This is a genomic window from Burkholderia sp. LMU1-1-1.1 (genome assembly GCF_040675865.1).
GTDB lineage: Bacteria > Pseudomonadota > Gammaproteobacteria > Burkholderiales > Burkholderiaceae_D > Rugamonas.
On sequence record NZ_JBEGHG010000013.1, the window covers coordinates 1 to 54918 of the forward strand.

General features: G+C 64.8%; 54 protein-coding genes and 2 pseudogenes (1 of these 56 only partly in view). 13 read left to right on the top strand and 43 right to left on the bottom strand.

Going from position 1 to position 54918, the window contains the following annotated elements; all coding sequences use genetic code 11:
- From MRBLMU1_RS14245 to MRBLMU1_RS14365, 25 genes and pseudogenes are all read right to left on the bottom strand, one after another.
- Nucleotides 1-552: pseudogene (locus MRBLMU1_RS14245) on the bottom strand (carbamoyltransferase HypF); the annotation flags it as partial.
- A complete protein-coding gene (gene hypB, locus MRBLMU1_RS14250; RefSeq protein ID WP_363502412.1) occupies nucleotides 549-1487 on the bottom strand; it encodes a hydrogenase nickel incorporation protein HypB in 939 nt (312 codons plus the stop codon). The gene hypB and the pseudogene MRBLMU1_RS14245, both read right to left, overlap by 4 nt.
- A 37-nt stretch (nucleotides 1488-1524) precedes the next feature.
- Entirely contained in the window at nucleotides 1525-1869 is a 345-nt protein-coding gene (locus MRBLMU1_RS14255) for a hydrogenase maturation nickel metallochaperone HypA (RefSeq protein ID WP_363502414.1), read from the bottom strand.
- Complete coding sequence (locus MRBLMU1_RS14260) at nucleotides 1862-3019, bottom strand: hydrogenase maturation factor HoxV/HupK (protein WP_363502416.1); 1158 nt, start codon at nucleotides 3017-3019, stop codon at nucleotides 1862-1864. The genes MRBLMU1_RS14255 and MRBLMU1_RS14260 overlap by 8 nt, the downstream gene beginning before the upstream one ends.
- A complete protein-coding gene (gene hybE / locus MRBLMU1_RS14265; protein ID WP_363502418.1) occupies nucleotides 3016-3540 on the bottom strand; it encodes a [NiFe]-hydrogenase assembly chaperone HybE in 525 nt (174 codons plus the stop codon). The genes MRBLMU1_RS14260 and hybE overlap by 4 nt, the downstream gene beginning before the upstream one ends.
- On the bottom strand, nucleotides 3537-3782 hold the full coding sequence (locus MRBLMU1_RS14270; RefSeq protein WP_363502420.1) for a rubredoxin: 246 nt from the start codon (nucleotides 3780-3782) through the stop codon (nucleotides 3537-3539). The genes hybE and MRBLMU1_RS14270 overlap by 4 nt, the downstream gene beginning before the upstream one ends.
- Complete coding sequence (locus tag MRBLMU1_RS14275) at nucleotides 3779-4669, bottom strand: hydrogenase expression/formation protein (protein WP_363502422.1); 891 nt, start codon at nucleotides 4667-4669, stop codon at nucleotides 3779-3781. The genes MRBLMU1_RS14270 and MRBLMU1_RS14275 overlap by 4 nt, the downstream gene beginning before the upstream one ends.
- Before the next feature lie 45 nt (nucleotides 4670-4714).
- On the bottom strand, nucleotides 4715-5194 hold the full coding sequence (locus MRBLMU1_RS14280) for a hydrogenase (RefSeq protein WP_363502424.1): 480 nt from the start codon (nucleotides 5192-5194) through the stop codon (nucleotides 4715-4717).
- A complete protein-coding gene (locus MRBLMU1_RS14285) occupies nucleotides 5191-5541 on the bottom strand; it encodes a HypC/HybG/HupF family hydrogenase formation chaperone (protein ID WP_363502426.1) in 351 nt (116 codons plus the stop codon). The genes MRBLMU1_RS14280 and MRBLMU1_RS14285 overlap by 4 nt, the downstream gene beginning before the upstream one ends.
- A 1-nt stretch (nucleotide 5542) precedes the next feature.
- Entirely contained in the window at nucleotides 5543-6184 is a 642-nt protein-coding gene (locus MRBLMU1_RS14290; RefSeq protein WP_363502428.1) for a HyaD/HybD family hydrogenase maturation endopeptidase, read from the bottom strand.
- Nucleotides 6181-6912, bottom strand: a complete 732-nt coding sequence (gene cybH / locus MRBLMU1_RS14295; protein ID WP_363502430.1) for a Ni/Fe-hydrogenase, b-type cytochrome subunit — start codon at nucleotides 6910-6912, stop codon at nucleotides 6181-6183. Before cybH ends, MRBLMU1_RS14290 begins: the two co-directional genes overlap by 4 nt.
- 31 nt (nucleotides 6913-6943) lie before the next feature.
- Nucleotides 6944-8806: a nickel-dependent hydrogenase large subunit gene (locus MRBLMU1_RS14300; RefSeq protein WP_363502432.1), complete on the bottom strand. Its 1863-nt coding sequence runs from the start codon at nucleotides 8804-8806 to the stop codon at nucleotides 6944-6946.
- A 29-nt stretch (nucleotides 8807-8835) separates the two neighbouring features.
- A complete protein-coding gene (locus MRBLMU1_RS14305; protein ID WP_363502434.1) occupies nucleotides 8836-9915 on the bottom strand; it encodes a hydrogenase small subunit in 1080 nt (359 codons plus the stop codon).
- A 56-nt stretch (nucleotides 9916-9971) separates the two neighbouring features.
- Nucleotides 9972-10559: a HupE/UreJ family protein gene (locus tag MRBLMU1_RS14310; protein ID WP_363502436.1), complete on the bottom strand. Its 588-nt coding sequence runs from the start codon at nucleotides 10557-10559 to the stop codon at nucleotides 9972-9974.
- Nucleotides 10560-10765: 206 nt separating this feature from the next.
- Nucleotides 10766-11776 (bottom strand): porin, encoded by a 1011-nt coding sequence (locus MRBLMU1_RS14315; protein ID WP_363502438.1) that lies wholly within the window; start codon nucleotides 11774-11776, stop codon nucleotides 10766-10768.
- A gap of 239 nt (nucleotides 11777-12015) precedes the next feature.
- Nucleotides 12016-12912, bottom strand: a complete 897-nt coding sequence (locus MRBLMU1_RS14320) for a hypothetical protein (protein ID WP_363502440.1) — start codon at nucleotides 12910-12912, stop codon at nucleotides 12016-12018.
- Between the two features lie 133 nt (nucleotides 12913-13045).
- A complete protein-coding gene (locus tag MRBLMU1_RS14325; RefSeq protein ID WP_363502442.1) occupies nucleotides 13046-13516 on the bottom strand; it encodes a cache domain-containing protein in 471 nt (156 codons plus the stop codon).
- A 116-nt stretch (nucleotides 13517-13632) separates the two neighbouring features.
- Nucleotides 13633-14823 (bottom strand): E22 family MetX-like putative esterase, encoded by a 1191-nt coding sequence (locus MRBLMU1_RS14330; protein ID WP_363502444.1) that lies wholly within the window; start codon nucleotides 14821-14823, stop codon nucleotides 13633-13635.
- A gap of 17 nt (nucleotides 14824-14840) precedes the next feature.
- Nucleotides 14841-15839, bottom strand: coding sequence for a branched-chain amino acid ABC transporter permease (locus tag MRBLMU1_RS14335; protein WP_363502446.1), 999 nt, complete (start codon nucleotides 15837-15839; stop codon nucleotides 14841-14843).
- An 11-nt stretch (nucleotides 15840-15850) separates the two neighbouring features.
- A complete protein-coding gene (locus MRBLMU1_RS14340) occupies nucleotides 15851-16735 on the bottom strand; it encodes a branched-chain amino acid ABC transporter permease (protein WP_363502448.1) in 885 nt (294 codons plus the stop codon).
- Nucleotides 16736-16848: 113 nt separating this feature from the next.
- Nucleotides 16849-18060, bottom strand: a complete 1212-nt coding sequence (locus MRBLMU1_RS14345) for an ABC transporter substrate-binding protein (protein WP_363502450.1) — start codon at nucleotides 18058-18060, stop codon at nucleotides 16849-16851.
- Between the two features lie 54 nt (nucleotides 18061-18114).
- On the bottom strand, nucleotides 18115-18825 hold the full coding sequence (locus MRBLMU1_RS14350) for an ABC transporter ATP-binding protein (RefSeq protein WP_363502452.1): 711 nt from the start codon (nucleotides 18823-18825) through the stop codon (nucleotides 18115-18117).
- Nucleotides 18825-19595 (bottom strand): ABC transporter ATP-binding protein, encoded by a 771-nt coding sequence (locus MRBLMU1_RS14355; RefSeq protein ID WP_363502454.1) that lies wholly within the window; start codon nucleotides 19593-19595, stop codon nucleotides 18825-18827. Before MRBLMU1_RS14355 ends, MRBLMU1_RS14350 begins: the two co-directional genes overlap by 1 nt.
- A gap of 48 nt (nucleotides 19596-19643) precedes the next feature.
- Nucleotides 19644-20798 carry an iron-containing alcohol dehydrogenase gene (locus MRBLMU1_RS14360; protein ID WP_363502456.1) on the bottom strand — a complete coding sequence of 385 codons (1155 nt, stop codon included), beginning with the start codon at nucleotides 20796-20798 and terminating at the stop codon, nucleotides 19644-19646.
- 17 nt (nucleotides 20799-20815) lie between these two features.
- Nucleotides 20816-22264 carry an NAD-dependent succinate-semialdehyde dehydrogenase gene (locus MRBLMU1_RS14365; protein WP_363502458.1) on the bottom strand — a complete coding sequence of 483 codons (1449 nt, stop codon included), beginning with the start codon at nucleotides 22262-22264 and terminating at the stop codon, nucleotides 20816-20818.
- A gap of 176 nt (nucleotides 22265-22440) precedes the next feature.
- On the opposite strand from MRBLMU1_RS14365, the gene MRBLMU1_RS14370 reads away from it, so the two are divergent.
- The 3 genes from MRBLMU1_RS14370 to MRBLMU1_RS14380 all read left to right on the top strand — a co-directional run bounded on the left by MRBLMU1_RS14370 (nucleotide 22441) and on the right by MRBLMU1_RS14380 (nucleotide 24474).
- Nucleotides 22441-23277, top strand: coding sequence for an IclR family transcriptional regulator (locus MRBLMU1_RS14370; RefSeq protein ID WP_363502460.1), 837 nt, complete (start codon nucleotides 22441-22443; stop codon nucleotides 23275-23277).
- A gap of 223 nt (nucleotides 23278-23500) precedes the next feature.
- Entirely contained in the window at nucleotides 23501-23926 is a 426-nt protein-coding gene (locus MRBLMU1_RS14375; protein WP_363502462.1) for an organic hydroperoxide resistance protein, read from the top strand.
- A 95-nt stretch (nucleotides 23927-24021) separates the two neighbouring features.
- On the top strand, nucleotides 24022-24474 hold the full coding sequence (locus MRBLMU1_RS14380) for a GNAT family N-acetyltransferase (RefSeq protein WP_363502464.1): 453 nt from the start codon (nucleotides 24022-24024) through the stop codon (nucleotides 24472-24474).
- Nucleotides 24475-24483: 9 nt separating this feature from the next.
- On the opposite strand, the gene MRBLMU1_RS14385 is transcribed toward MRBLMU1_RS14380, so the two are convergent.
- Together MRBLMU1_RS14385 and MRBLMU1_RS14390 are read right to left on the bottom strand one after the other, a co-directional pair.
- The gene (locus MRBLMU1_RS14385; RefSeq protein ID WP_363502466.1) at nucleotides 24484-25737 is read right to left on the bottom strand and encodes a sensor histidine kinase; all 1254 of its coding nucleotides are present in this window, start codon (nucleotides 25735-25737) and stop codon (nucleotides 24484-24486) included.
- Nucleotides 25727-27097, bottom strand: coding sequence for a sigma-54-dependent transcriptional regulator (locus tag MRBLMU1_RS14390; protein WP_363502468.1), 1371 nt, complete (start codon nucleotides 27095-27097; stop codon nucleotides 25727-25729). Before MRBLMU1_RS14390 ends, MRBLMU1_RS14385 begins: the two co-directional genes overlap by 11 nt.
- A gap of 191 nt (nucleotides 27098-27288) precedes the next feature.
- Here MRBLMU1_RS14390 and MRBLMU1_RS14395 point away from each other — a divergent pair, with 191 nt between their 5' ends.
- From MRBLMU1_RS14395 to MRBLMU1_RS14410, 4 genes are read left to right on the top strand one after another with little or no spacing between them, the layout of a single operon-like run.
- The gene (locus MRBLMU1_RS14395; protein ID WP_363502470.1) at nucleotides 27289-28593 is read left to right on the top strand and encodes an efflux RND transporter periplasmic adaptor subunit; all 1305 of its coding nucleotides are present in this window, start codon (nucleotides 27289-27291) and stop codon (nucleotides 28591-28593) included.
- A gap of 33 nt (nucleotides 28594-28626) precedes the next feature.
- Nucleotides 28627-29307: an ABC transporter ATP-binding protein gene (locus tag MRBLMU1_RS14400; protein ID WP_363502472.1), complete on the top strand. Its 681-nt coding sequence runs from the start codon at nucleotides 28627-28629 to the stop codon at nucleotides 29305-29307.
- A 17-nt stretch (nucleotides 29308-29324) separates the two neighbouring features.
- Nucleotides 29325-31748 carry an ABC transporter permease gene (locus MRBLMU1_RS14405; RefSeq protein WP_363502474.1) on the top strand — a complete coding sequence of 808 codons (2424 nt, stop codon included), beginning with the start codon at nucleotides 29325-29327 and terminating at the stop codon, nucleotides 31746-31748.
- Nucleotides 31749-31761: 13 nt separating this feature from the next.
- Nucleotides 31762-34194, top strand: coding sequence for an ABC transporter permease (locus tag MRBLMU1_RS14410; RefSeq protein WP_363502476.1), 2433 nt, complete (start codon nucleotides 31762-31764; stop codon nucleotides 34192-34194).
- 264 nt (nucleotides 34195-34458) lie between these two features.
- Here MRBLMU1_RS14410 and MRBLMU1_RS14415 read toward each other — a convergent pair whose 3' ends face one another.
- The 3 genes from MRBLMU1_RS14415 to MRBLMU1_RS14425 are packed head-to-tail and all read right to left on the bottom strand — an operon-like array spanning nucleotide 34459 to nucleotide 36346.
- Nucleotides 34459-35118 (bottom strand): hypothetical protein, encoded by a 660-nt coding sequence (locus MRBLMU1_RS14415; RefSeq protein ID WP_363502478.1) that lies wholly within the window; start codon nucleotides 35116-35118, stop codon nucleotides 34459-34461.
- Between the two features lie 3 nt (nucleotides 35119-35121).
- The gene (locus MRBLMU1_RS14420) at nucleotides 35122-35769 is read right to left on the bottom strand and encodes a hypothetical protein (protein ID WP_363502480.1); all 648 of its coding nucleotides are present in this window, start codon (nucleotides 35767-35769) and stop codon (nucleotides 35122-35124) included.
- A 46-nt stretch (nucleotides 35770-35815) separates the two neighbouring features.
- Complete coding sequence (locus MRBLMU1_RS14425; RefSeq protein WP_363502482.1) at nucleotides 35816-36346, bottom strand: hypothetical protein; 531 nt, start codon at nucleotides 36344-36346, stop codon at nucleotides 35816-35818.
- Between the two features lie 335 nt (nucleotides 36347-36681).
- Between MRBLMU1_RS14425 and MRBLMU1_RS14430 the strand changes: the two are divergent.
- Nucleotides 36682-37936 (top strand): annotated as a pseudogene (locus tag MRBLMU1_RS14430) (IS4 family transposase); the annotation flags it as partial.
- A gap of 566 nt (nucleotides 37937-38502) precedes the next feature.
- Nucleotides 38503-38652 (top strand): hypothetical protein, encoded by a 150-nt coding sequence (locus MRBLMU1_RS14435; RefSeq protein ID WP_363502484.1) that lies wholly within the window; start codon nucleotides 38503-38505, stop codon nucleotides 38650-38652.
- A gap of 70 nt (nucleotides 38653-38722) precedes the next feature.
- Here the strand turns inward: MRBLMU1_RS14435 and MRBLMU1_RS14440 are convergent, their stop codons facing one another.
- Both MRBLMU1_RS14440 and MRBLMU1_RS14445 read right to left on the bottom strand, forming a co-directional pair.
- Nucleotides 38723-39607, bottom strand: coding sequence for an FKBP-type peptidyl-prolyl cis-trans isomerase (locus MRBLMU1_RS14440; protein WP_363502486.1), 885 nt, complete (start codon nucleotides 39605-39607; stop codon nucleotides 38723-38725).
- Between the two features lie 120 nt (nucleotides 39608-39727).
- On the bottom strand, nucleotides 39728-41608 hold the full coding sequence (locus MRBLMU1_RS14445) for a potassium transporter Kup (RefSeq protein ID WP_363502488.1): 1881 nt from the start codon (nucleotides 41606-41608) through the stop codon (nucleotides 39728-39730).
- Nucleotides 41609-41841: 233 nt separating this feature from the next.
- On the opposite strand from MRBLMU1_RS14445, the gene rarD reads away from it, so the two are divergent.
- Nucleotides 41842-42729, top strand: a complete 888-nt coding sequence (gene rarD / locus MRBLMU1_RS14450; protein WP_363502490.1) for an EamA family transporter RarD — start codon at nucleotides 41842-41844, stop codon at nucleotides 42727-42729.
- Here the strand turns inward: rarD and MRBLMU1_RS14455 are convergent.
- Together MRBLMU1_RS14455 and MRBLMU1_RS14460 are read right to left on the bottom strand one after the other, a co-directional pair.
- Nucleotides 42722-43666 (bottom strand): alpha/beta fold hydrolase, encoded by a 945-nt coding sequence (locus MRBLMU1_RS14455; protein WP_363502492.1) that lies wholly within the window; start codon nucleotides 43664-43666, stop codon nucleotides 42722-42724. The genes rarD and MRBLMU1_RS14455 overlap by 8 nt on opposite strands.
- Before the next feature lie 11 nt (nucleotides 43667-43677).
- The gene (locus MRBLMU1_RS14460; protein ID WP_363502494.1) at nucleotides 43678-45597 is read right to left on the bottom strand and encodes a peptidase M61; all 1920 of its coding nucleotides are present in this window, start codon (nucleotides 45595-45597) and stop codon (nucleotides 43678-43680) included.
- Nucleotides 45598-45771: 174 nt separating this feature from the next.
- Here MRBLMU1_RS14460 and ettA point away from each other — a divergent pair, with 174 nt between their 5' ends.
- A complete protein-coding gene (ettA, locus tag MRBLMU1_RS14465) occupies nucleotides 45772-47439 on the top strand; it encodes an energy-dependent translational throttle protein EttA (protein WP_363502496.1) in 1668 nt (555 codons plus the stop codon).
- 129 nt (nucleotides 47440-47568) lie between these two features.
- Here the strand turns inward: ettA and MRBLMU1_RS14470 are convergent, their stop codons facing one another.
- A complete protein-coding gene (locus tag MRBLMU1_RS14470; RefSeq protein ID WP_363502498.1) occupies nucleotides 47569-48303 on the bottom strand; it encodes an SDR family NAD(P)-dependent oxidoreductase in 735 nt (244 codons plus the stop codon).
- Nucleotides 48304-48429: 126 nt separating this feature from the next.
- Here MRBLMU1_RS14470 and MRBLMU1_RS14475 point away from each other — a divergent pair, with 126 nt between their 5' ends.
- Nucleotides 48430-48846 carry a winged helix-turn-helix transcriptional regulator gene (locus tag MRBLMU1_RS14475; protein WP_363502500.1) on the top strand — a complete coding sequence of 139 codons (417 nt, stop codon included), beginning with the start codon at nucleotides 48430-48432 and terminating at the stop codon, nucleotides 48844-48846.
- A 64-nt stretch (nucleotides 48847-48910) separates the two neighbouring features.
- On the opposite strand, the gene MRBLMU1_RS14480 is transcribed toward MRBLMU1_RS14475, so the two are convergent.
- Both MRBLMU1_RS14480 and MRBLMU1_RS14485 read right to left on the bottom strand, forming a co-directional pair.
- On the bottom strand, nucleotides 48911-49495 hold the full coding sequence (locus MRBLMU1_RS14480) for an outer membrane beta-barrel protein (protein ID WP_363502502.1): 585 nt from the start codon (nucleotides 49493-49495) through the stop codon (nucleotides 48911-48913).
- Nucleotides 49496-49713: 218 nt separating this feature from the next.
- Complete coding sequence (locus MRBLMU1_RS14485) at nucleotides 49714-50310, bottom strand: alpha-ketoglutarate-dependent dioxygenase AlkB family protein (RefSeq protein ID WP_363502504.1); 597 nt, start codon at nucleotides 50308-50310, stop codon at nucleotides 49714-49716.
- A 43-nt stretch (nucleotides 50311-50353) separates the two neighbouring features.
- On the opposite strand from MRBLMU1_RS14485, the gene MRBLMU1_RS14490 reads away from it, so the two are divergent.
- Entirely contained in the window at nucleotides 50354-50932 is a 579-nt protein-coding gene (locus MRBLMU1_RS14490; RefSeq protein ID WP_363502506.1) for a molybdopterin-dependent oxidoreductase, read from the top strand.
- 16 nt (nucleotides 50933-50948) lie between these two features.
- Here the strand turns inward: MRBLMU1_RS14490 and MRBLMU1_RS14495 are convergent, their stop codons facing one another.
- The 6 genes from MRBLMU1_RS14495 to MRBLMU1_RS14520 all read right to left on the bottom strand — a co-directional run.
- Nucleotides 50949-51311, bottom strand: a complete 363-nt coding sequence (locus MRBLMU1_RS14495) for a hypothetical protein (protein WP_090324042.1) — start codon at nucleotides 51309-51311, stop codon at nucleotides 50949-50951.
- Between the two features lie 274 nt (nucleotides 51312-51585).
- Nucleotides 51586-52419, bottom strand: coding sequence for a Rossmann-like and DUF2520 domain-containing protein (locus MRBLMU1_RS14500; RefSeq protein WP_363502508.1), 834 nt, complete (start codon nucleotides 52417-52419; stop codon nucleotides 51586-51588).
- The gene (locus tag MRBLMU1_RS14505; protein WP_363502510.1) at nucleotides 52419-53030 is read right to left on the bottom strand and encodes a DUF924 family protein; all 612 of its coding nucleotides are present in this window, start codon (nucleotides 53028-53030) and stop codon (nucleotides 52419-52421) included. Before MRBLMU1_RS14505 ends, MRBLMU1_RS14500 begins: the two co-directional genes overlap by 1 nt.
- 4 nt (nucleotides 53031-53034) lie before the next feature.
- Complete coding sequence (locus tag MRBLMU1_RS14510; protein WP_363502512.1) at nucleotides 53035-53781, bottom strand: MgtC/SapB family protein; 747 nt, start codon at nucleotides 53779-53781, stop codon at nucleotides 53035-53037.
- Nucleotides 53782-53790: 9 nt separating this feature from the next.
- Nucleotides 53791-54054 carry a hypothetical protein gene (locus tag MRBLMU1_RS14515; RefSeq protein ID WP_363502514.1) on the bottom strand — a complete coding sequence of 88 codons (264 nt, stop codon included), beginning with the start codon at nucleotides 54052-54054 and terminating at the stop codon, nucleotides 53791-53793.
- On the bottom strand, nucleotides 54051-54918 hold the 3' end of the coding sequence (locus MRBLMU1_RS14520) for an aminopeptidase P family protein (RefSeq protein ID WP_363502516.1). 947 nt of this gene lie beyond the right edge of the window; only the last 868 of its 1815 coding nucleotides appear in the window; the start codon falls outside the window, past its right edge — the gene reads right to left on this strand; its stop codon occupies nucleotides 54051-54053. Before MRBLMU1_RS14520 ends, MRBLMU1_RS14515 begins: the two co-directional genes overlap by 4 nt.

Below are 54918 nucleotides of genomic sequence, written 5' to 3' on the forward strand. Positions count from 1 at the left end.
CAGTTCCTTCGCCTGCGCCTGCAGCGCGGCGGCGGCCATGCGCCACGGCTCGCGCGCGGCGGCGTCCCCCCCTGGCAGGGCCAGCGGGCGCAAATGGCCCAGCCGGCGCCAGGCGGCGCCGTCGACCAGCAGCAGCTCGCCGCCCCAGGCGGCGCCGTCGCTGCCGTAGCCGACGCCGTCAAGCGCCAGGCCGATCAGCGGTTCGCGCAGGCCGTGTTCGGCGGCCAGCGCGCCGATGTGGGCGTGGTGGTGTTGCACCGCGATGGCCGGCACGTCCAGCCGGGCGGCCAGCTCGCCGGCCAGCCGGGTGCTGTAGAAATCGGGATGCAGGTCGTGCGCGATGGCGGCCGGCGGCGCCCCCGCCCGCGCCAGCGCGGCCGCCGACGCGGCCAGCGCGGCGCAGTTGTCCGGATCGTCCAGGTCGCCGTGCGGCGCGCTCCAGCGGACGCCGTCCCGGTCCAGCAGGCAGGCGGCGTTCTTGAGCCAGGCGCCGCAGGCCAGGACGGCCAGGCCGGCGCCGGCGCCGTCGGCCGGCAGCGCCTGGTGCCTCATGGCGCGCTCCCGGCCGAAGCCGGCGGCGCGCCCAGCCGCGCGCGCGCGCCGTCGAGCCAGTCCAGCCAGGCGTCCATGCCCTGCCCGCCCGTGGCCGACAGTTCGATGACGGCGATGCCCGGATTGACCCGGCGCGCGAAGGCGACGCAGGCGGCGACGTCGAATTGCAGGTAGGGCAGCAAGTCGGTCTTGTTCAGTATCATCAAGGTGGCGGCGGCGAACATGTCGGGGTATTTGAGCGGCTTGTCCTCGCCCTCGGTCACCGACAGGATGACCACCTTGGCCGCCTCGCCCAGGTCCCACATGGCCGGGCAGACCAGGTTGCCGACGTTCTCGATGAACAGCACGCCCCCCTGCCCGGCGCCGCCATGCTCGTCATGGCTGTGCAGCGGCAGCGCGCCGAAGGCCTGGCCGACCATCAGCGCGTCGAGATGGCAGCCCTTGCCGGTGTTGACCTGGATCGCCGGCGCGCCGCTGGCGCGGATGCGGTCGGCGTCGTGGCTGGTCTGCTGGTCGCCCTCGATGACGGCCACCGCCAGGTCCGCGCGGCGCGCGCGCAGCGCGGCGATGGTGGCGCACAGCAGCGTGGTCTTGCCGGAGCCGGGACTGGAGACCAGGTTCAGCGCCAGGATGCCGTGGCCGGTGAAATGGGCGCGGTTGGCGCGCGCATGGCGGTTGTTTTCGCCCAACACGTCCTGCTCGATGCGGATCGCGCGCGCCTGGCTGATGCCGGGCACCGAGGCGCCGGCCGCGCCGGCGCCGAAGTGCAGGTCGCCGCTGGCCGGATCGGCCGCGACATGCTCGTGCGAATGCTCATGCGGATGCTCGTGAGGGTGGTGGTGATGGTGCTGGCCGTGCGCATGGCCCGGAAGGTGGCGCGTGTAGGCGATGTCACCCTTCTGCTTCGTATCGCCGCAACCGCAAATGACACACATGGCTGGTCTCCCGCTATGATTTGATTGTTATCGTTATTTAATCGTCGACCAGCATGTCGACGATGCGCAAGGCGTCGCCGCCGGTGGCCTGCAACTGCCAGGTGCCGCAGCGCGGACAAGGCTGGCCGCGCGCCGTGATCGCCACCGTCGCCGCGCAGGGCATGCACCAGGCGCTGGCCGGCGGCGTGCCGATCTCGATGCGCGCGCCGGCCAGCACCGTGCCGGGCGCGATCGCCTCCAGCGCGAAGCGCAGCGCCCGCACTTCGACGCCGGCCAGCGCGCCGGCCTCGAGCCGCAGCAGCGTGACGCGCGCGAACGCCTCGCGCCGCGCCGCTTCCTCGACGATGTTCATGATGCCGCCGGCCAGGCTCAGTTCATGCATGGGCAAACTCGATCTCAAAAGTGACGCACGGGTCGAACGCGGCGGCCAGCACGCCGACGCGGCGCGCGGTCGCCGCCCGCGCGCCGGCGTTTCCGCCCGACGGCATGGCCGCCAGCGCGTCCGCCACCACCCCGCGCGGGTGGAAATTCCAGTCGGTGGGGGCCAGCACGTGGTAATCGCCTATCGTCGGCCGCGCGCCATCGAGCTCCAGCCGCACCCGGTGGCACAACACGCCGCGCGCCATTTCGGTCCAGGCCAGCGCCTCGCCGTCCCCCAGCCACAGCGCGCCGCTGGCCAGCGCCGCGCCGTCCGCCTGCTCCGCCCCCGGCCCATACTCGGCCAGCCGGCACACCTCGGCCAGGCGCGCGCCCATGCGCAGCCAGGCGCTGTCCGGCGCGCCCTGGTCCCCGCCTGCTTCCTCGCCGAGCCGGGTCCAGCACCCCGTCTCGCAGGCGGCGCCGCTGTCGCCGGCCACGTATTCGAGCCCGGCGCCGTCCGCCATGCGCGCGGCCAGCGCGCGCATGCCGGCCTCGCCGGCCTGGGCCCGCAACGGCGGCCACGCCGGGCCGACCGCCATGGCGTCGTCGCGCACGGCGCGCATCAAGCGGGCCGGCAGCGCCCGGGCCTGCCCGCTCCAGCGTCCCAGCCAGCCGGCGCGATCGGCGCGCCAGCCCGCCAGCCACGGCGCCACCGGGCCGCCCAGCAATTCGCGCCCGATCCACTCGCGCACGGCGGCCCCGTCACCCCCATTGTGCGCCATTGCGGCCGCGCCGAACAGGGGGCAGGTGCGCAGGGCGGCGGCGGCACCGTCTGCGGGCTGGCCCAGCAGGCGTGGCCAATCGATCAACAGCCGCCGCACGTGCTCGCGCAAGGTCTCGGCGGCCAGCGCTGCGCGCTGCGGCGCCAAGCCGGCCGCACCGGTGCCGCCCCCGCCGGCCATGGCCGTGGCCACGGCCAGCCCGGCGGTGACGCGGTGCGCCTGGCCGCACAGGGCGAACAGGCGCGGCAGCATCAGCATGGCCTCGTCCGCCGGCCTGCCGCGCAGCAGCGCCCCGGCCAGCGGCACGCGGGTGTCGCCGACGGCCGCGCGGCCCCGTCCCGGGCGCAATATCAGCGCGCCGGACCAGGCCGGGCCGGCGGCGCCACTCATGGCCGCTGCCCCGCCGCCACGCGGCCGGTCAGGAAGCCGCGCCGGCCGGGCCGGGGTTGCGCCGCCAGCCGCGCCTGGATTTCGCGCTCGGCGCCGCGCAGCGCCCGCAACACTTCGACGGCGGTGGCGTGCGCCGCCGCCTGGCCGGCGAATGCGAACATCGGCGAAAACAGCGAGCACATTTCGTAGGCGCCGAAGCCGGCTTCGCGGGCGCCGATGAAGTCGAAGCGCGCGCCGCCGACGCGGTGCGGACGCGACTGGCCCGGCGGCGCGCAGGCCCCTCCAGGCGCCGGCAACAGAATCAGGTTCATGAACCAGGGCGTCAGCAGCACCCCCAGCGCCGCCGGCGCGCCGTCGGCGTCCTCGCAGGGTTCGAAGCCGACCGCCTCGACCCGCAGGTCCGGGTGCATGACCGGCAGCCCGGCCATGCGGGTGGCGCCGATGCGTTCAAAGCACAGGCGCAGCGCGGCCGTGCGCGCCGCCAGCGTAGCGGCCGTGGCGGCGATGTCGGCGCCGCTCATGGCGCCAGCACCATGAACTGCTCGGCTGCGCCGTCGCACTCGGGGCAGCGCCAATGGGCCGGCAAGGCCGCGAACGGCGTGCCGGGCGCGACCTGCCAGACCGGGTCGCCGTGCGCCGGATCGTAGACCCACCAGCAAATCTTGCATTCGAGCCGGGTCAGCGGCGCCAGCTTGCCGGCGTCGCCCATGTAGCTGCCCTCGAAGCCGGAGAACGCGGCCGCCTCCTGTTGCGCGCCGCTCATGCGCCCTCCACCCAGTCGAGCACTTCGCGCAGGCGCTCGCACGAGTCGAGCAAGTCCTCGCGCGCCGCGCAGGCCACCTCCGGGATGTCGGTCACCTCCACCGTGTTGAGCAGGATGGTGTCGGACGAGTTGTAGTAGACCACGCGCCAGCAGTTCGGCACCAGCGTGCTGAGGATGCGGCAATTGCCGTAGCCGCGCGACAGGATCAGCACGCAGCCGCCCATCAGTTGCCGCTCCAGCAGGGCCACGTCCCCGGGCGACAGCGGCAACAGGCTCAGGTTGATGGCGCGGGCCGCCTCGCCGGGCCGCCACGCCGCCAGGTACTGGTTCAATTCGGCCAGCAGCGGCGGCGCGTTCATGATGCCGGCCGGCGGCGGGTCCGGCAGGGCCAGCGCCTCGCCGCCGACCGCGCCCGCGCGCGCGGCCGATATCAGCACCGGCGGCACCGGGCCGATGTCGACCTGGTCGGCCGTGACGCGGCCGTCGACGCTGGTGACGGTGCGCCAGATGCCGGCGAAGATCGCTTCCTGGATGCGGATCGAGCTGCCGTCCCCGGGCTCGGCCCGGGCGCTGACCTCGCCTTCGCCCAGCACCTGGTTGATCAGCGCCAGGTTGGCCTGGTCCAGCGCCAGCAGGTCGACCGGCGCCGGCGCGGCGCCGCCGGCCGCGGCCGTGACGGCGGCCTCGATCGCCCGCAGCGCCCGGTGCGCGGCCGTCAGCCCCGCCAGGTGCCCGGGCTCGGGCAGGATCGGCATGGCATAGGTTTGCATGCCCTGGGGCATGACCAGATAGTCCAGCTCCACTTCCTCGCTCTGGCTGCCCGCGCCCAGCGCGACCACCGGCACCGGGAACGGCCGCGCGCCTGTTTTGTCTCTGATGATTTCCATGCTGTCTCCTCGTGCGCCGCCGGCGGCGGCATCGTGAATGGCGGGCTAGTGGCAGGCGCCGGCGCCCGCCGCGACCACCGGGATGCCGACGCCGGGCACGCGCGAGACGGGCAGCCGCAGCGCGTGCTCGACCTCGCGCACATAGTCGTCCCAGTCCAGCATGCCGGCCACGGTGGCGACGTAGCGGCCGCCGCGCAGGAACACCAGCGCCGGACGCCGCGCGACGCCGTAGCGCCGCGCCAGCGCGTCCTCGCAATCGCTCTCGGCCAGCGCGATGCGGAACGGCACCGAGCAGGCCCGTTGCAGCTCGGGCAGCACCACCGCCACGTCCAGGCACTCGGGAAAGCGCACCGGGTCGCCGGCGATGAACAGCACGCAGTCGCCGTCGCGCGCCAGGAACGGCTCGGACGGCGTGTCGCGCACCCAGGCCGCGCCATGCTGGCGCACCAGGCGCTGCATCAGCGGCGGCGTGCCCGCCACGCTGTGCGGCGCCGGCACTTGCAACATCGATGTTTCGGTGGTCATATCGGACTCCCTGTCAGTGATTCGGATGGTTCGGGTGGTTCGGGTGGCGCGGCCAGGCGGCCGCCCGCGCCCGGCGGCGCCACGCTGGACGGCAGCACGAACGGCGCGGCGGCGCCGGCGTGGCCGCCGCCCATGGCCTGCTCGAGCAGATCGAGCACGGCGTCGATCTCGCCGGCCCGCCCGGCCGAAATGCGTTCGCGCGCGTCGTCGAGAAAGGTCAGCAGCCACTCGCCGGGCGCGCAATCGCCCACCAGCAGCGTGGAAATGGCGCGCCGGCCGGCGCGGCCGGCGCACCATGCCGTGCCGGACGCGGCGCTCTCGACGCGCATGGGGATGCCCAGGCACATGTCACGCCCCCTCTTGCGGCGGCATGAAGCGCTCGTCGCCGGTGCGGCACGCCAGCCGCGCCGACGGCCGCTCCGCCTCGTAGCGCTCCAGCGCCAGGTGCGGCAGCGTGATCGCCTCGTCCGGCGCCAGCGGCGCGCGGCGCCGCGCCGGCGCCGCGCCCCAGCGCCGCAGGTACGCCAGCCCGAGCCGCACGGCCGGCGCCAGCGCCGCCTTGACGGCCGGGCGCAGGCTGCCGCCGTAATCGTCGATCGCGCACGGCTGGCAACCGATCAGCACCACCTGGCGCGGATAGCGGCCGGTCAGCTCGGCCAGCGCCAGCACTTCCTGGAAGCCGGTCTGGTGCAGGCTCATCTTCTTGGCGCCCATGAATTTCGGCACGTCGGCGTCCTCGACCACTTTCAGGGCGCCCGCCGCCAGGCCATAGTCGACGGCGTCGAAGATCAGCAGGCAGTCGGCGCCCTGCACGTGCTGGATCAGGTACAGGCCCTGGGTGCCGCCGTCGATCAGCCGCACGTGCGGCGCGAACCGGTAGCGCCGCTGCAGCAGCTCGGCGCAGCGCACGCCGAAGCCCTCGTCGGCCCACAAGAGGTTGCCGATGCCGAGCACCACGATCGCGCCGGGGCCGTCCTCCGGCGCGCTCATGGCTCGCCCTTGAAGGTGCGGTAGCCGGAGATCATGGTGCTGACCACGCTGCTGCGGCCCATGATGTCCTCGCGGATGGCGGCGTACACGTGCAGGATGATGAACACGATCAGCACCCACATGCCCAGATGGTGCCAGGTGTGCACGTCCTGGGACTGCCCCATCAGCGGGACGACCCAGCCGAACAGCCGGTCGGCCCAGGAGCCGCGTTGCTGGCCCTCGGCGTACATGGCGAAGCCGGTCAGCACCATGAACACCGAGGTCAGGAAGAACATGAAAAACATCGCGAAGCGCGCCAGCGGGTTGTGGCCCACGTAGCGCCCGGGCGCCGACCGCGCAAAGCCGTACCACTGGATCATGCTCCAGACCTCGACCCAGTAGGCCCGGGTGAGCAGCGGCACCCAGAACATTTCGCGCGCGTGGCCGTTACCGACGCAAGCCCAGTAGATCCGCGCCAGCAGCCCGATGGCGAACACGTAGGCCGAGGCGAAATGGACGAAGCGGATATAGCCCATCAGGAAATGCGCGCTGGCCTCGCCCGGTTGCGTCGGCGGCGGGCTGCCGATGAAATAGCCGGTCACGCACAGCAGCACGACCGCCAGCACGTTGATCCAGTGCCAGATCCGCACCGGCGCCTCGTAGACATAGACCGACTTGACCGACGCCGCGTGCGCCACCTTGCGCGTGACCTGCTCGGCGTCGAAATCGTCCGCTATTGGGGTAGACATGTTTGCTCCTTCTCCGGTGGTGGGCGGGCCGTCAACGCACGGTGACCTTGGTCAGTTCCTGGCCGTCCGGGCTCATGACGTGGGTCGAGCACGCCATGCAGGGATCGAACGAATGCAGGGTGCGCAGGATTTCGACCGGCTGCTCGGGATTGGCCATCGGCGTGTTCATCAGCGACGCCTCGAAGGCGCCGATCTGCCCCTGGGCGTCGCGCGGGCCGGCGTTCCAGGTGCTGGGCACCACGCACTGGTAGTTTTCGATCTTGCCATCCTTGATCCTGATCCAGTGTCCCAGCGCGCCGCGCGGCGCGGCCACCGTGCCGACGCCGTGCGCCTCCTTGGGCCAGGTGGCCGGATCCCACTTCTCGACGTTGGCCGTGCTGGTGTCGCCGGCCTTGATGTTGGCCATCATTTCGTTGAAGTCGTCCTGCATCATCTCGGCGCACAGCAGCGACTCGAGCGCGCGCGCCAGCGTGCGGCCGATGGTGGTCGGCAGCAGCTGCTTGACCGTGTAGTCGGTCGGCTTGAGGCCGAGCGCCTTGGGGATGTCGACGTTGATCGCCTGCGCCGCCTCGTCCACCTGGCGCTTGATGGCGGCGGCGCCGGCGTGCCCGGGGTCCTTGAGCGCGTGCGCGTAGCCGAGGATGTAGCGCGCCAGCGGACCGACCTCCATCGCGTGGCCGCGCCAGCGCGGCGACTTGACCCAGGAGTATTTCGCCTCTTCGTCGATCTGCTCGATCGCCGTGCGCGTGCCCTTGGTCTTGGGCCCGAGCCGGTAGTCCGGCTCGGTCACGCCGTCCCAGGGATGCAGGCCCTTGCTGTCGTCGGCGTACTTGTACCACGCGTGGGCGACGAATTCCTGCACCTGCTCGGGATCGCGCGGATCGACCGGGAAGATCCGGTCCCAGTCGCCGTTGATGATGGCGCCGCCCGGCATCTGGTTGGTGCTCTCGTCGTAGTTGACCTTGGGGTAGGCCCCATAGTCGAACACATTGGTGGCCGACAGGCCGCCGCCGAACAGCCAGCCGGCGTCCTTGTAGATGGCGCCGATGGCCAGCACGTCGGGGATGTAGACATTGCGGCAGAACTCGATCGCCTCCTCGATGCGGGCCTTGACGAAATTGAGGCGCTCCATGTTCAGCGGCGCCCCGGCCGCGCCGTTGCCGTCGATGTTGATCGCGCACGGCACCCCGCCGACCAGGTAGTTCGGGTGCGGGTTCTTGCCGCCGAAGATGGTGTGGATCTTGACCCACTCCTTCTGCAGGTCGAGCGCCTCGAGGTAGTGCGCCAGCGCCATCAGGTTGGCCTCCGGCGGCAGCTTATAGGCCGGGTTGCCCCAGTAGCCGTTCTTGAACGGCCCCAGCTGGCCGCTCTCGACGAACTTCTTGATGCGGTTCTGGATGTCGCGGAAGTAGCCCGGCGACGACGTCGGATGCGACGGCGACACCGTCTGCTGCAACGTCGACGTGGCCTTGGGGTCGGCCTTCAGGGCCGACATGATGTCGACCCAGTCGAGCGCGTGCAGGTGGTAGAAGTGCACCACGTGGTCGTGGATCTGCAGCGTCTTGGCCATGATCTCGCGGATCAGGTGGGCGTTCTTGGGCACCTTGATGCCCAGCGCGTCCTCCACCGCGCGCACCGACGCCAGCGCGTGGCAGCCGGTGCACACGCCGCAGATGCGCTCGACGAAGGCCCAGGCGTCGCGCGGGTCGCGGCCCTTCAATATCACCTCCAGGCCGCGCCACATGGTACCGGTGGAGACGGCGTTGCGGATCACGTTGTCGGCGTCGAGGTTGACCTCGACGCGCATGTGGCCTTCGATGCGGGTGACCGGATCGACGACGATGCGCCGTCCGGTGCTGTTCATTTTATAGCCCTGGGTCTCGTAGTTCGGCATGTTCTATCCTAGGTCCGGTGCTGCCGGGATCAGTCGCGCTCGGTGGCGGCGTGTTTGTGGGAGGCGCGCTGGATCGCCGAGACGGCCGCGTGGGCCACCACGGCGGCGCCGGCCACGGTGGCCGCGCCGGCGCCGATCTGGTCGGCGTTCGCTTCGACGCCGAACTGGTGGATGTCGGTCAGCCGGTTGTAGAACGAGCCCTTGTCCCAGAAGCCGTCCTCGGAACAGCCGATGCAGCCGTGGCCGGACTGGATCGGGAAGCTGGTGCCCTCGTTCCAGCGGGTGGTCGAACAGGCGTTGTAGGTGGTCGGCCCCTTGCAGCCGACCTTGTACAGGCAGTGGCCCTTGCGCGCGCCCTCGTCATCCCACTCCTCGACGAACTGGCCGGCGTCGAAGTGCGGGCGGCGGTAGCATTTGTCGTGGATGCGCTGGCTGTAGAACATCTTCGGCCGGCCCTGACGGTCCAGTTCCGGGATCTTGTCGAAGGTGAGCATGTAGGTGATCACCCCCGTCATGACCTCGGCGATCGGCGGGCAGCCGGGCACCTTGATGATGGGCTTGTCGAGGATCACCTTGTGGATCGGCGTGGCCTGGGTCGGATTGGGTTTGGCCGCCTGCACGCAGCCCCACGACGCGCACGAGCCCCAGGAGATGATGGCCTTGGCGTCCTTGGCCACGTGGCGCAGCTGCTCGATGAACGGGCGCCCGCCGATGATGCAGCTCATGCCGTCCTGGTTCAGCGGCGGATTGCCCTCGACGGCGAGGATGTAGTTGCCCTTGTACTTGGTCATGATCTCCTCGAGGATGGCCTCGGCCTGGTGCCCGGCGGCCGACATCAGCGTGTCGTCGTAGTCGAGCGAGATCATCGACAGCACCACGTCCTTGGCCAGCGGATGGGCCGAGCGGATGAACGATTCGGAGCAGCAGGTGCATTCCAGGCCGTGCAGCCACAGCACCGGGGTGCGCGGCTTGGTCTCCATGGCGTGGGCGATCTGCGGCACGAACGCGGGCCCCAGGCCCAGCGAGGTGGCCGTCAGCGAACAATATTTGAGGAAGCTGCGGCGCGAAATGCCTTGGCGCCGCATGACTTCATAGAACGTCTCGATCATGGGGAATCTCCTCCGGTTGGTCTTCTTTTTTTGAAATGACGAGAAACGCGCGCGGGCTAGGCGGCGATGAGCAGCGCGCCGCCGCCGGCCAGCAGCAGTCCGCCGGCGCGCAGCCAGTGTCCGCGTCCGGCCAGCGCGCCGGCTGCCGCCAGGCCGCCGGCGTGCAGCAGTGCCGTCGACGACAGCGCGCCGATGGCGAACGCCAGGGTCGACGGTTGAACCGGCAAGCCGGCGCAATGGGCCGCGCCATGGGCCAGCGCGAAGACGCCGACGCACACGGCGGCAAAGAAGGTGGAGGTGGGGCCGGCGCGGGCGATCAGCAGGCCCAGCGCCAAAACCGACCAGGTGGCGATTTCCTCGTGCAGCGGCAGCACGAGGCCGGCCAGCGCGGCCGCCATGCCCAGCGCCATGGCGGCGACGAAGGTACACGGGAGCACCATCCGCGCCCGGCCGGCCGGGCTGGCGGCCCCCAGGCGGGCGGCCCACCACCCCACGCCGGCGGCGGCCAGCAGATGGTCGAGGCCCTGCCAGGGGTGGACGATGCCGTCCAGAGCGCCCAGCGTGTGGCCCGGGTGGGCCTGGACGATGCCGCTGACGCATAGAAATGCTACGCCCAGCGCATAGCGCCGTAACGGATGGTTCATAAAGGTCTCCTGGTTTATTTTTTATATTTGATACTGCTGCACACTACGGCTCTGCAAGGAGCATGCCACCGGGAACCACGCCGGGCGCGGCCCGAAAACCGGGCACGCGGCGGCAACCAGGCTGGCGGTTCGGCCAACGAGGTGGAAGGTTTGCTTACAGCGGGGTTTGTGCGGCAGTTCGCGGGCGACGCCAGGACCGACCGTTGTCAGAACAAGTGGTTGATACCGGTGGAGACCACGGTTTGACGCGTTTGCGCGGCCGACAGGACCTGTTTGCCGTCGAAGCGCGTACGATCGACGGCCGCATACAGGCTGGAGCGCTTCGACAGCGCATAGTACGACGTCAAAATCAGCGTGCCGCGCTTGCCGGCCATGCCCGCCGTGTCGGTCTTGTACCGGTAGTACGCGCTGCCAACTTTCACCAGGGGGGAAACCTGGTACTCGCCGCCCAGCCACACATACCTGGACCTGGTGTCCAGCGCCCCCGTCTCCTGCCTTTCGTCGGCGTAACCGACGGCGACGCGCAGCACGTCCCCGCTGTAGGCGCCGCCGACGGTGGCGTGGCTGTTTTCGCGGTACGCGGCGGCGACCGGAAGCATGCGCCGGGTATAGGCGCCACCCAATGCCAGGCTGCCCAGGCTATAGCTGGCGCCGATGGCTTTCGCGCTACCGTTATTCGTGCTTCCCGCCTGCTCGCCGGCAGCATACCCTGCCCTTACCGTCACCGGGCCGAACGTGCCGCCGTACTGGACGTCATTATTGAACCGGAAGCCCGCCGACGCCGCGACGGCATAGGTGCTCAACGGGAAACGGAATCCCAGCGGTTCGTAGAGCGCGATGGTCTTGGCCGCGATCGTGTATTGCCGTCCCACATCGATCGTGCCAAAGGCGCCGCCCACACCGACGATCGCGGTGCGGTTGAACAGCACGTTGGGCACGTCGAGGGCGCCGGTTCCGTTAATGAATCCGCTCTCCAGCGCGAAGTGGGCGTTGTAGCCGCCGCCGAGATCTTCCACGCCCTTGAAGCCCAGGCGGTTGGACATCGACGTGCCGTTCGACGTCATCGTGAGTTTGCCGTTACCGGCGGCGTCGGTATTTGTCGCGTACCGGATACCGCCATCGATGGACCCATACACTGTCATTGCCGACTGTGCGGATGCCTGCCCAACAGCGCCAACCGCGCCCAGCAAACCCGCCAGCACAAACGATCGCTTCATTTTTTGTCTCCTTTTCTTAAATACATTGAATAAAAATATTTCAGGCATTCCGTCGATGCGGATACGCCAACGCTCATGTTTCCCAACCCTACGGGCGTGCGCCGTCCTGCCGGCTTTACCGGCACAAGATTAAAAATCAGGCGAGCGGCGTCCGCGTCAACAGCTTGTTGAACGCGGTACCGTGACAAACAGGGAGTTGTGGCGCGCCGAACAGCGATTGGTGCCGGCGGTTCGGCCGCTTATTTCGTGGTGAAGCCGCTGAGCCAGTTCAAATTGCTGTCGAGCTGCCAGTTTTGGGTTCCGCTCTTCCAACCGAAGTCGAGCGATAATCCACTGCCATAGCAGTCGCCCGACTGGCGCATATAACAATGGTCGGCGGAGAGATCCGCGACCTGGGAATTTTTCACGATCAGCCAGCCGCTGTTATTGGCGGCGTGGCAACCATACGCGGACGTACCGCAATGCATGCCGGTCAGTTCCTGCAATTGGCTACGTGCCGCCGCCGCTGTTCCGCCGTTGAAGTTATCTTTCTCGCCGTTCACCGCGAGCAAGCGGTCGCTCGGCAAGCTGCGATTGCCGTTGGCAACGCACGCACGAAGATCGTAATTCGTATACTGCACGCCCGCACCAATGGCATACGCCGCCTGGACCCGGGCATCGTAGTTTTTCGCCAGGATAGCCATAATGGAACCCTGGCTGAAACCGGCCACCACGATACCCTTGGAACAGTCGGCCTTGTCGCGCGTGCAAAGCTGGCTGATCGCGCTTGCCGCGCTATTGGGATTGAAGGCGCAACGGGCTTTGGCGCCGATGGCGGAGCATGTTCCAAAGGTGCTGCTCGCATATTCTATGGTCGCCGCGACATAGCCCTTTCCGGCCATGCGCTTGACCGCCTCCGTCGCCGAGGCGTTGTTGTGCGCCTCATAGGTGCCGACCATATACACAAACACGGGATACTTGCCCGCCGTGCCGGGCTCCATGCCCGAAATGTCGTAGCTGCTGTTACAGGCGCCGCCGCCATAGCCGGCACCGGTATAGCTTGCCGTGAAAGCGCTCTGTGCCATCACCGCGCCGCATAACACCGACGCGCACACGGCGCCTGCCGCCCGCAAGGCGCGCAAAATCTTGGTTTTCATTGTTTGTCTCCATCATTGTTAGTCGTTCGGAAGAAGTAAGGAAATACTGCTTCGTTGACCGATCCGGGGCTCTTGTATGGCCGCAATGAGATCGGTCGACTGGCGTCCTGGCTACGTCCAGGCGTCGGGAACTCTATTTTTTGTAGATGCCGGCCGCGATAAACACGTCATCGATCCGTTCGATGTAGGTGGTTTTAGCGTCCAGGTCCTTGGTGAGGGGATTGGGCCATTTGTAATCGACCCAGCCGGAACCTTTGGTCTTCGCGAGCGCATACATTTCCTTGATGAATTCCTTGCCGTCGCCGTCGCGGAGTTCAAAAAGGTATTTATTAACGATCTTCGGATTGACGCCGTGCGCGATCTGCACTCCCTCGTTGGTCATGCTGTAGGCAAATACGTACAGGTCCTTCCGGACAAATTCTCCTTTCGGATCGTTAAAGGCGGCGATCGCTTTGTCCTTTCCATTCGCCTGGTAGAACGCTACCGCTTTTTTTACCAGCGCGACCGCTTCGGCCGCGGTTGCCTTTTCCGGCGCGGCGAACGCTGTCGCAGCGCACAGGCTGACAAGGCACGCCAGCACCAGGTTTTTCACCAACTTCACCATGAGATTCTCCATCGTTAAATAACAATATCCCGATAAGCAATGTATGCAGCCTTGGCAGTGAACCGTCTGTGGCTCGGCCTCCTTTCTTGAGATTGGGAAGCGTGTAGGTCGCCGCGCTACTTCGCCAGGAACGCGCGGATCGCGTCCCCGGCTTTGGCGATATCGCTGATGCCGGCCAGGTGGCCGCCCGGCGCATCGATTTCCACATAGTCCGCCGGCGTGCCGTTGGCATTCAGCTTCGCCGCTTCCGCCTTGGCGTCGGCCGGCGGGAACAGCAGGTCGGTGCGCGCTTGCACCACCAGCGTTTTTGCGCGGATTTTTTTCAGCCCGGGATCAACGGCACTGCCGGCAGTGCCGGCGATAAAGAGCTGGTTCGCCTTGGTCATGTACAGCATATGGTTGGCGTCGGTCGTCGCCCTGGCGCGCGCCATGCCGGCGTCCTTCAAGACCTTCTCGACCAGAAAGGTATTGCGGTAGTCGTCGAGCGGATTTTTGCCGTCGACCGCCCACTTGTGGGCGAACGCGGCGGCCGCGTACTCCGGGTGGCGCGCCCCGACCACGACATTGAAGAACGCCTGGGCGACACCATTCAACGGTTCGGGGCCGCCGTAGTAGTCGCCATTGTTCCAGTTCTGGTCCACCCGTATCGGTCCGCTCCAGTTTTCAAGGGCGGCGATGGCATAGGCGCTCTGGCTGGCGGTGGCATCGACGGCAATGACGCGCTCGACCATCTCGGGATACCGGGCCGCCCACTCGTACGACTGCAGGCCGCCCATCGACACGCCGATCGACGCCTGGACTTTGCGCACGCCGAGCGTATCGAGCAGCGCTTTTTGCACACGTACGAAGTCGGGAATGGTCACCACCGGGAACGACAAGCCGTAGGGCTTGCCCGTGTCCGGATCGATGCTGGCGGGGCCGGTGGTGACCGTGACGCCGTCCTTGGAATTGAGGTTGACCAGTGAGTCGACACTGACAACGAAGTATTTATCGGTATCGATCGGCTTGCCCGCGCCGATGATGCCGTCCCAGTAGCCGGGCAGCTTGTCGTCGGCCTTGTACTTGCCCGCCACGTGGGAATTGGCCGAATAAAAATGCGGCACCACGATGACGTTGTCGCGGGCGGCGTTGAGCGTGCCGTAGCTCTCCCAGCCCACCCGCAGATCCTTGATCACCTTGCCGCCGACGGTGGTGTAGGCGGGCAGCGTAAAGACCTTCTTTTCCACCAGCCCGTCATAGGCGTGGGCGGCTGTGGCCACGCACAGCGACAGCGCGAGGGTTCCGATGGCGGCGTTGATCCGATACATGGTTGTCTCCTTAGGTGTCAGGCGGCGGGGACCGCCGGCGCGGGCTTGGCGCCGGTGCGTTGACGGGGCCAGGCCAGCAGTTCGCCGACGATGCCGCGCCGGAAGGCCAGCACGCAGATGATGAAGATCAGTCCGGTGACGATGGTGACCGACTCGCCGAGCGTGTTGAACCACGCGATCCCGGTGACGGACGCCAGCGCGGCGCCGACCTCGGCCAGCTTGTTCTCCAGCAAAAGGATCACCAGCGCGCCCACCACCGGGCCGGTCAGCGTGCCCAGGCCGCCGACCAGCGTCATCAGCACGACCAGGCCCGACATCGACCAGTGCACATCGGTCAAGGTGCCGAAGCCCAGCACCACGGCCTTGGTGGCGCCGGCCAGGCCGGCCAGCGCCGCCGACAGGACGAACGCGGTCAACTTGTATTTGTCCACGTCGTAACCGAGCGAGACCGCGCGCGGCTCGTTTTCCTTGACCGCCCTGAGCACCTGGCCGAACGGTGAATGCACCGTGCGCACGATCAGGGCAAAGCCGGCGACGAAGATCGCCAGGACCACGTAGTACATCGTCATGTCGTCGCCCAGGTCGAACGTCCCCAGCAGCCTGCCGCGCGGCACGCCCTGCAGGCCGTCCTCGCCGCCGGTGAACGGCATCTGCACGAACACGAAGAACAGCATCTGCGCCAGGGCCAGCGTGATCATGGTGAAGTAGATGCCCTGGCGGCGGATCGCCAGGCCGCCCATCAGCAGCCCGATCGCCGCCGCCACGGCGACGCCGGCGGCGATGCCGAGCTCGAACGGCAGTCCCCACGCTTTCAACGCGTGCCCGGCGACGTAGCCGGCGCCGCCAAAGAACGCCGCGTGCCCGAACGAGAGCAGGCCGGTGAAGCCGATCAGCAGGTTGAAGGCACAGGCGAACAAGGCGAAGCAGAGCAACTTCATCAGGAACACCGGGTAGACGACGAACGGCAGCGCCAAGGCCGCGACCAGCGCCGCCATATATCCAATTCTGTGGTTCATTTCATTTCCCCTTACTTTTCTTTACCGAACAGACCGGCTGGACGGATGACCAGGACGACCGCCATCACGATGAACACCACGGTGGCCGACAGTTCCGGATAAAACACCCGGGTCAGGCCTTCCAGCACGCCCAGCCCCAGTCCCGTGACGATCGATCCCATGATCGATCCCATGCCGCCGATCACCACCACCGCGAACACGGAAATGATCAGGTTCGATCCCATCAGCGGCGACACCTGGATCACCGGCGCGGCCAGCACGCCGGCCAGCGCGGCCAGGGCCACGCCGAAGCCGTAGGTCAGCGTCACCATCAACGGCACGTTGACGCCGAACGCTTCGACCAGCTTGGGGTTTTCCGTGCCGGCGCGCAGGTAGGCGCCGAGCTTGGTTCGTTCAATCACAAACCAGGTGGCCATGCAAACGGCCAGCGACGCGACCACCACCCATGCGCGGTAATTGGGCAGGTGCATGAAGCCGAGATCGGTGGCCCCCGCCAGCGCGTCCGGTACGGAAAAGGGCTGGCCGGACACCCCGTAGACGGAGCGGAACACCCCTTCCAGCAGCAGCGTGATGCCAAAGGTCAGCAGCAGGCCGTACAGGTGGTCCAGCTTGTAAAGCCAGCGCAGCATGGTTTTTTCGATGACGACGCCGAACGCGCCGACCAGCACGGGAGCGAGCACCAGCATCGCCCAGTAGTTCAGGCCGAAGTAATTCAGGCCCATCCACGCGAGGAAGGCGCCCACCATGTACATCGCGCCATGGGCGAAATTGATCACGTTGAGCAGGCCGAAAATGACCGCCAGGCCCAGCGAGAGCATGGCGTAGAAGGAGCCGTTGACCAGGCCCAGCAGCAGCTGGCTCAACATCGCTTGCAAGGGTATACCAAAGATTTCCATAAACGGTTTCAATAAAGGGGAACGGCACGGGACACAACGCGACAGCCGCATCAGGCACGGGAACTCCTGCCGACGCGGCGACCGCGTTCACTCGATGTGGGGCGGCAGGCGCATCACTTCCACAGGGTGCATTTGCTTTCGGCTTTGGTGCCGAAGGCCTGCTCTCCCGGGATGGTTTGCACCACCTTGTAGTAGTCCCATGGATACTTCGACTCGGTCTTCTTCTTGACTTCCATCAGGTACATGTCGTGCACCATGCGGCCATCGTCACGGATGACGCCGTTGCTGGTGAAGAAGTCGTTGATCCGGGTCTTCCTCATCTGCGCCATGACCTTGTCCGGGTTGTCGGTGCCCGCCGCCTTGACCGCGTTGAGGTAGTGCGCCGTGGCCGAATAGTCGGCCGCCTGCAGCAGCGATGGCATCTTCTTCATTTTGTCGAAGTAGCGCTTCGACCACTTGCGGGTGCCGTCGTTCAGGTCCCAGTACCAGCCATCGGTCAGGTACATGCCCTGGGTCAGGTCCAGGCCGAGCGAGTGCACGTCGTTGATGAACATCAGCAGGCCGGCCAGCTTCATGGTTTTGTTGACGCCGAACTCGTTGGCCGCCTTGATCGAATTGATGGTGTCGCCGCCGGCGTTGGCCAGCCCCAGGATCCTGGCCTTCGACGACTGCGCCTGCAGCAGGAAGGACGAAAAGTCCGAGGCCGACAGCGGGTGCTTGACGCTGCCGAGTATCTTGCCGCCGCTGGCTTTGACGACATCGGAGGTGCTCTTTTCCAGCGACGCGCCGAAGGCATAATCCGCCGTCAGGAAGAACCACTCCTTGCCGCCCTGCCTGACGATGGCCGACCCGGTCCCCTTTGCCAGGGCGACCGTATCGTAGGCGTAATGGACGGTGTAAGGCGTGCACTCCTCGTTGGTCAGGCGGGCGGTGGCCCCGCCTATGGCCATGTAGACCTTTTTCTTTTCGGCGGCGACCTTGGCCATCGCCAGGTTGGTGCCGGAATTGGTGCCGCCGATCAGCATGTCCACGCCATCCTTGTCGAACCATTCGCGCGCCTTGGAGGCGGCGATATCGGCCTTGTTCTGGTGGTCCGCCACGATAAATTCGATTTTTTTGCCGGCCAGCGCGCCGCCGAAGTCGGCGATGGCCATTTTCACGGCCTCGACGCCGCCGGCGCCATCGATGTCGGCGTAGACGCCGGACATGTCGGTGATCAGGCCGATCTTGACCACGTCCTGCGAGATTTGTGCCTGGGCGATGCCGGCCATTGCGGCCAGCGCGGCGCCGGCCGCCAGCGACATGGCGTTCCCGTTGCGTTTCATAATAGTCTCCTGTTTATTGTTGTGGTACTGCGTGTTGTGGCGCCGCGCCGCGGCTTACACGCCCAGCAGTTCGTTAAGAACCGGCATTTTGGAAGGCAGTTCGGACGAGGCGAACGACTCGACGATCTGGCCGTGTTCCATGACATAAAACCGGTCCGCCAGCGGCGCGGCAAAACGGAAGTTCTGTTCCACCATAACGATGGTGTAGCCTTTGGACTTGAGCGTGGTGATCATGCGCGCCAACGTCTGCACGATCACCGGCGCCAGTCCTTCGGATATCTCGTCGAGCAACAGCAGCTTGGCGCCGGTGCGCAAAATGCGTCCCACCGCCAGCATTTGCTGCTCGCCGCCGGACAGGCGCGTGCCTTGGCTGTGGCGGCGCTCGTGCAAGTTCGGAAACATCGCGTAGATTTCCTCGATCGGCATGCCGCGCTGCGTCCTGGAGACAGCGGGCGGCAGCATCAGGTTCTCCTCGGTCGACAGCGACGAGAAGATGCCGCGCTCTTCCGGGCAGTAGCCGATGCCCAGATGCGCCACCTTGTGTGTGGGCAAGCCGATCGACTCGGCGCCGTTGACCTTGATCGAGCCGGTGCGTTCGCCGGTCAGGCCCATGATGGCGCGCAGCGTGGTGGTGCGCCCGGCGCCGTTGCGGCCCAGCAGTGTCACGACCTCGCCCGGCCGCACGATGAGATTGACGTCGTGCAAAATGTGGGATTCGCCATACCACGCCTGCAGGTTGCGGATTTCCAGTGCGGGTGTGCCCATCAATGCGCTCCTTCCATCGCGCCGGCGCTGGTGCCCATGTACGCTTCCATCACCTGGGGATTGCTGGAGACCTCGTCGTAGCTGCCCTCGGCCAGCAGGGCGCCGCGCTGCAATACCGAGATCTTGTCGCAGATGCCCGACACCACGCTCATGTTGTGTTCCACCATCAGGATCGTGCGGTTGGCGGAGACCTTCTTGATCAACTCGGTCACCCGGTGCACGTCTTCGTGGCCCATGCCCTGCGTCGGCTCGTCGAGCAGCATCAGTTCCGGCTCCATCGCCAGCGTGGTGGCGATTTCCAGCGCCCGCTTGCGGCCGTACGGCAGATCGACCGTGACGGTGTCGGCGAAGCTTTCCAGGTCGACCGTCGCCAGCAGTTCGCGGGCGCGGTCGTTGAGCTTGTACAACGTGGTTTCGCTCTTCCAGAAATGGAAGGACGTCCCGAGCGCGCGCTGCAAGCCGATGCGCACGTTCTCCAGCACCGTCAGGTGGGGGAAGACGGCGGAAATCTGGAACGAACGGATCACGCCGCGATCGGCGATCCGCTCCGGCCGCAGGCCGGTGATGTCCTGGCCGTTGTACAGGATGGCGCCGGAAGTCGGCGTCAGGAATTTGGTCAGCAGATTAAAACAAGTGGTCTTGCCGGCGCCGTTGGGCCCGATCAGCGCGTGGATGTGACCGCGCCGCACCTTCAAATTGACTTCATTGACGGCCGTAAATCCCCTGAACTGTTTCGTCAGGTTGCGCGTCTCCAGGATGACGTCTGTCATCGCTCCTCCAGTAATGTCGATGGGTGCCCGCGAGGGCGTGTTTGGCGGTCAGAACGCCGCTTGATAGATGGCCAGCGCGTCCCGTTCCGTCACCTCGCGCGGATTGTTGGCGAGCAGCCGGGTTTGCAGCATGGCGCTTTGCGCCAGCAACGGCAGGTCGGTCACCTTGACGCCGACCTGGCGCAGGGTGGTCACCATGCCGGTGGCCTCGGCCAGCCCCTCCAGGTACAGGATGAACGCCGTCGCGCGCGCTTCGGTGCTGCCCTTGCAAGCAGGTACGGCCACTTCGGCAAGCTCGGCATAGAGCGCGTGCGCTACGGACAGGTTGAAGCGCAGCACGTGCGGCAGGACCAGCACGTTGGACGCGCCGTGGGGAACGTGGAAGATCCCGCCCAGCGGATAGGCCAGCGCATGCACGGCTGCCACCGGCGCGTTGGCGAACGCCTGTCCCGCCAGCATAGCGCCCAGCAGCATGCCTTCGCGCGCCTCCCGATCGCCGCCGTTCCGGCACGCGGGCAGCAAATTGTCCGTCATGATTTTGAACGCCTGCATCGCCAGCACGTCCGACATCGGGTTTTTGCGGACCCGGCTGGTATAGGCCTCGATCGCGTGCACCATCGCATCCATGCCGGTCGCCGCCGTGATGTTGGCTGGCAGCCCCACCGTCAGCTCGGCGTCGAGAATCGCCAAGTCGGCATACAAATGCGGCGACACGATGCCGGCCTTGGTGGTCTCGCCGGTGGTGACGATGGAAATCGGCGTCACTTCGGAGCCGGTGCCGGCGGTGGTGGGCATTTGTACCAGCGGCAGGCGCGGTCCGGTCACCTTGCCGACGCCATACATGTCGTCAAGCGGCTGGTCGGACGCGGCCAGCACCGCGATCAGTTTTGCCACGTCCAGCGACGATCCGCCGCCGAGGCCCAGAATAATTTCCGCGCCGGCCGCGCGGGCGCGGGCAGCCGCCGCCAACACCACCGCTTGCGGCGGGTCGGCCACCACGTCATCGATGACGCTGACCTCCCAGCCCGCCTCGCGCAAGCTGGCCAGCGCCGCGTCGAGCAGGCCGCTGTTGTGAAGGAAAGCGTCGGTGACCAGACACAGGCGACGCAGCGCATAGCGTTCGCGCAAGATGGCGCCGAGCCGGCGGGCGCCGCCGAACTCGACAATAAAACTCGGGACGGTTTGAAATTCGAAGCTAGTCATGTCTGTTCCAGTCTGCTCTAGACCTGCTCGCACAGGTATTTGATCTCGAGGTATTCGTCGATGCCGTAATGGGAACCTTCTCGTCCCAGGCCCGATTGCTTGATGCCGCCAAACGGCGCGACTTCATTGGAGATGGCGCCGGTATTGATGCCCACCATGCCGCATTCCAGCGCTTCGGCGACGCGGCGGCGCCGGCCGGGATCGTTGGTGTAGAAGTAGGCGGCCAGGCCGAACTCGGTGTCGTTGGCCATCCGGATGGCTTCGGCTTCGGTGCCGAAGCGGAATACCGCGGCGACCGGCCCGAATATCTCTTCCCGGGCTACCCGCATCGCCGGCGTGACGTCCACCAGCACCGTCGGCTGGAAGAAGGTGCCGCCAGCGGCATGGCGCCCGCCGCCCGTCAGGACGGTGGCGCCATGCTCGCTGGCGTCGCCGATCAGCGCTTCGACCTTGGCCAGCGACCGGCCGTCGATCAGCGGTCCCTGCGCCACGTCCGGTTCCAGGCCGTTGCCCACCTTGAGCGTGCGCACCCGGTTGGCCAGCGCGATCGTGAATTTGTCGTAGATGCTGTCCTGCACCAGGAAACGGTTGACGCACACGCAGGTTTGGCCGCTGTTGCGGAACTTCGCCTTGATGGCGCCGTCCACGGCCTGCCCGATGTCGGCATCGTCGAAGACGATGAACGGCGCGTTGCCGCCAAGTTCGAGCGACAGGCGCTTGATGGTCGGCGCCGATTGGGCCATCAGCAGCCGGCCCACCTCGGTCGAGCCGGTAAATGACAACTTGCGCACGTCCGCGCTGGCGGTCATTACGCCGCCGATGGCCCGTGCGTCGCCCACCAGTACTTGCAGCACGCCGCCCGGAATGCCGGCCCGCTCGGCAAGCGCGGCCAGCGCGAGCGCCGACAGCGGCGTCAACTCGGCCGGCTTGACGATCATCGCGCAGCCCGCCGCCAGCGCGGGCGCCACTTTCCGGGTGATCATCGCCGCCGGGAAGTTCCAGGGGGTGATCGCCGCGCACACCCCGACCGGCTGCTTCAGTACAGTAATCTGGTTGTCCCGCTCAGGGTGGGGCAAAACTTCACCGGCGATACGTTTGGCCTCTTCCGCATACCATTCCACGAACGAGGCCGCGTACTGGATCTCGCCCCGGGCCTCGCTCAGCGGCTTGCCCTGCTCGAGCGTCATGATGAGCGCGAGATCGTCGATATTGGCCAGGATGGCGTCGAACCACGCGCGTAGCAATCCCGCCCGCTCCTTACCGCTCAAGAGCTGCCATTTCTTTTGGGCCCCGATCGCATGGGCGATGGCACGCTGCGCCTCCGCCGCCCCGACGGCCGCCACGTGGGCCAGAAGCTCCCCCGTTGCCGGATTGGACACCGCCAGCGTTGTGCCGTCGTCCGCGTCTATCCATTGACCGCCGACGTAGGCCCGCTCGCGGAGCAAGCTTGAATCTTTTAGTATCATTTCGTCTCCGTTGTCCCGTATGCGGGATACTGTTCCGTATGTGGAATGACTGAATCATAGAAGACGTTTTCCTGACGGTCAATCACTATTTTCCGTGCGCTCGTGCGAAAATCGCACTTAAGTCCACTGTCAGGCGCTTCCCCGCCTGGCATTTTTGTTCAGCAAAGTGATCTGATATGTCCTCCAGTCCGGTTCCCGGGTCTTCCATATTCACCAGTTCGTCCGATACGACCGACACGCCGCAGGCAGCCAAAAACCTGGCTCCGGCAGTGATGAAGGCGGCGCAAATCCTTGATGTATTCGCACAGAGCAACGGGCCGATTTCACTGGCGGAGCTGGCGCGTACCGTCGATCTTCCGAAGAGCACGCTGCATACGCTGTGCAACACCCTGGTCCACCTGCGCCTGCTTCATCGGCTCGACACCGGCCAGATGTCATTCGGGCCGCACGTGATGACCTGGGCCAACGCCTTCCTGTCCCGCAGCGATGTCACGCAAGAGTTTTTCTCGGTGTGGAACGAAGTCAATGTGTTGCCACAAGAGACCATCACGCTGTCCGTGCTTGACGGCGGTAGCGTGATCTATATCGCCTGCCGCAACGGTAACCGGCCGCTCGGCGTGACGTTCCGCATCGGCATGCGCTTGCCGGCGCCCTACACGGCGACGGGCAAGGCCATGCTGAGCACCTGGCCCGAACACGAAACCAGGGCGCTTTATGCGAAAGACTGGCCGCAACCGCTAACGCCGGCAGGCACTCCGAATCTCGCCGCGTTCCTCGATGAAATGAACAAAATACGGGACCGGGGTTTCTCCGTCGACGATGGCGAGGTGAGGGAGGGCATGCATTGTTTTGGCGCGCCGGTTTTCGACTCGACCGGAGGGCGCGCGGTAGCAGGGGTAGCGGTCAGCATGCTGTCGCAGGAAATCACCCCGGAGAGCGAGCTGGCGGCCGGAAACGCCATTCGCCTGATCGCCGATCGCTTGTCCCAAAGACTGGGCGCGAACATTCGATAGACACAAATGTGTTCGGCACCGGGACCAACTGAAAATATTTTATAAATCGCTTGCTATTTGATCGAGTGCTATGTATAGTTCTCACATCGGCGCTGCAAACGGCAGCGAAGCGTAGTAGATTAGCAAGCTGTCGCAACAGATGGTAGATCGCTAGCGATTAGATAGTTTGTTAGATTTGTAGTCCAACGATTTGTACTTCAACTTAACTGAAAAGGAATTCATCATGTCGATCGAAAAAGTACTGTACCGCGCCACCGCAAAAGCCACCGGCGGCCGTGAAGGCAAAGCCGTCTCCTCCGACGGCGTGCTGGACGTCAAGCTGACCACCCCGAAAGAACTCGGCGGCGCCGGCGCCGTCGGCACCAACCCGGAACAACTGTTCGCGGCCGGCTACTCGGCCTGCTTCCTGGGCGCGCTGAAATTCGTCAGCGGCCGCGACAAGATCGCCCTGCCGGCGGACGTCTCGATCGAAGGCACGGTCGGCATCGGCGCCATCCCTACCGGTTTCGGCATCGAAGTGGAACTGAAAATCTCGCTGCCAGGCCTGGACCGTGAAGCCGCGCAAAAGCTGGTCGACGCCGCCCACATCGTGTGCCCTTACTCGAACGCCACCCGTGGCAACATCGACGTCACCCTGACCATCCTGTAATCGCCGCGTTCAGCGATTGACGGTCCCGAGGCCGGCGCCCACCAGCGCCGGCCTTCTGCATTACAATCGCCGTTCATCCCTTACAGAGATACGCAATGATTGAATGGCATTGGCTGGGCTTTGACGACATCCCCCGCGACGACTGGTACGAGGTGCTGCGCCAGCGCCAGGACGTGTTCATCCTCGAGCAAACCTGCTTGTATCCCGATATCGACGGCTACGACCTTGACAGCCATCACTTGATGGCGTGGCGCGAGATCGACGGCAAGCGCACCCTGGTCGCCTATCTGCGCTGCCTGCCGCCCGGCTTGAAGTACGACGAGATGTCGCTGGGCCGCGTGCTGACCACGCGCGCCGCGCGCGGCAGCGGCATCGGCCGCGAGCTGCTGGCCAAGGCCATTCCGCTGGCGGAGGCGCTGCACCCGGGCCACCGGTTCCGCATCGGCGCCCAGGCGCATCTGGAAAAATTCTACGGGAGTTTCGGCTTCAAAACGGTCACCGAACCGTATGACGAAGATGGCATCATGCACATCGATATGGTGCGATAAGCCGAACCGTCAAAAAGTCAGCATGAAGCGCGCGCCCTCGCCCACCGAGCGCGCGTAGCGCACCGTGCCGCCATTGGCATGCACCAGATGGCGCACCATCGCCAGCCCGATCCCCCTGCCCTGTTTTTTCGTCGAGAAGAACGGCGTGAAGATGTGCGCGGCCAGCGCTTCCGGCACACCGGGGCCGTTGTCGGCCACCTCGATACGCAAACGGCTGCCCCGGCTCAAACGTGCGCTCACCACCGCGCGCGGCGGACGGGCGCCCACGGCCATCGCCTCGGCGGCGTTCTTGAGCAGGTTGATCAGCGCCTGCTCCAGCTGTCCCGGATCGATCATCACCTCCAGCGACGCCGGTTCCACCGAAAACACCACCTGCCCGCCCAGCGCCTGCCACTGCGGCGCCAGCAGCGCGGACAAGCGGTCGAACAAATCCTCCAGCCGCACGCGCTGCGGCTGCGCCTGGGGCACCGTCGACAGGCTGCGGTAACTGCCGACGAAGTCGACCAGGCTGGCGGCGCGGCGCGCGATGGCGTCCAGCGCGATGCCCAGATCGGCGTGGATATCGGCGGGCAGTCCGGCGCTGGCCTCGTCGAGCAGGCCGCAGGCGGTGCGCGACAGCGAGGCCACCGGCGTCAGGGAATTCATGATCTCGTGCGTGAGCACTTGCACCAGCTCGCGCCAGGCGTTCAGCGCCTCCGCTTCCAGTTCGCTTTCAACTGGCATCAGCGCGGCCAGCCGCTGCGCGGAACCCTGCACCGACAACGCCGAGATGGCGACCAGCGCGCGCTCGCCACCGCGTTCGGTGTCAAAGGTGATCAACCTGCGCTGGCCGACCGGCTGCGCCGACAGCAGCTCGTGCAAATCCTGCGGCGCGCTGGCGCGGCCCGGCGCCAGCAGCCTGCGCGCGCTGGCGTTGAGCGGCGCGACCTGCCCGGCGCCGCTGGCATGCATGATGCGGAACAGCGCGATGGGCGCGTGTTCCAGCCGCGCCTCCAGCGCCAGCACGCTGGCGGCAAGTTCGTTGTGCCGGGGACCGGGGACCATGTCGGCGGTGGCGCCTTGGGGCTCCATGCGCGGGACGCGCGGTCCGAGTTTTCGCAGACATTGCCACAACGTGCACAGCGGCGCCAGCGCAAGCGTCGCGCACAGCACGATGCGGCGCGGCTCCGGCGTGGCCGACAAGGCGTCCGCCGCCACCGCCAGCGCCAGCAAAACGAGCACGCTGGCCGCGACGCCGAACTTGAGCGCGCGCTCAGATGCCATGTTTGCCCAGCTTGCGGTACAAGGCGGCGCGGCTGATGCCGAGCGTTTTGGCGGCGTGGCTGATATTGCCGTTGAACTGGGCCAGCGTGCTGGCGATGGCTTCGCGTTCCAGGGCATCTAGCGTCATGTCGACGGGGACCAGGCCGGGGACAACGCCGGCGCCCTCGTTGGCGGCGACGATGTTGACGGCGGCCGCCATCGAAGATCCCGCGCCGAGGCCGAAATCGTTCAAGCCATATTCCGTCCCCTGTCCAAGGATGACGGCGCGTTCGCACGCGTGGCGCAGCGCACGCACGTTGCCGGGCCAATCGTGCTGGCACAGGTAGCCCATCGCCATGCCGGCCACCTCGCGCACCGGCCGCTGGTACTGCAGCTCATACAGCTTCAGATAGTGCGCGAGCAGCAAGGGGATGTCCTCGCGCCGTTCGCGCAGCGGCGGCACGCGGATCACGATGGTATTGAGCCGAAACAGCAAATCGGGCCGGAAGACGGAGGGATCGAACAGGCGCGCCTCGTCCAGATTGGTGGCGCTGACGATGCGCACGTCGATCGCCTCCGGCTTGTCGGCGCCGATCGGCGTCACCTCGCGCCGTTCCAGCGCCGTCAGCAGCTTGGCCTGCGCCGCCAGCGGCATGTTGCCGATTTCGTCGAGGAACAGCGAGCCGCCGCGCGCCGCCTGGAAGCGCCCCGCGCGGTCCGACTTGGCATCCGTGAACGAGCCTTTGCGATGGCCGAACAACTCGCTCTCGAAAGTCGATTCCGGCAGCGCGCCCATGTCCACCGCCAGCAAGGTGCCGGCCGCCCGGCGCGACAGCGCGTGGATGGCGCGCGCCACCAGCTCCTTGCCGACGCCGTTCTCGCCGAGCACCATCACATTCGCCTCGGTCGGCGCCACGCTGCCGATCAATGCCTTGAGCTCGCGCATCGCGGCCGACTCGCCCATCAGCTCGGGCGCGGCGGCCGACGACCCGCGCAGGGCCGCGCGCCGCGCCAGCGCCTGGTCGACGGCCGCCACCAGCCGCGCGTTGTCCCACGGCTTGGTGATGAAGTCGCCGGCGCCGCGCTTGAGCGCCTCGACGGCCAGCGGAACGTCGGCATACGCCGTCATCGCGATCACCGCCGGCGGACGTCCCTGGGCGCGCAACACATCGAGCAGCGCCAGGCCCTCGGCGCCATCGATGCAGCCGGGCGTGAAATTCAGGTCGAGCAGCACGACGTCCGGCACGCCCTGCGCCAGCAGCGCGGGCAAGCCGGCGGGATCGCAAAGCGTGGCGACCTGGCCATGGCGACGCCGCAGCAGCAACTGCGCGGCGGTGGCGACGTCGGGATCATCATCGAGTATCAGTACGTAGGCGGACATGCAGGCATTCTAGCAGCGCGGGAGGGGCTGCGGACAAGGCAAAACCAGCCGGGCAAACCGCGCCACATGCGGATGTCCAGTTCCGAACATCGCCCGGTGTTCGATATCGAACACCTGCGGGGCGCACGCATGCCAAAAACCCCTGAATCGCCGGTTTTTGCGCGTGGCACGTCCTTTGCTCTAAGGCCCGTATGCAGATCAAAAAAAATATCGACCAGCCGAATCCGGGACTGCCGGCCAGCGGCGCCGCAATGGACACCGTGGTGCCACGCCGGCGCGGGAAAGCCATCGCCTTTGCGATCGCTTCCGTGCTGGCGATGGCGGCCGCCGTCTACGCGCTATGGTCGTGGATGCCGCGCGGATTGCAGATCGACGGCGCCGACCTGCGCATCGGCCAGGCCACGCGCGGCGTATTCGTCGACGAAATCGTCGTGCGCGCCAATGCCGAGCCGCTCAACTCCGTGATACTCGATTCGGTGGAATCGGGCCGCGTCGAGGAGGTGCTGGCCAGCGACGGCGCGCTGGTGAAAAAAGGCCAACTGCTGTTCCGCATCTCCAACCCGCAGCGCAACCTGGAACTGCTGGCGCGGCAATCGGAACACGCGGTCAGCATCTTCAACCTGTCCAATCTGCGGGTGGCGCAGGAAGCCAGCGCCAGCGACCACCGGCGCCGGCTCGACGAGCTGCAATTCGAGGTGGACCAAGCCCGTAAGCAGCACCAGCGCAACGCGCGGCTGGCCGCGCAGGGCTTCATCTCCAGCGTTGCGCTGGAGGAGTCGGCCGACAAGCTGGAACAGCAACAACGCCAGCTGGCGAACGAGCAGCGCGCATCGAGCACCGAGGACAAGGTGCGCAGCGCAGCAGCGCAGCAGCTCGAAAGCGCAATCGATGGCTTGAACTCCGGCTTGAAGCTGGTCTCCGGCACTGTCGACGCGCTGGCCGTGCGCGCGCCGGTCGAAGGCCGGCTGACCAATTTCCGCCTGCAGGTGGGCGAATCGATCGCCACCGGCAAAAATATCGGCCGCATCGACGATCCGGTGCGCTTCAAGCTCTCGGCCAGCGTCGACGAGTATTACCTGAACCGCATGGCGGTCGGGCGCAAGGGCAGCGTCAAGCAGGACGATAAAAGCTACGCCGCCGACATCAGCACCATCTACCCGCAGATCAAGGAAGGTCGCTTCACGGTCGAAATGGTGTTCAAGGACGGCCAGCCGCCGGTGCTCAACCCCGGCCAGAGCCTCGACGCCCGCATCACGCTGGGAGAGCCGGCGCCGGCGCTGCTGCTGCCCAACGGCGCCTTCATCAACGACAGCGGCGGCGCCTGGGTCTACGTGGTCGACGCCACCGGCCGTGGCGCGCAGAGGCGCGCGGTGCGCATCGGGCGCCGCAACAACAGCCAGATCGAGGTGCTCGAAGGCCTGGCGGCGGGCGACAAGGTGATCCTGTCCAGCTACGCCGCCTACGGAAATTCACCCAGGCTGCAGATTACGCAGTAAATTCACATCCACACCACCAAAAGGCGAACCCACATGCTCAAACTAGTCGGCATCAGCAAAATCCACCAGGCGGGGGAAATCCAGACCACGGCCCTGGACCGCATCGACCTGGAGATCGAGGCGGGCGAATATGTCGCCATCACCGGCCCGTCAGGCTGTGGCAAATCGACGATGCTGGGAATCCTGGGCCTGCTGGACACGCCCAACCACGGCGAATACTGGTTCGAGGGCCGCAACGTCGCCGGCTGGAGCGAAGCGAAACTGAACCAGCTGCGGCGCGGCCGCATCGGCTTCATTTTCCAGAGCTTCAACCTGATCGAGGAACTGACCGTGTTCGAGAACGTCGAACTGGCGCTCGAATACAACGGCACGCCGGCGCGCGAGCGCCGCGCGCGCGTGACGGCGATGCTCGACAAGCTGGGCGTGGGCCACCGGGCCGCGCACCGTCCGTCGCAGCTGTCGGGCGGCCAGCAGCAGCGGGTGGCGATCGCGCGCGCGCTGGTGGCCGGCCCCGCCGTGCTGCTGGCCGATGAACCGACCGGCAACCTCGACACCGCGCACGGCGACGAGGTCATGCGCCTGCTGCGCGAGATCAACGCCGAGGGCACGACCGTGGTGATGGTGACGCACTCGCCGGACCACGCCGCGCAGGCCTCCCGCACCATCAACCTGCTCGACGGCCGCATCATGGTCGACGCCCTGCAAGCCGCTTAAGCGTCAGGATCACCCCCATGAACCTGCGCGATTTCCGCATCGGCTGGCGCCTGCTGGCCGGGGAACCCGGCTACTCCGCCGCCGTGATCCTGAGCCTGGCCGTCGGCTTCGCCAGCTGCTTCCTGCTGCTGGGGTTTGTGCGCTACTCGCTCAGCTACGACCGCGATGTGCCGCAGGCCGACCGGGTATTCCTGATCAAGATGCGCAGCAACACCTTCGAGCAGCCGGTTTGGTCGGAATCGGTGCCGCTGGCCTTCCTGGAACCGGCCCGCACCAGCGGCATGACCGACGGCGTCACCGCCGTGGTGCCGCTGCCAGTGGGGATGAAGACGAACTCCCAGCCGCAATCGATCCAGCTGGCGGCGGTCCACCCCGACTTCCCGGCGATGTTCGGCGTGCGGGCGCTGGCCGGCGACCTGCGCCAGGCCTTGAGCCGCCCCGACACCCTGGCCCTGACGACCAGCAGCGCGACACGCTTGTTCGGCGGCGCCGACGCCCTCGGCCAGGTGGTGCACATCGGCGGCAAGCCCTATACGGTAGCCGCGCTGGTGGCCGACCGGCCGTCCAACAGCACCTTGAGCTACGGCGCGTTGGCCGGCATGGACACCGGGGCTTGGGACGACGCCGAGCGCAAGGTGCTGATGGGATCATGGGGTTACATCAACGGCGCGAAGATCTATGTACGGCTCAAGCCCGGCGTCGATGCCGACGCGCTGCGACGGCATTTGCAGCAGGCCACCGACGACTCGCCATTCCGGCGCGAACAAGCCGCGGAGCTCCAGGATAAACTCGGCGGCCGAAAGCTGCGGGACATGGCCGTGGGCGCCCTGCCCGGGATGTACTTCGACGCCGACACCGCCAACACGCCGTTCAGCGGCCCGCACGGCGACCTGCGTGGGATGCTGGGTCTGACGGCGGTGGCGCTGCTGATCCTCGCGCTGGCGGCGATCAACTACGCCAACCTGGCCACCGTGCGCGCGCTGCGACGCCAGCGCGAGATCGCCGTGCGCAAGGTGCTCGGCGCCGACGGCAAGCGCGTGCTGGGGCAATTCCTGGCCGAATCGCTGCTGGTGGCCATGACGGCCACCACCCTCGGACTGCTGCTGGCGTGGGTATTGCTGCCGGTGTTCGCCGATCTGGTCGACCGCCGGCTCGACGGCTTGTTCACGCCGGCCGCGCTGCTGCCCAACCTGGCGCTGGGCGCGGCCATCGGCTTGCTATCGGGCGCCTACCCGGCATGGGTGGCGCTGCGCGTGCGGCCGCCGCAGGCGCTGGCGGGACGCGGCGGCGCTGAAACATCCGGCGCGCTGTGGCTGCGGCGCGCGCTGACGGTGCTGCAATTTTCCACCGCCATGGGATTGGTCGCCGTCACGCTGGCGGTGGCTTGGCAAACCCGCTACGCCAGCCGGGCCAGTCCCGGCTTCGACCCGTCCCCGCTGCTGGTGCTGGAACTGCCGGCCGACAGCACCAATCCGGCCTCGCGCGGCCTGCGCGAGGCGCTCAAGCACCTGCCGGGCGTCGACGGCGTGGCCACGTCACTCGATCCGATCGGCCGCCAATTCGCCGGCGCCTACATCAAGGCTTCGCTCAAGAACGGGCGTTGGAGCGGCCTGTCGATCCGCTCGGTCAGCGCCAACTTCTTCGACGTCCACGCGCTGCGGCCAGTCGCCGGCCGCCTGTTCAGCGACAAGATGGAAAAGGACGAAGGCGGCTTCGAATCGGTGCTGCTCAACGCACGCGCCGCACGCGCGCTCGGCTTCGCCGATCCGGCGGACGCCGTCGGACAACTCCTCACTACCGACAGCGGGGACGGCATGGTGACGGCGACGATCGTCGGCATCGCGCCCGATCTGCGCTACGACAGCCTGCGCGACACCCCCAAATCCTACCTGTACTTCACCAGCCAGCAAAACAGCACCCTGACGGTGCGCGCGCGCGACGACACAGGCCAGCTCGAAAGCGCCACCCACGCGCTGGCGGCGCGCTACTTCCCGAACGACGTGGTGCCGATACGCCAGGCACGCAGCTACTTCGCGCAGAACTACGGCGACGACCTGCGGCTGGCCAAGCTGCTCGGCTTGGCCAGCGCCATCGCCGTGATGATCGCCGGCTTCGGCGTGTACGTGCTGTCGGCGTACAACGTGCGCCGCCTGGGCCGGCAGATCGTGCTGCGCAAGCTGTTCGGCGCCGAGCGGCGCGACATCGCCCGGCTGGTCGGACGCGAAGTGCTGGTGCTGGTGGCGATCAGCGCGGCCATCGGCCTGCCGCTGGCGGCGCTGGTGATCCAGCGCTATCTGGCCTCGTTCATCGAACGCGCGCCCATCGGCGGCTGGACCCTGCTGGCAGGGCTGCTGGCGGCGCTGGTGGTGACGCTGGTGTCCACGCTACGCGGTACCATCGCGGCGGCCGGCATGTCGCCCGCCCTGGTGTTGCGCGACTAAAAAGGAGACGCACATGAAACTACGTGACTTTCGCATCGGTTGGCGCCTGCTGATCCGCCAGCCATTCCAATCGACGGTCGAGCTGCTGGGATTGGCGACCGGCTTCGCGGTCTGCTTCCTGCTGCTCGGGTTTGTGGCTTACTCGTTCAGCTACGACAGCGACGTGCCGCAGCGGGAGCGCGTCTACGTGATCAAACACCGGCTCAACTTCATCCCGCAGCCGCAGTGGATGGAATACACGCCGTTCGCGCTACGCGAGGTGGCGCTGCGCAGCGGCCTGCCGCTCGAGGCCAGCGTGTGGTGGCCACACAAGACGACGGCCTCGCTGCAGGGCCGCGCGCGCGAGCTGGAGGTCATGGCGGTCGATCCGGCCTTCGAGCGCATCGCCGGCCTGCTGGCGCGGGAAGGCAGCCTGCAACAGGCGCTGACCTTGCCGGACGGCCTGGCGGTGACGCACCGGACCGCGCTGGCGTTGTTCGGCACCGTCGACGCCCTGGGCAAGACCGTGGACATCGACGGTCAACCCTTGCAGGTGCGCGCCGTGCTGGACGACCGGCCCGGCAACAGCACCTTGCAATTCGGCGCGATGGTCGGCATCGGCAGCGCGCTGTGGCCTGACGCGGAGCGCCAGCGGGCGCTGTCGAACTGGATGGGTATCGAAGGCCGGATCTATGTCAAGACCGGCCCTGGGATCAGCGCGACGGCGCTGCAAAAGGTCCTGCAGGATGTCGTCGACCGCGCCCCATGGGAGGGCCTGGCCACGCCGGAGATGAAGACCACGCTGGATGGTCGCAAGATGGTCGACATCGGCCTCGGTCCGTTGGCCGACGCCTACTTCGACCGCAGCGTCGCCAACACCTTGGGCACCGGTCCGCGCGGCGACAGGCGCCTGGTGCTGGCGATGGGCGCGGCCGGCCTGCTGATCCTCGCAATCGCTGTGGTCAACTATGTCAACCTGGCGACGGTGCGCACCTTGCGCCGCCAGCGCGAGATCGCCATGCGCCGCGTGCTGGGCGCCACCACGCGCCGGCTGCTGACGCAGTTCATGGCCGAAGCGGTGCTGCTGTCGGTTGCCGCCGCCGGGCTGGGCATGCTGCTGGCGTGGCTGCTGCTGCCGTTGTTGTCCGAACTACTGGACCGGCGGTTCGACAACGCGTTCACGCCGCTGTCGCTGGCGGCCGGCCTGCTGTCCGGCGTCGTGGTGGGCGCGCTGGCGGGCCTATATCCCGGCTGGCTGGCGCGCGGCGTCGACATGGGCGCTGCGCTGGCCCACCGCAGCGGCGAGACGGCTGGCGGCGCATGGCTGCGGCGCGTGCTGACGGCATTGCAGTTCGCCACGGCGATGGCGACCGGCAGCGTGGCGCTGGCGATCCTGTGGCAGACCCAGTTCGCCGGCCGGGCGCCGCCGGGCTTCGATCCTGCGCCGTTGCTGGTAGTGGAAATGAGCAAAGGGCTGGACGATGCGCGGGCTCGGGCGTTCCGCGATGCCGTCGCGCGCTTGCCGGAGGTCGCTGGCGTGGCGGACAGCGGCTCTGTGCCCGGCCGCGACGACCACACCGGCACACGGGGCAGCACGTCGGTGCGGCGTGCGGACGGCAGTACCGCCGCTTTGACAGTGCAATTCGTCAGTCCCGAGTTCTTCGACGTCTACGGCCTGTCCGCCATCGCCGGACGGCTGTTCGACCCGCGCATCGACAACAACGCCGGCAAGGACGGGGAACGCAATATCGTCATCAACCAGGCGGCGGTGACAGCGCTGGGCTGGAATTCGACGCAACAGGCGCTGGGCCAGCGCATCCCCGGCTCCAACTGGCGCATCGTCGGGGTGGCACCGGACATCCGCTGGTACACCCTGCGTGAACCGATGGCGCCGACGATGTACCAGCCGGCTGAGAACAGCCGCCTGCTGACGGTGCGGATGCGCGCCGCGCCATCGGCAAGCGGCGCGGCCGAGGCGCTGGAGCGGGCGATCGCCGCCACGGCGCTGCGCTACTTCCCGACATCCCCGCCGCTCTTACGGCGCGCCGGCGGCTACCATGCCGAGGCGTATGCGGACGATTTGCGCGTGGCCAGGATGCTGGCCTGCGTCACCACCGTGGTGTTCGCGCTGGCGGCGTTCGGCATCTACGTGCTGGCAGCGAACAGCGTGCAGCGGCGCGCGCGCGAGATCGTGCTGCGCAAGCTGCATGGCGCCGGCCGCGCGGCCATCGGCGCTCTGGTGGGACGCGAATTCCTGCTGCTGACGGGCGTCGCCGCGCTGGTCGGGCTGCCACCGGCAGCGCTGGCGATCCAGCGCTATCTGGCGCCGTTTGTCGAACGCACGCCGCTGGGGGCCTGGGCGCCGGCGGCGGCATTGACCGTCGCGCTGCTGATCGTGGCGACGGCTACCGCGCGCCACACGTTAGCCGCGATGCGCATCTCGCCCGCGAGGGCGCTGCGCGACTAAAAAACGGGGGCGAAAAAAATGGCAGCTATTTTTATAAACTGCCATCGTTATTTTTGCTACCAGCATAAAAATGAAGACATAAGTTCACTTCAAGGCGAACGGCACCCGATCTAAAACTTTCCGCGCTAGCTCCATCGTGCCACCAATTTTAATAAGCGGGCGTTTCAGAATAGATTGGCGGTGGCGTCTTAGTTAGCAACGACACGGCACTTAAAACGTCCATAAGCGGCGCGCTTACGGACGCCCTCAGACACCCAGAAAGCGCTATGGCAGACTAGTGGCATCAACAATTTGCATCGCCACTTTCAAAATATTGTCCGGCCCGCCACTCGGTTTTCCATAGACATCAACCTTATCCGATTGATATAATTCATACAATACGCCGTTTGCCGCCCACGTCAGCTTCCAAATACCAGTGCTATGATTTTTCGCGCTGGCAAGTGAAAGTACCGCATCCACTCCATTAATATTCTGATTAAAAAATTCTTGAGCAGAAGAAATAGCCGCACCAGATTTTTTATATTCCCAGCGCGTCAGCATCATCAGAGTCTGATATGAATCTCTATAAATAGCATTATATCGATTTCGATCTTCTTCCAAAACGCCAGCAAAAGAAAAATCAAAACCCATCATGATTGAATTCAATTTTTTTAAATAGGTAGTCGAAGTGGTATTAATTCCCGGTTCGTGCAAAAAATTCTTTATCACCTCCAAATAAGCGCTATCAACATCGACCGCTAAAAATCCACTCCTATCTTGCGAAGTTTTTTCCCAGAGATATGCTCGTTGCTCTGCCGTCAAATCATCAGCAGAAACAATCGTGTCATTTTTTTTTGATAACTCTACTAATGTTTTCGGTGGAATTTGTGCACTAGCCCAATTTGAAACAAGAAGAAACACAGCCAACCAATATTTATTTTTCATAGCTTACCTATTAAAAAGCCCGGTACCGAGACCTAAATTTCCTAGATTGCAAGTATTAGCTTGTGAATCAGCTAGGCGAACTATATTTTTACCTACTGGATCGTAATACCAGTGATATCCAACCACCAGATAGTTTAACGCGCTTTCTGCATTTGCAGTTGTATATTGATCTGTATCAACGATTTTCGGATTCCCAGCGCGAGCGCTATACAAAACTCCTCTATTTAAGTAGTAATTGCTAAATTTTGGATCTGCCATCATCGCGTCAGAAATTTGCTCTGCAGTCCATTGGCTACTTATAGCCTGATTTTGATTTATATATACGACTTGATTTGTCGATTGTTTATATCCGCCTTTACCATACAAGACTCTAGTCGCAAATAACATATATCGCACCCGGCCATAGTCCGTGGTTAGCGACTCCAGTACCCACTTCGTCGCTTGGACGTCCCGAGTTTGAGCGGGAAGAGTTAAAACATCCGCATCCGCGCCAACGGCATAGAAAAAAGCTGCAGCAACAGGTTTTAATTCGCTCGGAATAGTACTGAATTGACAAGCCCTACTTACCTGCCCCAATGCAAATGCCGTATCCATGCATAAGAATAGGAAGCTGCCAATCACCAGCAGCGATCCCCGCACTTTGAATATCATAAGATTCCTTTAACGAAGGCATATTGAAAATTGCAAAAATGAAAATTTATTTCACAACAATCTCTCCAAGCTTGTACCAGTATTCCGAGGGGGGCGTCGCTATATTTGGAACTGAAGGCTTACTTCCCAAATCTGTTGCCTTGAGAGGATATTTGTTTGCAATCGAGGTATCTGCTGGAATAATCACTTTGATCCACTCAAATGAGGCCGGCGGGGCATTTCTCACCTGCACCTGACCGTTCTCTAAAAGTTCAAGCCTAGGATTGGCTGAATCATTGCTAGCGGTATTCGAAGCCCACACAGCCTTTCCGGCGGCATCGTACTGCACGAAGTTGCCATCTGTTTGAATAACAGAACGCAAACCATTTTTATAACTTGCCCATAGCGGCGTACTATCCCGATACAGTACCAAATTCCCGTCAGTTTGCTGAATAAAGGTATATCGACCATTAGTCATTGCTTGACCTAGCTCCATTGAGGGATTGCTGAAGGGGCTGAGCGACATCACCGCAAGCGCAGGCGACGCTAGAAATGTTAAGCCCGTCAAAACAACGGTCATTGCGAGTCTCTTAATCATAATATTTCCAAGGTTGAGAGATGCAGATTATGGCTTGCATTGATACGAAAGAAACTCTCACAATGTCACATCTGGAAGATATATATGCGCACCTCGAAAAATGGCCTCCGTTCACGCCATGCCCCTATCCCACCTCGTTATACACATCTCTCGAACCCCGAATGAGGCGCTCAAAAATACCTTTTACATCCAATGAGTTGCAGCAGCCCTTATAAACTCATATCGTTGTACACCAGTCGGCAGGCGCTCCACGCGCGGCTCAGGAAGCCACTGGCTTTCAACGACTGACCTGAGGGGCTTGTAAACTTTGGCGAGATCGCGTTTACTCTCTGATTTTGAGTGACGCATCGGCCAAGGTATCGAGTCGCTGGACGGATCAAGAGTCTGCGGGACTGGATCTGGGCGATGCTCGGCTCGACAAACGAGCGAGAACACTGATGGAACGATTTACGACGAAGCCGACGGCGAGCATCACCGAAGCCTGCGACAGTTAGAGCAAGACCTGCGCGGCTTATCGCTTTCTCGGCAACGAAGAGGTGTCCTGGGAGGGCATCCTGGCGCCGCACTGGGAGCGCACTCGGGAGCGCATGCAGCCGCATGCGGCCGTGCTGTGTATCAAGACACTACCGAACTTGATTTCAACGGCCAGGAAGCGGATGGGCTGGGACCGCTGAACTATGAGGCGCGGTGCGGCATGTACCTGCACCCGACCTACGCCGTCACGCCGGGGCGCGAGCCGCTCGGCGTGCTCGACGCCTGGATGTGGGCGCACGAGAAACGCGGCAAGGATGGCGTGCGTCCCGGGCAGAAAGAGAGCGCGCGCTGGATCGAGGGTTACGGGCGCGTGGCCGAGATAGCGGCGTCGCTGCCCGCAACGAGGCTGGTGTACGTGCCCGAACACGAGGCCGACGTGATGGCGTTGATGCGCCGCGCGCGAGTTGGGCACCCCGGCCGACTGGCTGGTGCGGGCCACGCACAATCGCGGCGTGGACGACGGCGAGAAGCCGTGGGAGCACACCTGTACCGGCATGGCGCTGGGGGAAATCGCCTTACCATGCCGGCCCGCGAGGATCAAAAAGCCCGTCCCGTACGTCAACAATTGTGGGCCAGGCAGGTCGAGATAACCGACGGCAAGGGCGGGCGCCTGAGCGTGACGTGTGTAGTGGCACGCGAGGTGGGCGCGCCTGCCGGCATCGAGCCGACCGAATGGCGCCTGCTGAGCAACCGTCTCATCGCGACCGTCGAGCAGGCCGTCAAACTGATCGAATGGTACCGGGCGCGCTGGGAAATCGAGATCTATTCCATGTGATCAAAAATGGTTGTAAGGTCGAGGAGCCGCAGCTGTCCTCGATTGACCGCATTGCGCGGGCTTTGGCCTTGTTCATGGAGGAGGCCTGGCGCGTCACCTATCTGATGCGCATGGGCAGGACCCGCCCAGATCTCGATGCTGCGCTGTTCTTCAATCCCGATGAAATTCGCGGCGCCCATTTACTGACCAAAAAGAAGATGTCGGCCACGTCGTCCATCTTGAACGAGATCATCCGCCTCATCGCTCAAGTCGGCGGTTTCCTCGGCCGCAAAAGTGACGGAGGCCATCTGGCACAGTATGCCCACCCCAACATGCTTACTATGATTTTCCAGATCGAGCGCGAGTAGCAGGCCATCTGTGATCGGAAATTCGGCATCGGCAACATCAGCATCGACGGAGGACAAGAGTACGACGAGCACAAGACACACCAATGGGGCATCGAGATGGATTGCCGTCCGGTCCGCAAGGACTATTTGACGGGCCAGAGCGCGCGCTGTTCGTACCAAGACAAAGCGATGTACGACTGCCCTGCCACAATCAAGCTGATCCAACTGTTCATACAGCACCCATGGGTACGGCTCGTCTACTTTAACGCCCCCGAGGCGCAAAAGGCAAGTGGGATGCGTCAGCATCTGCCCGGACACAGCGACCACTTCCACGTCGAGCTTTGGCCGAGGCTTGCATCATAAGCGCGCGACTTGCGGCCATTGTCGCCGCGTTGGCGCTGTTCGCACTGGCTCAAACAGTGGAGAAGAAGCCGAAGCCACTCAAGGGACAATACCAAGTGTACGAGGGAACTCTGTGCGAAATGATGGCCCCTTCGCGGAAAAACAGAAAGGTGTCATTCATGTTCAAGGGGCCGCTCGCGAAAGACCTGTTCGACCAGATCGGGCCTGGTGCGAAGATGCCCTGTGGCGGCGCGAAGGACCATGGGTACGCTTACTATTTCGGCCTCGACGTACCGACCGGCAAGAGCACCCCCGGGGCGATCTGCTGACGATGTGTTTTGGACGAAAAAAATGGCAGCCATCTAATTAGCTGCCATTTTCATTTACATCCGCTACGGATCAATTCACCGAAATCAGTTCGATATCGAAGACCAGGTTGGCGTTGGGCGGGATGCTCCCAAATCCTGTCGCGCCGTACCCCAGCGCGGGCGGAATGAACAGCGTGCGTTTGCCGCCGACTTGCATGTTTTCAGTGCCACTGCTAAAGCCTGGGATGGCACTACCGTCGCCGCTGGTGCGACCGATGGTGAAGGTAAATGTGCTAGTAGCAGAAGTGGCGGTGGCCACCGGATCAAACCGCGTTCCTTTGAGATTTTCACGCGTACCATCATAAAACCAGCCGCTGTAGCGAACTGTGACGCTCTTACCGGACGTCGCGACGGCGCCCGTGCCGGCCGTGACCTCGACGATCTTCAGATCGGTCGGCGCCGCGACGGCAGGCTGCTTGACCACTTTGGTAACGCTGACCAGCCGCAGTTCGTAGACCAGCGGCGAATTGGCCTTGATCTCGGCGTAGGCGATGCCATTGACGGTTTGCGCCGGCCGCACGGTGGCGCCGAAGGCCAGATTGTCCGGCAGGGTCGCCAGGCGCACGCCGCCAACGCGCATGCCGACGATGGCCAAGTCCCAGCCGCTCGGCACGACGCCGCCCACGCCCAGCGTAAACGGCGGCGCCGTCGTGCCGGAGTCGATCGAGCTTTCCACTTTGGCGCCGATACCGTCGGTCTTGGTGGCGTCGTACAGGTAGCCGGTGTAGGCCACAGTCACCAGATCGCCTTTTTCCGCCAGCGTGGCGGTGTCGGCGCCGGGGCCGACCGTGAGATCCTTGATCGCATATGCCGGCTGCGGCACCACGACCGGATCGGATTTTTTCGAACCGCCACCGCAGGCCGTCAAGATCGCCAGGCAGGCAACAGCAACAATAATGTGAAACTTCGATTTCATGATGACCTTTGATGAATAGTTCATATTCGTGCAAGCTTTTAGGAGCAGAAGTTTAGCAGACGCAGGCACCTCCGCCCCAAGCACTACATTCGGTTACATCTTTTAGCGCCGTTTGTGTGCTTATATTTCCACTTGCGTGCCAAGTTCGATGACGCGGTTGGGCGGAATCTGGTAGTAGTCGGCCGCGCCACGGGCGTTGCGCGACATCGTCACGAACAGATGCTCGCGCCATGGCGCCATGCCGTGGCCGGGGGTCGAGATGACCGTCTGGCGGGCGATGAAGAACGACGTTTCCATCATCTCGAACGGCAAGCCCAGACACTCGCACTGCGCCAGCACCTTGGGAATATCCGGTTCGTCCTTGAAGCCGTAGAACACATTGACCTGGTAGCACTGGTGTCCGAGGTCGATCACCTTGACCTGCTCGTCCTCCGACACCCACGGCTCCTCGACGATATGCACGGTGAAGAACACCACGCGCTCGTGCAGCACCTTGTTGTGCGACAGGTTGTGCAGCAGCGCGTGCGGCACGCCGTCGCTTTCGCCTCGCAGGAAGATGGCGGTGCCGTAGACCCGCGCGGGCGGCGCCACGAACAGCGACGACAGGAACTCCTCGAGCGGAATGGCGTGCTTTTGCAGATTCTTGAACACCAGCTCGCGCCCGCGCTTCCAGGTCAGCATGACGGTGAACAGGATGATCGCCAGCAGCAGCGGGAACCAGCCGCCGTGGAACAGCTTGAGCGTGCTGGCCGAGAACAGCAGGATGTCGATCGCGATGAAGAAACCGGTGGCGCTAAAGCACAGCCACAGCGGCAAGTGCCAGCGGTAGCGGATCACGAAGAAGGTCAGCACGGTGGTGCACAGCATGGTGGCCGTAACCGCGATGCCGTAGGCGCCGGCCAGCTTGTCCGACGAGCCGAAACCGATCACCGCCATCAGCACCACCACCAGCTGCAGCCAGTTGACCGCCGGGATGTAGACCTGGCCGATCTCGGTGGCCGAGGTGTGCAGGATGCGCATGCGCGGCAGCAGCCCCAGCGCGATGGCCTGCTTGGTCATCGAGAAGGTGCCGGAGATGGTCGCCTGCGAGGCGATCACCGCCGCCATCGTCGACAGCACCACCAGCGGGTAGACGCTCCATGCGCCCAACTGGTTGAAGAACGGATTGGACACCGCCTCCGGGTGCGTCAGCAGCAGCGCGCCCTGGCCCAGGTAGTTCAGCGCCAGCGCCGGGAACACGATCAGGAACCAGGCCGCGCGGATCGGTTTTTTGCCGAAGTGGCCCATGTCGGCGTACAGCGCCTCGGCGCCGGTGAAGGCCAGCACCACGGCGCCCAGCGCGACGAAGGCGATCATGCGGTTTTCCAGCATGAAGTGGAAGGCGTTCATCGGGTTGAGCGCATACAGGATCTGCGGCGCGGCGACGATGTTGATCACGCCCATGACGGCCAGCGCCAGGAACCAGATCACCATGATCGGCCCGAACCAGCGGCCGATGCCGGCCGTGCCCTGGCTTTGCAGCGCGTACAGCGACACCAGCACGATGATCGACAGCGGAACGATGTACTGCTCCAGTCCCGGCGCGGCCACTTCCAGCCCCTCGATCGCGCCGAGCACCGAGATGGCGGGCGTGATGACGCTGTCGCCGTAGAACATGGTGGCGCCGAAGACGCCCAGCAGCATCAGCGGAAAGTGCCAGCGCGGCGCCGCCTTGGTGACGGAATTGAGCGCCAGCGCCATCAGCGCCATGATGCCGCCCTCGCCGCGGTTGTCCGCGCGCAGCACCAGGGTCACGTATTTGAGCGAGACGATCATCGTCAGGCCCCAGAAAATCAATGAAATGATGCCCTGCAGGTTGAATTCGCTCAGCGCCAGGCCGTGCTCGGGATCGAAAATGGTTTTGAGGGTGTAGAGGGGACTGGTACCGATGTCGCCGTAGACGATGCCGACCGCCGCGAGGGTGAGGGCGGCGACACTGCTTTTCTTGTGTTGCTCGGTCAAGATTGCACCTGTTGTTGTTTTGGTGCATTGCACAATAGGATAACTATTTGCAAAAGGCAAGGAGATTTTGGCATACGCGGGCGTTCCAATTAGTCAATATCGCCAGTGTACGCTGCCACGGCCGCGAGCGCGAGTTTGGCGCGCTGCCGGGACGCCGTTGTTGCCCTGCGGCCAGCAAGCCCATCTTAATTGAGCGATAATGTCGGCCCGCCCTCTTTCCGCCGCTGCGCACCATGAACCCAGGTATTGCCTACGCCGCCTTCGCGTTCTTTTGCTGGGGACTGTTCCCGCTGTATTTCCACGCGCTGGCCGAGGTGCCGGCGCTGGAAATGCTCGCGCACCGCATGCTGTGGTCGCTGTTGTTCCTGGCCATCGTGCTGACCGCGCGCCGCCAGTGGAAATGGCTGCCGCAAACCCTGGGCCGGCCGCGCGTGCTGGCCAGTTTCGTCGCCAGCGCCGTGCTGCTCTCCGCAAATTGGTTCGTCTATATCTGGTCCGTCAACAACGGCCATGTCATCGACGCCAGCCTCGGCTACTTCATCAATCCGCTGGTCAACGTGCTGCTGGGCGTGGTGGTGCTGAAGGAAAAGCTGCGGCGCGCGCAATGGATCGCGATCGGTTTGGCGGCCTGCGGCGTGCTGTGGCTGACCTGGTCGGCCGGCCAGGTGCCATGGATTGCCTTGATTTTAGGCATCACCTTCGGTTCCTACGGCCTGCTGCGCAAGACGGCGGCGTTGGCCGCGCTCGAGGGCCTGTCGCTGGAAACGATGATCCTGTTCCCACTGGCACTGGTCTACGTGGTCTGGCTGACCCTGCACGGCCAAAACACCTTCGCCAACAGCGAATTCGACAGCACCCGCTGGCTGCTGGCGGCGGCCGGGCCGATCACGGCCATTCCGCTGCTGCTGTTCGCCGCCGGCGCGCGCAAGATTCCGATGGCCGCGCTGGGACTGCTGCAATACCTGTCGCCGACCATGCAGGCGCTGCTGGGCGTGTGGGTGTTCCACGAAGCCTTCCCGCCGGCGCGCCTGATCGGCTTCGTCATCATCTGGGCCGCGCTGGCGCTGTATGTGGCCGAGGGCCTGTGGGCCGGCCGGCGCCCGCCGCATCCGGCTACCTAGCGGCCGCCAGCGTCCGGATGATCGTCGCCTGGAATTTTTCCGGTTCATCCTGATGAATTTGATGCCCGGACTTTTCAAAGAGGTAGAGTTCCTTCCGAGGCGCCTGTAACGCCTCCGCATAGCGGACGGTGATGTTGGTCGACGTCTGAATATCGTTTTTGCCGACCAGGAAGTAGATCGGGCAGTCGACTTTCTTCAACGACACGTTCAGATCGATCGCCATCACTTCGTTCCAGACGGGCGACCAGGCTTTCGACCATTGCAGAAAACCACTCTTGAAGTCGGGGCTTGCCGCGAATGCCTTGCCGTCCTTGATGAAGAGCCATTTTCTCAGGTGGAAAAGGTCTTCGTCTGTTTTGAACGGCAGGCTGACTGCCGCCAGTTCATCGCTGGCGGCGGCGTTGTCCTTGAAGTGAAGCTTTAAGGTTTCAAGCAATTGCTTCTCGCTTGCCAACTGGCTGACCACGGGATTGACGGCGAAGTAAGCGCTTAATAATTCCGGATGGGTTTTGACGATATGGAAACCCAGCACGTTCCCCCACGAGCTACCCAGCAAATAAATCTTTTGCTGCTTCAGCTTCGCCCGAACGAAATTGATAACCTCGAGCGTGTCGCTGTCCATTTGCGCGAGCGCAGGCCTGGTGGGAGAGGGATTCAATTTGAGCGTCTTGCCGGCGTCACGCTGGTCCCATTGAACAATCGTGAAATACTCTTTCAGCTGGTCGGTGAAAGCGCCCGCATTGTTGATCATGGAACTGCCCGGCCCGCCCGATAAAAAGAGCAGCGCCGGCTTGCCCGCGTCGTCGGTCTTGATCTCGACGACCTGCTTGATGCCGCCGATATCGGGCGTGAAGGACTGGTCGATGCTCACCGGGCCGGCGCCGGACGGCAGCGGCATCAGCGTCGCAATGAAAAGCAAAAATATGGTTTTTATCATGGGTGTAGGTTTTATAAAGCGGAAGGACTCGGTGCCAGCAGGCGTTCGAGCCGATCTGGTTTGCCGGGGAGGCGTTCGAGGCGGGGATAACGCAGCGAGCCGTAGTATGGTATCAGCACCGTTTGCGACCGGCCGTCGGCGTCGAAGCCGAGCGAAATCGGCTGTTTCGTCGCGGCCGCCGACTTGATCGCCTGCTTGAGGGCCTCGTCGGTGTAGGGCTGTTCACCGACCGTGGTCAGCCTGGCGCCGATGCCGATGCCGGCGCGGAAGGCGGGCCCTTCCCACGCCACCGTTTTCACCACGCCTTTCTTGCCGACGGTCACGCCCAGCGACGCGCTCAAATCCATGCCGCCGACGTTGAAATCCTCGTTTTGGACGAAATATTCGGTCGCCTCGTCGGTGTAGACCAGGCGGTAGCCGGCGCGCGCCAGGCCGTCCAGCAGGTGGCTGTCATCGTGGGCGCGCAGGCGCGTGTTGAGATAGCCGGCCCAGTCGTGGGGCGCGATGGCGTTGAGCGCCTTGCAGACGTCGGCGAAAGTATAGGTGCTGGTCGCCAGCGCGTGGCGGCCCATTGCGCCCGCGCCGAAGAAGACGCCGGCGAAATCGGCCAGGCTGTGTTTACCGCCGGTGCGCTCCCGCAGCAGCATGTCGACGTCCAGCCACAGCAGCACGCCCTCGCCGTAATAATCCTCGCGCCGCTGCCAGTCGCGCCATTGCATCTGGCGCCCGGGCATGTACAGCGGGTCGTTAGTGGTGTCCAGCAGCGACTTCCATTGGCGGCCGGTGCGGGCGACGGCGTTGGCGGCATCGACGGCCAGCGCGTCCAGCGTTTGCTGCCGGGTGCGCAAACCCAATTGCGCGGCCAGCATGCGGCCCCAGAATTCGGTCTGCCCTTCGTACACCCACAACAGGCTGCCGCGCACCGGCTGGTTCATCGTCGGCGACCACAGGTCGGCCGGCTGGCGGAAGCGGCCGTTCCACGAGTGCGCGTATTCGTGCACGATCAGGTCGGCCATCGGCAGATGCGCATCCGGCCTGGTGAAGAAATCGAGCGCGAGGTTGTTCTCGCTCGATTCCTGATGCTCGCGCCCGCCCCCCGACGGGAGGATGTCGGACAATGTCAGCAGGAAATCGTAGTGGCGGTAGTGTTGCGAGCGGAACAAGCTGGGCAGCGCGGTGGCCATGGCGCGGTATTTGTCCAGCAGGGCCGGCGGAATGGCCAGCGCGGCCTCGTTGTCGCCGATCATGTTCAGGCGGACGGGGCGGGCCGCGCCGGGCGTGAGCTCGATACGCTTGAAGTAGCGGCCAGCGTGCACCGGCGCATCGACCAGGTCGTCGAAGGTGGTGGGCTTGAACGACACCAACTGGTCGCGGACGGAGGCCGTCTCCAGCGAGGTGGCGTACTGGAAGCCGGCGGGCAGCTTCAGTTCCGCCCGCACGGCGATGTTGCGGATGAACCAGCCGGCTGGATATAGCGCCACTTTTTGCCACGGCAAGGTCAGCATGTCGCGGCTCATCAAGGTGTTGCCGGCGGTCGGCGACAGGAACTGGAACTCCACCTCCAGTTCGCGCGCGCCTTTCGGGATGTCGATATGGAAGGCGTACGGATCGCCGCCGTCGCGCAGCCATTCGACGCGCCGGCCACCGGCCTTGACGATCAGGCCGGCCAGGCCGGTCAGTTGCTGGGTGGCCGAGTGGCTGTCGGTCTCCCATTGCGGATACATCAGCACCATCGCGCCCTCGCCCTGCACGGGAATGGTTTGGCGCACGCGCAGGATTTTATGGACTTGGTCGGTGGCGTCGACGCTGAGCTTGATCTCCCCCTTGAACGGGATGTCGCGCGGCGCAGGCAAGGTGGTGGTGGCGACAGCCCCTGCCGACGCGATGGGGAACAGGACCGCGAACAGGACTGCGCAAAACGTATTTTTCATGGGCATTAATGTGAATAAAGACCAGCCGTGGATTGCATGATTCATGCCACCGCTAAGTCCTTGAATTTGCTGGAACGGGGTGTCCGGATGCGCGTGCGATGTGTCCGGCGCTGTCCGCTGCGCCTATAATGCTGGTTACGGATTATCACTTACTCTCTTGAAAGTTCCCCCTGAATGGCAAATTACGTCTACACCATGAACCGCGTGGGCAAAATCGTCCCGCCCAAGCGCCAAATTCTGAAAGATATTTCGCTGTCCTTCTTCCCAGGCGCAAAAATCGGCGTGCTGGGTCTGAACGGCTCGGGTAAGTCGACCTTGCTGAAAATTATGGCAGGCATCGACACCGACATCCAGGGCGAAGCCGTGCCGATGCCGGGCCTGAACATCGGCTACCTGCCGCAGGAACCGCAGCTCGACCCCGAAAAAACCGTGCGCCAGGAAGTCGAATCGGGCCTGGGCGAAGTGTTCGAGGCGCAAGCCAAGCTGGAGGCCGTGTACGCCGCCTACGCCGAAGAGGACGCCGACTTCGACGCGCTGGCCACCGAGCAGGCCCGTCTGGAGGCGATCATCTCGACCTCCGACGGCGGCAACCTGAACCTGCAACTGGAAATGGCCGCCGACGCGCTGCGCCTGCCGCCATGGGACGCCAAGATCGGCGTGCTGTCGGGCGGCGAGAAGCGCCGCGTGGCGCTGTGCAAGTTGCTGCTGTCCAAGCCCGACATGCTGCTGCTCGACGAACCGACCAACCACCTGGACGCCGAATCCGTCGAATGGCTGGAGCAGTTCCTGCTGCGCTTCCCGGGCACCGTGGTAGGCATCACCCACGATCGCTACTTCCTCGACAACGCCGCCGAATGGATCCTCGAACTGGACCGCGGCCATGGCATTCCATGGAAGGGCAACTACTCGTCGTGGCTGGACCAGAAGGCCAACCGCCTGAAGCAGGAAGAGTCGACCGAATCGGCGCGTCAAAAAGCGCTGGCCAAGGAATTGGAATGGTCGCGCCAGAATCCGAAGGCGCGCCAGGCCAAGTCGAAGGCCCGCCTGGCCCGCTTCAACGAGCTGAGCGAGTACGAATACCAGAAGCGCAACGAGACCCAGGAGATCTTCATCCCTGTGGCCGAGCGTCTGGGCAACGAAGTGATCGAGTTCAAAAACGTGTCGAAGGCGTTCGGCGACCGCCTGCTGATGGACAACGTCTCGTTCACGATCCCGCCGGGCGCCATCGTCGGCATCATCGGCCCGAACGGCGCCGGTAAATCGACCCTGTTCAAGATGGTGGCCGGCCTGGACAAGCCGGACAGCGGCGAAGTGGCGATCGGCCAGACCGCGCGCATCTCGCTGGTCGACCAGAGCCGCGACACGTTGAGCGACAGCAAGAGCGTGTTCGAGGACGTCTCCGGCGGCGCCGACACGCTGACCGTCGGCCGCTTCGACATGCCGTCGCGCGCCTACCTGGGCCGCTTCAACTTCAAGGGTTCGGACCAGCAGAAGATCGTCGGCAACCTGTCCGGCGGTGAGCGCGGCCGTCTGCACCTGGCCAAGACGCTGCTCAAGGGCGGCAACGTGCTGCTGCTCGATGAACCGTCGAACGATCTGGACGTGGAAACCCTGCGCGCACTGGAAGACGCGCTGCTGGAATTCGCCGGCTCCGTGCTGGTGATCTCCCACGATCGCTGGTTCCTGGACCGTATCGCCACCCACATCCTGGCGTTCGAAGGCAACTCGCAGGTCACCTTCTTCGACGGTAACTATCAGGAATACGAAGCCGACAAGAAGAAGCGCCTGGGCGAGGAAGGCGCCAAGCCGAAGCGTATCCGTTACAAGCCGCTCACGGTCTAAATCCAGCGGTATAAAGGGCATAGGGGGCAGCTGGTTAGCTGCCCCTGCCACATCATCAGTCGAACTTGATCAGGTCCTTGAAGATCAGATGACCCAGGCTATGCTGCGCATGCATACAAACGTAGCGCGTCAGAGTTGCGCCAGGCCGCCGTCGACGGCTAGCTCGCTGGCGGTCATGAAGCTGCTGTCCGGCGATGCCAGGAAGGCTGCGGCCGCCCCGATCTCGGCCGGCTCGGCCATGCGCTGGAGCGGCGTCATCGCGGCGTAGACCTTCTGCCCCTCCTCGCCCAGCGCCGCCTTCGCCAGCTCGGTGGCGGTCGCCCCGGGCGACAACACGTTGACGCGGATGCCCGTCCCCTTCAGATCCTCGGCCCAGGTGCGCGCGAGGTTGCGCACCGCCGCCTTGCTGGCGCTGTAGGCGCTCATTGCCGGGGCGCCCGTGGTGCCGGCGCTCGAGCCGGTCAGGATGATCGAACCACCCTTGCCCATCAGCGGCAGCGCCTTCTGGACCGTGAAGATCGTCCCTTTCACATTGGTGTCGAAGGTTTCGTCGATATGTTCGGCGGTGATCTCGCCGAGTCGGCCCTGGCTGCCGGCGCCGGCGTTGGCGAAGACGATGTCGAGGGTGCCGCGCTCGGCCTTCACCGCGGCGTAGAGCCGGTCGAGGTCGGCCTCGTCCGAGACCGAGCCCTTCACCGCGCGGGCGTTGGGGCCGAGCTCGGCGACGGCGGCGTCGAGCGCGTCCTGCCGGCGCCCGTAGATGAAGACGAAGGCGCCCTCCTCGATGAAGCGCCTTGCCGCGGCGCGGCCGATGCCGGTGGCGCCGCCGGTGATGACGGCGGTCTTACCATTGAGTCTGGTCATGATGTGCGTCCTTTTCGTTGCAGAGTCAAGGAAGCAGGGATTGCTTCCTTGACGGCCAATATACCGAGCTGCTAACCTAAGGACAAGTATGCACTTTTAGGTAAGTACCCCTTTCGGGAGAAAATTATGACGACTCATGAAACCTGCGGCACCGGTGGCTTTTCCTGCGGGCTCGACGCCACGCTCCGCATCATTTCCGGCAAATGGAAGCCGCTGATCCTGTTTTTCCTGCGCGATGGCCCGAAGCGCTACGGCGAGCTCAAGCGCTTAACCCAGGGTGTCAGCGACAAGGTGCTGATCCAGCAATTGAAGGATTTGGAGGCCGATCACGTGCTGGCGCGGAACGACTACAAGGAAGTGCCGCCGCGCGTGGATTACTCGCTGACCCCGCTCGGTCGCAGCCTCGCCGAGGCGATCGTCCCGCTATGCACCTGGGGAACCGAGCACATGGCGGAAATGGCGAGCATCTTCGCCCGGCGCGACGGTTTGGCCGAGCAGGAAACGGACCAATCGCCTGGCCGGACGATTAACAGGATCCGTTAACCGTCTTCACACGGCGCACAACGAAAAAAAGCCACCTCGCGGTGGCTTTTTTCGTTGCTATCGCTTAGAACGCGTAACGCAGACCCGCCGTCACGGCACCAGCTTTGCGACCGGTGTCGATGTCGTTCTTGCCGTAGTTTTCATATTCCAGCGAGACTTTGACATTCTTGTTGATGGCGTATTCAGCACCGACGGATGCGTACAGTGCGGTCTTGTCCTTGTCGCCGCTTACCGACGAGAAACCGGTGGTGGTCACTTCGTTGGTGTTGCGGGCCACGCCCAGCTTGCCGAACAGCGCGATCTGCTGGTTCACAGGCCACGTGCCCTTGCCGGCCAGATAGTAGGAGTGCGCATCGGTGCGGATGCCGCCAGGCAGGCCGTTCGACGTGTAGTTGTACGACTTTTTACCGAAGTCGGTATAGCCCGCTTCCACGGCCCAGGTCTGGTCGATGTTGTAACCGCCGTAGACCTTGCCACCGGCCTTGTAGCCGCTGTGGTTGTCGCCGCTCAGGGCGTTGGGCGCGTTGAACTCGTAACGGCTGCCGACCACGCCAGCACCGATGTAGCCGGTGCCTGCGTCATCTGCGTAGGCGGAAGTACCGCTCAGGGCGGCTGCGGAAGCGACTAATGCGAACAGAATTTTTTTCATGATTTTTGATCTTTCAGCAAAGTGGTTAAAGCGGGAATTGCTTGGGATCGCAGTTCTCTGAATTGCGATGTGTTCAAGATAGCACTCCAACCACCTTGCGTCACGACCGAATTAGTAAGAAGTGTGACCAAGTGTAAGCCATACGTTTCATGGTATAATCGACGCTTCGCCAAACTTAAGCGAGGCTTAAGAAAGTTTCCGGGACCTTGAATTACAGGTCAGGAAATCAAGCGGAAGGTCAGGTTGATGCGGGGGCCGCGCGGTGTGCGCTCTTTGTTTATCCCATGCAGCCAGTGTTGCTGCAAGGTTCCAGCCATCAGCAGCAGGCAGCCGTCGCCCAGCGCCAGCTTGACGGTCTTCGGCAGGCGCCGATGCTTGAGGATGAAGGTGCGCGGCGCGCCGAAGCTGACCGAGGCGACGGCCGGCTCCGGTCCCAGTTCGCGCTCATCGTCGGCGTGGAAGCCCATGCTGTCGTGCTCGTCGCGGTAATAGTTCAGCAGGACGCTGTTGAAACGCCGGCCGGTGGCGCGCTCGACCGCCTCTTTGATGTGCAGTTGCAGCGGCGTGAACGGCAGCGGATGGAAGGTCTTGCCCGAATAGCGATAGCTCGCCTCGCCGTGCCAGGCCGTCAGGCGCGGCTGCATGTGCAGCTTGCCCCAGACCTGCACCTGTTCGTGGCGCCAGTCGGTCTCGTCGAGGAGGCGTTGCATGACCTCGGCCGGCGGCCAGTCCAGCGCCAGCCGCTGCTGAAACCACAGTTCGCCATCCTCGATCGGGATCGGTGTCAGGGCGGCGTCATCGGCGAATAAGTCCATGCGCGGTATGATACCGGCACTACGCGATCGAGGAGAACCAAACATGAAAAAACGCCAGTTCCTGGGCAGCGCCGTCGCCGGTGGCTTGGCCGCCGCCCTGCCCGCCGCTGCCGCCTCCCCCGCCGCCGGCCCGACCTTGTTGACCGTCACCGGCGCCATCGGCAAGCCCAACCGGGGCAAGTTCGACCCGGTGCGCGACCAGATGATGTTCAAGCAAAAGCTGAGTTTCGAGAAAGCGCACGCGTTCACCTTCGCGGCGCTGGCCGCGCTGCCCGCCGTCACCATCAAGCCGACCCTCGAATACGACGCCAAGGCGCACACGCTGAGCGGCCCGCTGCTGCTGGACGTCGTCAAGGCGGCCGGCGGCGCGCTCGGCGACAACGTCAAGCTGGTGCTGCGGGCGGTGGATGGCTATGCGGCCTCGGTCACGGTGGCGCAGGCGCGCGCGCAGCGCTACATCGTCGCCACCCACATGGACGGGGCGGCGATGGCGCTGGGCGGACTCGGCCCGTTATGGGCGATCTACGATGCCGACAAGGTGCCCGACATGGCAGGCAAACCGCTGCCAGAGCGGTTCGGTTCCTGCCCGTGGGCCTTGTATCACATCGAGGTGGCGGCGTGACGCCGCGCGGAAGGATTTAAGCGTAGGCTTCGGCCAGGGTCATCACGCGCGGCGCGATGGTGATGCCGATGCCGCTGAACAGCGCGGTGATGGCGGCCATGTTGGCTTCCATTTCCTCGGCCTTCCAACCCTGGAACAGGTCGGTGCCGTCCTTCTGGAAGTGCAGGTCCAGCACCTTGCCGCGATCCTTGTGGGTGTAGCCGCCGCTGTAGGTGTTCTTGAAACCCATCGCGGCCAGCGCGGCCAGCACTTCGGTCGGCGGATTGTCCGGATCGGTGGCCATGAAGACGCCGAAGGTTTTGCCGGGCGGCTTGGCGGCGATGTCGACGTCGTAAATGCCAGGCGCCTTCGTGACGGTCGTACTTTTCAAAAATAACATGTTCTTACCCCTATCCAATTGGCGCCGGCTGCAGTCCTGCTGACGTGTTGTATTGTGTACTTCTTGATTCTCAAAGAAAACATTCTGAGAAACAAGCTTATTGCGAATCGCCGCGTTTGTCGACAAATCCCGCCACTTATTTGTGAATTCGTATCAATAAAACTGCAACGCCTGACCCGGGACGGCGCCGGACCATAGGCAATCCTGTTTAAAATATAGTTGTTATGTAGTAATTTGCAAGGAGATAAGTGCCGAAGCGTGCAGCGCCGGCGGGTCAGGGCAGCTTGTGATGTTTTCTGCGCGCCAGGGCGGCGGTTGGCGCGACCAGCGCCTGATACAAGTCGCCGCTGCCAGCGTCCCAGCCTGCCACGGCGCGCTGCTGGCGCTCGACCGTCGCCATGTCGCCGCGCGCGATCGGCCCGCTGAGCGCGGCGGCGGCGCCCAGCCGGAACACATTGGCCATCGATTCGGACGCCAGCGGCTGCGCCATTTGCCGCGCTACCGGCTCCGGTATGCCAGCTGCCTGGTAGGCGCGCAGCGCGGCGTCCAGCACCGTCACCAGGTAGTTGCTGGCGAAGACGGCCGCTGCGTGGTACACGGTTTTGGCCGAGGCGTCGATCGGCACCGGCTGCGCGCCGATCGCCGTCAAGGCCGGCGTGAGCACGTCCAGCGCGCCCGCGTCGCCTTCGATGCCGCAAAACGTGCCGGCAAATTGCGCGGCCACCGCCGACGGGTCGGCGAAGCTGCGGATCGGGTGCACGCTGGCGACCAGCGCGCCGGCTTCCCGCGCGGCCTGCAGCTGGTCCGATGCCAGCGCGCCGCTGCAGTGGAACACCACGCTGCCGGCCAGCGGCACGGCCCGCGCCAGCGCGGCGCAGGCGTCGGCGATCTGGTCGTCGCCGACGGCCAGCACGTGCACCGCCGCCGGTTGCAACTGATCGTAACGCTCGACCGCGTCGCCGGCGCCGATGAAGGCCACGCCGTCGCGGGCGGAGGCCACGGAGCGCGTGAGCACCTGCTGGATGTTGAAGCAGCCGTGGCGCGCGAACAGGCGCCCCAGCACGCGGCCGACATGCCCGGCGCCTATCAGGTTGAACCCCGGCGTCATCAGAATCCCGATCCCGGCTGCTGGAGATAGGCCTGTTCTTCAGCGGTCGATGGCCTGCCCAGGATCGCGTTGCGGTGCGGGAAGCGGCCGAAGCGGCGGATCACCTCGCGGTGGCGCTGCGCGTAATCGCACATGCCGGCGATGCCCTTGAGGGTGGCCTCCGATACAACGTCGCGTTCTTCGTTTTCCATGCCGGTGTACAGCGCCACGGCCAGCTCCTGCATCGCCATGTCCTCGGCGTGCTCGAAAGGCAGGTAGACAAACGCGCGCCGCAACGGCGGCAGCGCCACATCCTGCCCGGCATCGACCATCGCCTGCGCCGCCTGCAGCGCCAACGCGTCGCCGGCGAACGCTTTCGGCGTACCGCGATGGACGTTGCGGGTGAACTGGTCGAGCACCAATATGCGCGCCAGTTGCGATTGCGGACCTTCCGCGTCCCATTCCAGCAGGCCGCCGGCCAGCGCCTGATCGATCAGGGCGCCGAAACGCCGGCTGATTTCACGATCGAAGTCGTCGTCCTTCTGGAACCACTCGCGGCGCGGGGCGTCGGCCGGCTGGCCCGGCCCCGGCTGGAACCAGAAATCGAATACGGCTTGGGCTTGTTCATTCATTGTCTTAGTTCCTTGCGTGCGACAGCTGGAAGCTGTGGATGCCGTCGAACGCGGCCAGTTCGGCCGACAGCACCGCCATCGGCGCGCCACTGCGCTTGCTCAGCGCGATGGCGACAAAGCGCCACTCCTGCTGGCCGCCGTCGCTGCCGATCATCAGCGAACCGCCAGCGATCTCGTAGCCGCGCTGCAGCGCCATCGCCCGCAGCGCCGGCTCCTGCGGCATATAACCGGCTTTGAAGCGCATCGTGATCGCGATCGCATGCCGCGAAGGCAGCCAGGCCTCCACGCGGGTCAGGAAGATCATCGACCCGGCGCACAATATCGCCAGGCCGATCGCGCCCAGATAAAAGCCGATCCCCACCATCACGCCGATCACGGACGAGGCCCAGATCGACGCCGCCGTCGTCAAACCGCTGATATTAAAGCCTTCGCGCATGATGACGCCGGCGCCGAGGAAGCCGATGCCGGTGACGATGCCCTGCACGATGCGGGTCGGGTCGGAGTTGATCAGGTACTGCGACACATGGCCGCCGAACCAGTGTCCCGGATAGCCGCCGATGACGGTGAGCGCGGCGGAGGCCATGCACACCAGGCCGTAGGTGCGCATGCCGGCCGCGCGGCCGTGGTACGAGCGCTCGTAGCCAACCAGCAGCCCCAGTGCCAGCGCACCCAATAGATTTAACAAGATCACGGCGTTGGTCGCCAGTTCGGCGTGCGACCAGTAGGCGCTCAGGAAATCGATGGCGGGCATGTCGAGCCTTTATTCTTTGGGTGCTTTTTTTGTGAGCTGCTTCTCGAACGCGATATCGAGCTTGCTGACGCGCCGTGGCGGACCGGGCGAGATGCCGTTGACGAAGGCGACGAAATCGTCGAGCTCCAACGGCGCGCACAACGGCGGCAGGCCGGGTCCCTCGGTCAGGAAGAAGTGGCCGCTGCCGGTGCGCGACATCGAATACTTGGCATTGCCGCTGCGGACCTTGAGGCGGTCGACGGCCGACGTGGCCCGGGTTGCGCGGCCGCTCATAGCGCCACCGTGCGGTTTTCCAGCCAGGCCAGCGCGTCGCCGGACAACAGCGGCAGCAAACGGCCGCGCACCGTGGCGTGGTAGTCGTTGAGCCAGCGCTTTTCGTCGTCGCGCAGCAGCGAGGGCTCGATGCAGCGCGTGTCGATCGGACACAGGGTCAGCGTCTCGAACTGCAGGAAGTCGCCGAACTCGGTCTGGCCGGCGGGCCGGTTGAGCACCAGGTTTTCAATCCGGATGCCCCATTTGCCCGGGCGGTAAAGGCCCGGTTCTATCGATGTGATCATGCCTGGTTCCATAGCGGTGTGCGGCTCCGGCATCGCCGATTGCGAGATCGACTGCGGGCCTTCGTGCACGTTGAGGAAATAGCCGACGCCATGGCCGGTGCCGTGGCCGAAATCGAGCCCTTCGGCCCATAACGGCGCGCGGGCGATGGCGTCGAGCATCGGGGATTTGGTCCCGCGCGGGAAGCGCGCGGACGACAGCGCGATGACGCCCTTGAGCACCAGCGTGAAGTCGCGTTTATGTTCGGCGGTGATGGCGCCGACGGCCACCACGCGCGTGATGTCGGTGGTGCCGCCCAAATACTGGCCGCCGGAATCGATCAGCAGCAGGCCGTCGCCCTCGATCACGGCGTGGTGCGCCTCGCTGGCGCGGTAGTGCATGATCGCGCCGTTGGCACGGAAGCCGGCGATGGTGGCGAAGCTCGGACTGATAAAACCCGGCCGGCGCGCGCGCGCCGCCGTGATGTGGCGGTCGATCGCCACTTCGGTCAAAGGGGCTCTGGCGGGATCGGCCAGCGTCTGCTCCAGCCATGTGAAGAACTCGCACAGCGCGGCGCCGTCCTGCTCCATCGTCGCGCGGATG

Bases quoted from the DNA above. Each gene is read 5' to 3' on its own strand.
- MRBLMU1_RS14470 (WP_363502498.1), bottom strand. From the start codon at position 48,303: ATGACCAGACTCAATGGTAAGACCGCCGTCATCACCGGCGGCGCCACC.
- cybH (WP_363502430.1), bottom strand. From the start codon at position 6,912: ATGTCTACCCCAATAGCGGACGATTTCGACGCCGAGCAGGTCACGCGC.
- MRBLMU1_RS14360 (WP_363502456.1), bottom strand. From the start codon at position 20,798: ATGACTAGCTTCGAATTTCAAACCGTCCCGAGTTTTATTGTCGAGTTC.
- MRBLMU1_RS14490 (WP_363502506.1), top strand. From the start codon at position 50,354: ATGAAAAAACGCCAGTTCCTGGGCAGCGCCGTCGCCGGTGGCTTGGCC.
- MRBLMU1_RS14365 (WP_363502458.1), bottom strand. From the start codon at position 22,264: ATGATACTAAAAGATTCAAGCTTGCTCCGCGAGCGGGCCTACGTCGGC.
- MRBLMU1_RS14380 (WP_363502464.1), top strand. From the start codon at position 24,022: ATGATTGAATGGCATTGGCTGGGCTTTGACGACATCCCCCGCGACGAC.
- MRBLMU1_RS14355 (WP_363502454.1), bottom strand. From the start codon at position 19,595: ATGACAGACGTCATCCTGGAGACGCGCAACCTGACGAAACAGTTCAGG.
- MRBLMU1_RS14515 (WP_363502514.1), bottom strand. From the start codon at position 54,054: ATGAGCGGCCGCGCAACCCGGGCCACGTCGGCCGTCGACCGCCTCAAG.
- rarD (WP_363502490.1), top strand. From the start codon at position 41,842: ATGAACCCAGGTATTGCCTACGCCGCCTTCGCGTTCTTTTGCTGGGGA.
- MRBLMU1_RS14340 (WP_363502448.1), bottom strand. From the start codon at position 16,735: ATGGAAATCTTTGGTATACCCTTGCAAGCGATGTTGAGCCAGCTGCTG.
- MRBLMU1_RS14420 (WP_363502480.1), bottom strand. From the start codon at position 35,769: ATGATATTCAAAGTGCGGGGATCGCTGCTGGTGATTGGCAGCTTCCTA.
- MRBLMU1_RS14400 (WP_363502472.1), top strand. From the start codon at position 28,627: ATGCTCAAACTAGTCGGCATCAGCAAAATCCACCAGGCGGGGGAAATC.
- MRBLMU1_RS14500 (WP_363502508.1), bottom strand. From the start codon at position 52,419: ATGACGCCGGGGTTCAACCTGATAGGCGCCGGGCATGTCGGCCGCGTG.
- MRBLMU1_RS14335 (WP_363502446.1), bottom strand. From the start codon at position 15,839: ATGAACCACAGAATTGGATATATGGCGGCGCTGGTCGCGGCCTTGGCG.
- MRBLMU1_RS14315 (WP_363502438.1), bottom strand. From the start codon at position 11,776: ATGAAGCGATCGTTTGTGCTGGCGGGTTTGCTGGGCGCGGTTGGCGCT.
- MRBLMU1_RS14385 (WP_363502466.1), bottom strand. From the start codon at position 25,737: ATGGCATCTGAGCGCGCGCTCAAGTTCGGCGTCGCGGCCAGCGTGCTC.
- MRBLMU1_RS14390 (WP_363502468.1), bottom strand. From the start codon at position 27,097: ATGTCCGCCTACGTACTGATACTCGATGATGATCCCGACGTCGCCACC.
- MRBLMU1_RS14300 (WP_363502432.1), bottom strand. From the start codon at position 8,806: ATGCCGAACTACGAGACCCAGGGCTATAAAATGAACAGCACCGGACGG.
- MRBLMU1_RS14285 (WP_363502426.1), bottom strand. From the start codon at position 5,541: ATGTGCCTGGGCATCCCCATGCGCGTCGAGAGCGCCGCGTCCGGCACG.
- MRBLMU1_RS14260 (WP_363502416.1), bottom strand. From the start codon at position 3,019: ATGAGTGGCGCCGCCGGCCCGGCCTGGTCCGGCGCGCTGATATTGCGC.
- MRBLMU1_RS14455 (WP_363502492.1), bottom strand. From the start codon at position 43,666: ATGATAAAAACCATATTTTTGCTTTTCATTGCGACGCTGATGCCGCTG.
- MRBLMU1_RS14460 (WP_363502494.1), bottom strand. From the start codon at position 45,597: ATGAAAAATACGTTTTGCGCAGTCCTGTTCGCGGTCCTGTTCCCCATC.
- MRBLMU1_RS14395 (WP_363502470.1), top strand. From the start codon at position 27,289: ATGCAGATCAAAAAAAATATCGACCAGCCGAATCCGGGACTGCCGGCC.
- MRBLMU1_RS14320 (WP_363502440.1), bottom strand. From the start codon at position 12,912: ATGAAAACCAAGATTTTGCGCGCCTTGCGGGCGGCAGGCGCCGTGTGC.
- MRBLMU1_RS14480 (WP_363502502.1), bottom strand. From the start codon at position 49,495: ATGAAAAAAATTCTGTTCGCATTAGTCGCTTCCGCAGCCGCCCTGAGC.
- MRBLMU1_RS14255 (WP_363502414.1), bottom strand. From the start codon at position 1,869: ATGCATGAACTGAGCCTGGCCGGCGGCATCATGAACATCGTCGAGGAA.
- MRBLMU1_RS14305 (WP_363502434.1), bottom strand. From the start codon at position 9,915: ATGATCGAGACGTTCTATGAAGTCATGCGGCGCCAAGGCATTTCGCGC.
- MRBLMU1_RS14410 (WP_363502476.1), top strand. From the start codon at position 31,762: ATGAAACTACGTGACTTTCGCATCGGTTGGCGCCTGCTGATCCGCCAG.
- MRBLMU1_RS14435 (WP_363502484.1), top strand. From the start codon at position 38,503: ATGTTCAAGGGGCCGCTCGCGAAAGACCTGTTCGACCAGATCGGGCCT.
- MRBLMU1_RS14475 (WP_363502500.1), top strand. From the start codon at position 48,430: ATGACGACTCATGAAACCTGCGGCACCGGTGGCTTTTCCTGCGGGCTC.
- MRBLMU1_RS14345 (WP_363502450.1), bottom strand. From the start codon at position 18,060: ATGAAACGCAACGGGAACGCCATGTCGCTGGCGGCCGGCGCCGCGCTG.
- MRBLMU1_RS14290 (WP_363502428.1), bottom strand. From the start codon at position 6,184: ATGAGCGCGCCGGAGGACGGCCCCGGCGCGATCGTGGTGCTCGGCATC.
- MRBLMU1_RS14325 (WP_363502442.1), bottom strand. From the start codon at position 13,516: ATGGTGAAGTTGGTGAAAAACCTGGTGCTGGCGTGCCTTGTCAGCCTG.
- MRBLMU1_RS14280 (WP_363502424.1), bottom strand. From the start codon at position 5,194: ATGACCACCGAAACATCGATGTTGCAAGTGCCGGCGCCGCACAGCGTG.
- MRBLMU1_RS14485 (WP_363502504.1), bottom strand. From the start codon at position 50,310: ATGGACTTATTCGCCGATGACGCCGCCCTGACACCGATCCCGATCGAG.
- MRBLMU1_RS14375 (WP_363502462.1), top strand. From the start codon at position 23,501: ATGTCGATCGAAAAAGTACTGTACCGCGCCACCGCAAAAGCCACCGGC.
- MRBLMU1_RS14310 (WP_363502436.1), bottom strand. From the start codon at position 10,559: ATGAACCATCCGTTACGGCGCTATGCGCTGGGCGTAGCATTTCTATGC.
- MRBLMU1_RS14415 (WP_363502478.1), bottom strand. From the start codon at position 35,118: ATGAAAAATAAATATTGGTTGGCTGTGTTTCTTCTTGTTTCAAATTGG.
- MRBLMU1_RS14440 (WP_363502486.1), bottom strand. From the start codon at position 39,607: ATGAAATCGAAGTTTCACATTATTGTTGCTGTTGCCTGCCTGGCGATC.
- hypB (WP_363502412.1), bottom strand. From the start codon at position 1,487: ATGTGTGTCATTTGCGGTTGCGGCGATACGAAGCAGAAGGGTGACATC.
- MRBLMU1_RS14405 (WP_363502474.1), top strand. From the start codon at position 29,325: ATGAACCTGCGCGATTTCCGCATCGGCTGGCGCCTGCTGGCCGGGGAA.
- MRBLMU1_RS14510 (WP_363502512.1), bottom strand. From the start codon at position 53,781: ATGCCCGCCATCGATTTCCTGAGCGCCTACTGGTCGCACGCCGAACTG.
- MRBLMU1_RS14425 (WP_363502482.1), bottom strand. From the start codon at position 36,346: ATGATTAAGAGACTCGCAATGACCGTTGTTTTGACGGGCTTAACATTT.
- MRBLMU1_RS14330 (WP_363502444.1), bottom strand. From the start codon at position 14,823: ATGTATCGGATCAACGCCGCCATCGGAACCCTCGCGCTGTCGCTGTGC.
- MRBLMU1_RS14495 (WP_090324042.1), bottom strand. From the start codon at position 51,311: ATGTTATTTTTGAAAAGTACGACCGTCACGAAGGCGCCTGGCATTTAC.
- MRBLMU1_RS14275 (WP_363502422.1), bottom strand. From the start codon at position 4,669: ATGGAAATCATCAGAGACAAAACAGGCGCGCGGCCGTTCCCGGTGCCG.
- MRBLMU1_RS14505 (WP_363502510.1), bottom strand. From the start codon at position 53,030: ATGAATGAACAAGCCCAAGCCGTATTCGATTTCTGGTTCCAGCCGGGG.
- hybE (WP_363502418.1), bottom strand. From the start codon at position 3,540: ATGAGCGGCGCCGACATCGCCGCCACGGCCGCTACGCTGGCGGCGCGC.
- MRBLMU1_RS14370 (WP_363502460.1), top strand. From the start codon at position 22,441: ATGTCCTCCAGTCCGGTTCCCGGGTCTTCCATATTCACCAGTTCGTCC.
- ettA (WP_363502496.1), top strand. From the start codon at position 45,772: ATGGCAAATTACGTCTACACCATGAACCGCGTGGGCAAAATCGTCCCG.
- MRBLMU1_RS14270 (WP_363502420.1), bottom strand. From the start codon at position 3,782: ATGAGCGGCGCGCAACAGGAGGCGGCCGCGTTCTCCGGCTTCGAGGGC.
- MRBLMU1_RS14350 (WP_363502452.1), bottom strand. From the start codon at position 18,825: ATGGGCACACCCGCACTGGAAATCCGCAACCTGCAGGCGTGGTATGGC.